Origin of the sequence: Paractinoplanes tereljensis, assembly GCF_016862435.1 — a bacterium.
GTDB classification, from domain to species: domain Bacteria; phylum Actinomycetota; class Actinomycetes; order Mycobacteriales; family Micromonosporaceae; genus Actinoplanes; species Actinoplanes tereljensis.
Map to the genome: position 1 here is coordinate 57,469 of NZ_BOMY01000038.1, position 57,671 is coordinate 115,139.

At 71.8% G+C, this 57,671-nt stretch carries 36 protein-coding genes (2 of these 36 only partly in view); 17 read left to right on the plus strand and 19 right to left on the minus strand.

Annotated elements, in window-relative coordinates:
* Together Ate02nite_RS28805 and Ate02nite_RS49745 are read right to left on the minus strand one after the other, a co-directional pair.
* Positions 1-793: the 5' portion of a sensor histidine kinase gene (locus tag Ate02nite_RS28805; RefSeq protein WP_203810968.1), read on the minus strand. Its footprint begins 359 nt before the window's first position; the window shows 793 of its 1,152 coding nt (coding positions 1-793); it begins with the start codon at positions 791-793; the stop codon falls past the left edge of the window.
* Positions 794-874: 81 nt separating this feature from the next.
* Positions 875-2,107, minus strand: coding sequence for a serine/threonine-protein kinase (locus Ate02nite_RS49745; RefSeq protein WP_307873293.1), 1,233 nt, complete (start codon positions 2,105-2,107; stop codon positions 875-877).
* A 122-nt stretch (positions 2,108-2,229) separates the two neighbouring features.
* Here Ate02nite_RS49745 and Ate02nite_RS28815 point away from each other — a divergent pair, with 122 nt between their 5' ends.
* The 3 genes from Ate02nite_RS28815 to Ate02nite_RS28825 are packed head-to-tail and all read left to right on the plus strand — an operon-like array spanning position 2,230 to position 6,445.
* Positions 2,230-4,467: a propanediol/glycerol family dehydratase large subunit gene (locus Ate02nite_RS28815; RefSeq protein WP_203810969.1), complete on the plus strand. Its 2,238-nt coding sequence runs from the start codon at positions 2,230-2,232 to the stop codon at positions 4,465-4,467.
* Entirely contained in the window at positions 4,464-4,820 is a 357-nt protein-coding gene (locus Ate02nite_RS28820) for a diol dehydratase small subunit (RefSeq protein ID WP_239147773.1), read from the plus strand. The genes Ate02nite_RS28815 and Ate02nite_RS28820 overlap by 4 nt, the downstream gene beginning before the upstream one ends.
* Complete coding sequence (locus tag Ate02nite_RS28825) at positions 4,817-6,445, plus strand: diol dehydratase reactivase ATPase-like domain-containing protein (protein ID WP_203810970.1); 1,629 nt, start codon at positions 4,817-4,819, stop codon at positions 6,443-6,445. Before Ate02nite_RS28820 ends, Ate02nite_RS28825 begins: the two co-directional genes overlap by 4 nt.
* Here Ate02nite_RS28825 and Ate02nite_RS28830 read toward each other — a convergent pair.
* The 5 genes from Ate02nite_RS28830 to Ate02nite_RS28850 are packed head-to-tail and all read right to left on the minus strand — an operon-like array spanning position 6,415 to position 10,943.
* Positions 6,415-7,167, minus strand: coding sequence for a GntR family transcriptional regulator (locus Ate02nite_RS28830; protein WP_203810971.1), 753 nt, complete (start codon positions 7,165-7,167; stop codon positions 6,415-6,417). The genes Ate02nite_RS28825 and Ate02nite_RS28830 overlap by 31 nt on opposite strands.
* On the minus strand, positions 7,164-7,928 hold the full coding sequence (gene fabG / locus Ate02nite_RS28835) for a 3-oxoacyl-ACP reductase FabG (RefSeq protein WP_203810972.1): 765 nt from the start codon (positions 7,926-7,928) through the stop codon (positions 7,164-7,166). The genes Ate02nite_RS28830 and fabG overlap by 4 nt, the downstream gene beginning before the upstream one ends.
* A gap of 2 nt (positions 7,929-7,930) precedes the next feature.
* The gene (locus Ate02nite_RS28840) at positions 7,931-8,935 is read right to left on the minus strand and encodes a phosphotransferase enzyme family protein (RefSeq protein ID WP_203810973.1); all 1,005 of its coding nucleotides are present in this window, start codon (positions 8,933-8,935) and stop codon (positions 7,931-7,933) included.
* Positions 8,932-9,663: a hypothetical protein gene (locus Ate02nite_RS28845; RefSeq protein ID WP_203810974.1), complete on the minus strand. Its 732-nt coding sequence runs from the start codon at positions 9,661-9,663 to the stop codon at positions 8,932-8,934. The genes Ate02nite_RS28840 and Ate02nite_RS28845 overlap by 4 nt, the downstream gene beginning before the upstream one ends.
* Positions 9,660-10,943 carry a class-III pyridoxal-phosphate-dependent aminotransferase gene (locus Ate02nite_RS28850; RefSeq protein ID WP_239147774.1) on the minus strand — a complete coding sequence of 428 codons (1,284 nt, stop codon included), beginning with the start codon at positions 10,941-10,943 and terminating at the stop codon, positions 9,660-9,662. Before Ate02nite_RS28850 ends, Ate02nite_RS28845 begins: the two co-directional genes overlap by 4 nt.
* Before the next feature lie 152 nt (positions 10,944-11,095).
* Between Ate02nite_RS28850 and Ate02nite_RS28855 the strand changes: the two genes are divergently transcribed.
* From Ate02nite_RS28855 to Ate02nite_RS28875, 5 genes are all read left to right on the plus strand, one after another.
* The gene (locus Ate02nite_RS28855; RefSeq protein WP_203810975.1) at positions 11,096-12,691 is read left to right on the plus strand and encodes an APC family permease; all 1,596 of its coding nucleotides are present in this window, start codon (positions 11,096-11,098) and stop codon (positions 12,689-12,691) included.
* Positions 12,688-13,689, plus strand: a complete 1,002-nt coding sequence (locus tag Ate02nite_RS28860; RefSeq protein ID WP_203810976.1) for an acetamidase/formamidase family protein — start codon at positions 12,688-12,690, stop codon at positions 13,687-13,689. Before Ate02nite_RS28855 ends, Ate02nite_RS28860 begins: the two co-directional genes overlap by 4 nt.
* 31 nt (positions 13,690-13,720) lie before the next feature.
* On the plus strand, positions 13,721-14,140 hold the full coding sequence (locus Ate02nite_RS28865) for a hypothetical protein (RefSeq protein ID WP_203810977.1): 420 nt from the start codon (positions 13,721-13,723) through the stop codon (positions 14,138-14,140).
* Between the two features lie 952 nt (positions 14,141-15,092).
* The gene (locus Ate02nite_RS28870; RefSeq protein ID WP_203810978.1) at positions 15,093-15,644 is read left to right on the plus strand and encodes a hypothetical protein; all 552 of its coding nucleotides are present in this window, start codon (positions 15,093-15,095) and stop codon (positions 15,642-15,644) included.
* A gap of 462 nt (positions 15,645-16,106) precedes the next feature.
* Complete coding sequence (locus tag Ate02nite_RS28875; protein ID WP_203810979.1) at positions 16,107-16,739, plus strand: hypothetical protein; 633 nt, start codon at positions 16,107-16,109, stop codon at positions 16,737-16,739.
* A 120-nt stretch (positions 16,740-16,859) separates the two neighbouring features.
* Here the strand turns inward: Ate02nite_RS28875 and Ate02nite_RS28880 are convergent, their stop codons facing one another.
* The 5 genes from Ate02nite_RS28880 to Ate02nite_RS28900 form a co-directional block, all read right to left on the minus strand.
* Positions 16,860-19,283, minus strand: a complete 2,424-nt coding sequence (locus Ate02nite_RS28880; RefSeq protein WP_203810980.1) for a M48 family metalloprotease — start codon at positions 19,281-19,283, stop codon at positions 16,860-16,862.
* On the minus strand, positions 19,280-20,119 hold the full coding sequence (locus Ate02nite_RS28885; RefSeq protein WP_203810981.1) for a hypothetical protein: 840 nt from the start codon (positions 20,117-20,119) through the stop codon (positions 19,280-19,282). Before Ate02nite_RS28885 ends, Ate02nite_RS28880 begins: the two co-directional genes overlap by 4 nt.
* Positions 20,116-20,631 carry an LPXTG cell wall anchor domain-containing protein gene (locus Ate02nite_RS28890; RefSeq protein ID WP_203810982.1) on the minus strand — a complete coding sequence of 172 codons (516 nt, stop codon included), beginning with the start codon at positions 20,629-20,631 and terminating at the stop codon, positions 20,116-20,118. The genes Ate02nite_RS28885 and Ate02nite_RS28890 overlap by 4 nt, the downstream gene beginning before the upstream one ends.
* A gap of 381 nt (positions 20,632-21,012) precedes the next feature.
* Entirely contained in the window at positions 21,013-22,098 is a 1,086-nt protein-coding gene (locus Ate02nite_RS28895; RefSeq protein WP_203810983.1) for a DUF8225 domain-containing protein, read from the minus strand.
* A gap of 16 nt (positions 22,099-22,114) precedes the next feature.
* Positions 22,115-23,713, minus strand: a complete 1,599-nt coding sequence (locus Ate02nite_RS28900; protein WP_203810984.1) for a hypothetical protein — start codon at positions 23,711-23,713, stop codon at positions 22,115-22,117.
* A 62-nt stretch (positions 23,714-23,775) separates the two neighbouring features.
* On the opposite strand from Ate02nite_RS28900, the gene Ate02nite_RS28905 reads away from it, so the two are divergent.
* A complete protein-coding gene (locus Ate02nite_RS28905) occupies positions 23,776-26,007 on the plus strand; it encodes a hypothetical protein (protein WP_203810985.1) in 2,232 nt (743 codons plus the stop codon).
* 217 nt (positions 26,008-26,224) lie between these two features.
* Here the strand turns inward: Ate02nite_RS28905 and Ate02nite_RS28910 are convergent, their stop codons facing one another.
* Entirely contained in the window at positions 26,225-27,172 is a 948-nt protein-coding gene (locus Ate02nite_RS28910; protein WP_203810986.1) for a methionyl-tRNA formyltransferase, read from the minus strand.
* A 175-nt stretch (positions 27,173-27,347) separates the two neighbouring features.
* On the opposite strand from Ate02nite_RS28910, the gene Ate02nite_RS28915 reads away from it, so the two are divergent.
* From Ate02nite_RS28915 to Ate02nite_RS28925, 3 genes are read left to right on the plus strand one after another with little or no spacing between them, the layout of a single operon-like run.
* Positions 27,348-28,682: a lysine N(6)-hydroxylase/L-ornithine N(5)-oxygenase family protein gene (locus Ate02nite_RS28915; protein WP_203810987.1), complete on the plus strand. Its 1,335-nt coding sequence runs from the start codon at positions 27,348-27,350 to the stop codon at positions 28,680-28,682.
* Between the two features lie 40 nt (positions 28,683-28,722).
* Positions 28,723-30,399 carry an ABC transporter ATP-binding protein gene (locus Ate02nite_RS28920; RefSeq protein WP_203810988.1) on the plus strand — a complete coding sequence of 559 codons (1,677 nt, stop codon included), beginning with the start codon at positions 28,723-28,725 and terminating at the stop codon, positions 30,397-30,399.
* A gap of 14 nt (positions 30,400-30,413) precedes the next feature.
* Positions 30,414-32,174 (plus strand): ABC transporter ATP-binding protein, encoded by a 1,761-nt coding sequence (locus Ate02nite_RS28925; RefSeq protein ID WP_203810989.1) that lies wholly within the window; start codon positions 30,414-30,416, stop codon positions 32,172-32,174.
* A gap of 907 nt (positions 32,175-33,081) precedes the next feature.
* On the opposite strand, the gene Ate02nite_RS28930 is transcribed toward Ate02nite_RS28925, so the two are convergent.
* From Ate02nite_RS28930 to Ate02nite_RS28940, 3 genes are read right to left on the minus strand one after another with little or no spacing between them, the layout of a single operon-like run.
* Positions 33,082-33,291, minus strand: a complete 210-nt coding sequence (locus Ate02nite_RS28930; protein ID WP_203810990.1) for an MbtH family protein — start codon at positions 33,289-33,291, stop codon at positions 33,082-33,084.
* On the minus strand, positions 33,288-49,778 hold the full coding sequence (locus Ate02nite_RS28935; RefSeq protein WP_203810991.1) for a non-ribosomal peptide synthetase: 16,491 nt from the start codon (positions 49,776-49,778) through the stop codon (positions 33,288-33,290). Before Ate02nite_RS28935 ends, Ate02nite_RS28930 begins: the two co-directional genes overlap by 4 nt.
* Positions 49,779-49,817: 39 nt before the next feature.
* A complete protein-coding gene (locus Ate02nite_RS28940; RefSeq protein ID WP_239147775.1) occupies positions 49,818-50,828 on the minus strand; it encodes an iron-siderophore ABC transporter substrate-binding protein in 1,011 nt (336 codons plus the stop codon).
* A gap of 115 nt (positions 50,829-50,943) precedes the next feature.
* Between Ate02nite_RS28940 and Ate02nite_RS28945 the strand changes: the two genes are divergently transcribed.
* The 5 genes from Ate02nite_RS28945 to cspE all read left to right on the plus strand — a co-directional run bounded on the left by Ate02nite_RS28945 (position 50,944) and on the right by cspE (position 55,864).
* A complete protein-coding gene (locus Ate02nite_RS28945) occupies positions 50,944-51,948 on the plus strand; it encodes a FecCD family ABC transporter permease (protein ID WP_203810992.1) in 1,005 nt (334 codons plus the stop codon).
* Complete coding sequence (locus tag Ate02nite_RS28950; RefSeq protein ID WP_203810993.1) at positions 51,945-52,994, plus strand: FecCD family ABC transporter permease; 1,050 nt, start codon at positions 51,945-51,947, stop codon at positions 52,992-52,994. The genes Ate02nite_RS28945 and Ate02nite_RS28950 overlap by 4 nt, the downstream gene beginning before the upstream one ends.
* Positions 52,995-52,996: 2 nt before the next feature.
* Positions 52,997-53,833 (plus strand): ABC transporter ATP-binding protein, encoded by an 837-nt coding sequence (locus tag Ate02nite_RS28955; protein WP_203810994.1) that lies wholly within the window; start codon positions 52,997-52,999, stop codon positions 53,831-53,833.
* 61 nt (positions 53,834-53,894) lie between these two features.
* Complete coding sequence (locus Ate02nite_RS28960; protein WP_203810995.1) at positions 53,895-55,481, plus strand: peptide chain release factor 3; 1,587 nt, start codon at positions 53,895-53,897, stop codon at positions 55,479-55,481.
* 179 nt (positions 55,482-55,660) lie between these two features.
* Positions 55,661-55,864: a transcription antiterminator/RNA stability regulator CspE gene (gene cspE, locus Ate02nite_RS28965; RefSeq protein WP_203810996.1), complete on the plus strand. Its 204-nt coding sequence runs from the start codon at positions 55,661-55,663 to the stop codon at positions 55,862-55,864.
* A 151-nt stretch (positions 55,865-56,015) separates the two neighbouring features.
* Here cspE and Ate02nite_RS28970 read toward each other — a convergent pair whose 3' ends face one another.
* The 3 genes from Ate02nite_RS28970 to Ate02nite_RS28980 form a co-directional block, all read right to left on the minus strand.
* Positions 56,016-56,939: an NADP-dependent oxidoreductase gene (locus Ate02nite_RS28970; RefSeq protein WP_203810997.1), complete on the minus strand. Its 924-nt coding sequence runs from the start codon at positions 56,937-56,939 to the stop codon at positions 56,016-56,018.
* Positions 56,940-57,028: 89 nt separating this feature from the next.
* Positions 57,029-57,202: a hypothetical protein gene (locus tag Ate02nite_RS28975; RefSeq protein WP_203810998.1), complete on the minus strand. Its 174-nt coding sequence runs from the start codon at positions 57,200-57,202 to the stop codon at positions 57,029-57,031.
* 43 nt (positions 57,203-57,245) lie between these two features.
* Positions 57,246-57,671, minus strand: partial view of a helix-turn-helix transcriptional regulator gene (locus tag Ate02nite_RS28980; protein WP_203810999.1) — the 3' portion only. Its footprint extends 408 nt past the window's final position; the window shows 426 of its 834 coding nt (coding positions 409-834); the start codon falls outside the window, past its right edge; it ends in the stop codon at positions 57,246-57,248.

Consider the following 57,671-nt stretch of genomic DNA (forward strand, 5'->3'; position numbering starts at 1 on the left):
CGAACAACGCCGGCAGCTGCTCGATCCCGGGCGCGGGCTCGCGGTCCGGCTCGCCGTCCGCGCGCAGCAGTCCGACGATCGAGGCGAGCTCCCGCACCACGACGGTGGCGGCCTGCCGGATGTGCGCGAGCGGCGGACCGGCCGCCTCCGGCTGCCGGGGCAGCGCGTACTGCGCGGCGCCGGCCTGCACGTTGATCACCGCGATGTGGTGGGCGACCACGTCGTGCAGTTCCCGGGCGATGCGCAGGCGCTCCTCGCCGACCCGCCGGTGCACCTCGTCCTCGCGGTTCTGCTCGGCCCGGCGGGCGCGTTCCTCCACCTCGGCGACGTACGCCCGGCGGTTGCGCACCGCGTCGCCGCCGGCCGCCGCCATCCCGGTCCAGGCGAACAGGCCCAGGCTGAGTGGGTTCCACCAGCCGGTGTGCGACCCGGTTCCGGAGGCGATCCAGCACAGCGCCCCGCACAGGACGGCCGCCGACCAGGTCAGCCGCCGCGGCGCGCGCACCGCGAGGTGGTAGAGCGCGACCACCATGGCGAACATCGGCGCGGGCGTGCCCCACCCGCGGATCAGGCAGAAGATCTCGGCCAGGGTCGAGAGGGCCAGCACCGGCAGTGGGAACGTCCCGCTGAGCCCGATCGCCACGGCCGCCCCACCGGCCGCGCCGAGGTCGGCCGCGAGCGGAATGCCCGGACCGCGGCCGTCGTTCTGGTGGGCCACCATCAGCGCACCCACCGCCGACAGCGCCCCGATCCCGAGCCCGGCGAGCCAGTTGCGCAGCGCTGGACTCAACATCCACCCACCGTACGGTCGTCGCGACCCGGCCACGTCTGACATCAGTGGTATCTCGACTACCACTCCAGCAGTAGCGCCGGGTCAGGCGGTGGTGACGTGCGCGTCGTGCAGGACGACCTTGACCTTGGGGCCGTTGCCGCCGACCGCCGCCCCGAAGGTGACCTGGCCGCTGCGGTGGCGCGCGCCGGCCGATTTCCCCCGAGACAGGTCGCTGGTCAGGACCTTCTTGCCGTCCACCGACACGGTGGCGGCGCTCTTGACCACGTCCACGCTGATCAGGTGCGGGCCGTTGTCCTCGATATCGAGTCGCTTCATGCTGCCCGCGCTCACGTTGAGTTCGTCGGAGGTGTCGCCCGCGAAGACCTGCCGGGGGCCGTACTCGCACTGGGCGAACGACGTGACCTGCACGACCAGGCCGTCGCCGGGCGTGCAGCCGTTGTCCGCGTCGCCGGAGGCGGACCACAGCCCGGCCGGGGTGAGCGGGTCGAAGAGCTCCTTGGCGGATTCCCGTACCGCAGCCGTGGGTGTGGGCGTCTTTGGCTTTTCCTCCGGGAGTTGAGCACCCGCCCAGGCGCCGCCGGCCCCGAGAACCACGACGACGGCCGCCACCACCGCGGCGACCCGCCAGCGGCCGCGACGACGACCGAACCCGCGCGCGGCCACGGCTGCCCGGTGCACATCAGGCGGGATCGTCGCGTCTCTATCCGGCCCCGCGGTCAACTCCAGGAGCAGTTGCTGCGCAGTCGGCCGGTCCTCCGGCTCCTTGGCCAGCGCCCGGCCGACGATCCCGGCCAGCCCGGCCGGCACGCCGTCCAGCTGCGGCGGCTGGGTCAGGATGCGGCCCGCGGTCGCCACCGGGCTGTCCCCCGCGAACGGGTTCCGGCCGGTCGCCGCGTACGCGACAAGCGCACCCCAGGCGAAGACGTCGGCGGCCGGCGACAGCTTCTGGTCGGCGTCCGGCGCGAATCTCTCCGGCGACATGTACGCCAGCGTGCCGACCATCTCCTGGGTGCCGGTGTGATGGCTGGTCGCCTCGACCGCCTTGGCGATGCCGAAGTCGATCACCTTGGGCGACCCGAGCGCGAACAGCACGTTGGCCGGCTTCAGATCCCGGTGCACGATGCCGGCACTGTGGATCGCCACCAGCGCCGACGCCACCCCGACCGCGACGCTGTGCAGGTTGCCACCGCGCAGCGGCCCCTGCTCCCGGATGACCTCGGCCAGGCTCGGACCTTGACGGCGACCAGGCCACCGGCCGGGTCGCGGCCCAGGAACACGGCCCCCATGCCGCCCTCGCCGAGACGGCCGATCAATGCGTAACGGCCCAGAAAACGCGGGTCCTCCGGACGCAGAGCAGAAGTCACGCGGGGCACTCTATGCCCTGATTCCGTTCCGCACCCGGTCGGCGAAGATCGTCGGCTGGCTAAGCTGGGGACATGCTGGAGCAGCCGGTCGGGCGCATTCGTTTCATGGACGAGCAGCAGGTCAACCTGGACGGGTTCGCCCGCGAGGCCCCGGCGCTCGGCCTCGTCGCGTTGCGCAGCCCGGCCGATCCGGCCCCGTCGCTGCGAGTGGTCGACGGGGTGGTCGTCGAGCTGGACCAGAAGAGCCGGGACGACTTCGACACCATCGACCGCTACATCGCCGCGCACGGGCTCGACCTCACGGTCGCGGCGGAGGCGATGGCCCTCGGCGACGTGGCCGCCGCCCGGCTGTTCGTGGACCCGGCCGTCCCCCGGGCCGAGATCGTCCGGCTGGTCGCCGGCATGACTCCGGCCAAGCTCGCCCGGGTCGTCGCCGAGCTCCGGCCGCCGGAACTGATGATGGCGATGACCAAGCTGCGGGCCCGCCGGACGCCGAGCAATCAGGCCCACGTGACCAACCTGCTGGACGACCCGCTGCTGCTGGCGGCGGACGCGGCGACGGCGGCGGCGTACGGGTTCCGGGAGCTCGAGACGACCGTGCCGGTGCTCGCCGACGCGCCCTCCAACGCGGTCGCCGTCACCGTCGGCGCCGCGGTCGGCGCGGCCGGGGTGCTCGTGCAGTGTGCGGTCGAGGAGGCGATGGAGCTCGAGATGGGCATGCGCGGCCTGGTGTCGTACGCGGAGACGGTCAGCCTCTACGGCACCGAGGGCGTCTTCGTCGACGGCGACGACACACCGTGGTCCAAGGCCTTGCTGACCTCCGGCTACGCGAGTCGCGGGATCAAGATGCGGGTCTCCTCCGGGGCAGGCGCCGAGGTCCTGATGGCCGGGGCCGAGGGCTGCAGCATGCTCTATCTCGAGTCCCGGTGTGTCTCGCTGGCGCGGGCCATCGGCGCCCAGGGCGTGCAGAACGGCGGCATCGACGGTGCCAGCGTCGCCGCGGCCGTTCCACGCGGGGTCCGCGAGCTGATGGCCGAGAACGTGATGGTGATGGCCCGCAACCTCGAGTCCTGCTCGGGCAACGACGCGCTGATGTCCGAGTCGCACGTCCGGCGTACGTCGCGGACGCTGCCGATCCTGCTGGCCGGAAGCGACTTCATCTGCAGCGGGTTCGGGTCGATCCAGCGCTACGACAACATGTTCGGGCCCTCCAACTGGAACGCCGAGGACATCGACGACTGGCTCGCCATGCAGCGGGACTGGGGAGTGGACGGGGGCCTGCGGACCGCGGCGCCGGAGTCGCTGGGCGAGCTGCGGACCCGGGCGGTGGAGGCGGTCCGGGACGTCTACCGGGTCCTCGGGCTGGGCGACTTCACCGACGAGCAGCTGGCCCGGGCCGTCGACGCCGCCGGGTCCAAGGAGCTGGTGCCGACCGATGCCCTCGCCGTGCTCGACGCCGCCCAGACGATCCGCAGCACCGGGTTGACCGCTCTCGACATCGCCCGGGCGCTGCACGACACCGGGCACGACGAGGCCGCGTCGCGGGTGCTGGCCATGGTCGTCGCCCGGGTGCAGGGCGACCACCTGCAGACCGCCGCGATCTTCGACGAGGACATGCGGGTTCTCAGCCTGGTCACCGACCCGAACGAGTACGCGGGACCGGGGACCGGCTATGAACCCTCGCCGGCCCGGCAGGCCGAGATCGACGGCATCCGGCAGGAACGCGGCGTCGAGGATCTGCGCGTGTCGCAGTCGTCCTTCGCCGGCGGTTTCCTGACGTCGTCCGGTCCGGCGGCCTTCGGCACCGATCCGCGGGATGTCGTCATCGGCGTCTCGCCCGGCGTCGGGCGTTCGGTGTGGAAGACGTTGAGCGGCCTGCTCGTGGTCGACGTACTTCAGGAGCTCCTCGACGGCCTCGAGGAGGAGGGCTGCCGCGCCCGGATCGTCCGGATCAACTCCACCATTGACCTGGGCATGGTCGGCCTGACCGCGGCCCGGCTGGCCGGTTCCGGCATCGGGATCGGCCTGCAGGGCAAGGGAACCGCGCTGATCCACCGCCGCGACCTGCCGCCGCTGGCCAACCTCGAGCTCTACAGCATGGCCCCGACCCTGACCCCGGACATGTACCGCCTGCTCGGCGCCAACGCCGGCCGGCATGCGAAGGGCGCGACCCCGGTCCCGGCCCGAAATCCCTACACCGACGAGGCGATCGAGGCGCGCTACCACACCAGCGTGATCGCCCTGGTCGCCCTGGAGCGCGACTGCGTCGATCCGGCGGCCGCCCCGGAAGAACTCAGGTACGCGTCGTGAGCCGCGCCTTCTCCGGCAAACCGGCCGATGACCTGACCATCGACGCGCTGGTCCGCGACGAGTTGGCCCCCGACGACGTACGCATCCATCCGGACACTCTGGAAGCGCAGGCGGTCGTCGCCGAACGGCACGGCAACCCGCAGCTGGCGGCGAATTTCCGGCGCGCGGCCGAGCTGGCCCGGTTCCCGGAGAGCGAGATCCTCGCCCTCTACGAGGCGTTGCGCCCACGACGGTCCACGATGGATGAACTGGACGCGCTGGCGGACGACCTCGCGGCCCGGGACGCACCCCGATGCGCGGCGCTGGTGCGGGAGGCGGCGGCCGCGTACGCGGCGCGCGGGCTGCTGCGGTGACCCGGGTCGCCGGTATCGACATCGGCAACTCCACCACCGAGGTCGTCCTGGTCGATGTTCCCTCGTTGACGATCGTCGCCGCGGATCGGCTGCCCACCCGTGGTCCGAAGGGCGGGCCGGCCAGTCTCGACGCGGCCGCCCGCCTCGTCCGCCGGCTCGTCACCAGCCACGGCGGTGGTCTCGACGCGGCCGTCGTCGCACCGCTGCGACCGGTCACCACCACGACCGCGACCCTGCCCGAACCAACCGTCGACACCGGGCGGCTGCGGATCGCGGCGGCCGGCGCGGCCACCACGGGCGGGGGTGGAGTCGGGATCGGTACGCCGTTCCGGGTGGGCTCCGCACTCCCCGATGGCCCGGTGGTCGCCCTCGTCCCGGCCGACCGCGGCTACCGGTCCGTCGTCGGCGAGCTGCGCGACCTGGCCACGCGCGGCGTGCTCGCCGCCGTCGTCACCGAGCGCGACGAGGCCGTCCTGCTCGCGAACCGGCTGCCGCCCGGCATCCCCGTCGTCGACGAAGTCCCCGTGGCCGGCCTCGCCGATGCCGTCCTGGTGGCGGTCGAGGTGCGGGCACCGCTCCGATCGGTGGTCGACCCGTTGTGGATGACCGCCCGCCTGGGCCTGTCCCCGGCCGAGCAGGCGGACGCGGCCGTGCTCGCCGACCGGCTTTACGACCGGGCCAACGCCGTGATCGCGCTGTCCGCCTCCGCGACGCCGGCCCCGGCCGGTCCGGCGGCCTCGATGACCCTGGCCGACGGCTCGTCGCAGGCGCTGTCGCCGGCCTATCTGGCCGCGTACCCGCCCGGCCGGGTCACCTCGTACCGGCTCCCGGACGGGCCGCCGCAGCCGGTCGACGACCTGTTCGCGGTGGACCTGGCCGCCCTGGCCGCCGGTCAGCTCACCCGCGGCGACGCCGTCGCGTCCCGGAGCGTGGCCCTCGCGGCAATGCACGCCGACGCCCCGTACACGGATCCGGGACCGGCTCTGGCCGCCCGGCTGGACGTGCCCGTGCACACCTGCGCAAGCGAGGCGGCCGCCGCTCGGCTCGGCGCGCTGTCGACCCCCGGCGCACCTCCCGGAGCGGTCGTCGTCGATCTCGGCGGCGGCACGATCGACGTGGTGTCGGCGGCGGGCGCGACGGTCCTGGCCGGGGCCGGCGACCTGCTCACCGCGGCCGCGGCGGCGGTGCTGGGGGTGGCGAGCACGCCGGCCGAATGGGCGAAACGCGGCCCGGCCGCCCGCGTCGAGGCTCCCCAACTGCTGCTGGCCGAGGACGGTACGCGTACGTTCCTGGATGTCCCGATCCGGCCGGACGCGATCGGCGCGCTGGTGGCGCCCGGCCCGACCGGTTGGTTGCCGTTCGGCCGGGCCCTCGCGCCCAGCGAGTGGCGGGCACTGCGGCTGCGGCTCAAGACCGAGATCCTGGGCGCCAACCTGGCCCGGGCTCTTCCCGAGGCGCCGGGTGCGGTTCTGGTCGTCGGTGGCCCGGCCGGCGACGACGAGATCCTGGGCTGCGTCGCCCGCACCATGCCGCCGGGCACCGCGGTCGGCCGGGCCGACACGGCCGGCGTGCTGGGCCACCGGCACGCCGTCGCCTACGGACTGGTCCTCGGCTTCCGGTCGTGACGGGTGTGCACGGTGATAGTCGTGCGGTCCGCGCGGAAGAGGTCGTGCGAGTGCTCGAAGGGTTCGCCGTCGGCCGCGCAGGTGGTGCGGGTGATGGACAGCAGCGGGGCGGAGACCGCCACGGCCAGCAGGGCCGCCTCGTCGGGACCGGCGAGGACCACCTCGATGTGTTCGACCGCCGTATCGGGCTGGACGCCGTAGTGGGCGTCGAGCAGCTCGTAGAGGGAGCCGCCCAGCGGAAGTTCCAGCAGTCCGGGAAAGCGGCCGGCCGGCAGGCGGGCGCGTTCCAGCGAGATCGGGGTGCCGTCGGCCAGCCGGATCCGGACCACCTCCAGGACGTACGCGTCCTCGTCCAGGTGCAGCTGGGCCCGGGTCGTCTCGTCCGCCCGGACCAGGGCGGTGCTGACCACCCGGGTGCCGGCCATGATGCCCTGCTGCCGCAGCAGGGCGGGAACGCCGACGATCCGGGACAGGTCGCGGTCGACCTTGGGATGGGCGACGAACGTACCGCCGGTGCGGCCCGGGATCCGGCGGACCAGCCCTGCGCGTTCCATCGACGACAGCGCCTGGCGGACCGTGGAGCGGCTCACGCCGAGCGCCCGGGCCAGGTCGCGCTCGCCGCCGAGTTTCGCGCCGGGTTCCAGCGCGCCGGTGCGGATCTGTTCCAGCAGGCGGCGCTCGGCGTCCTCGGCGGCCCGGCCGACGGGCTCCGGGTGGGTCATGGATTCGGCAGGGCCGACATCGACTCGGGCAGCACCTGCCCGCCGTCCACGACCAGTGTCTGACCGGTGATGTAGCCGGCCTCGACGGTGGCCAGGAACAGGCACGCGTTGCCGATGTCGGCCACGTCGCCCATCCGGCCGAGCGGGATCGACGCCTCCATCGCGGCCCGGTATTCGGGGCCGAGCGCGTCGATGCCCTCGGTCGAGATGTTGCCGGGCAGCACGGCGTTGACGGTGATCTGCTGCGGCGACAGCTCGATCGCGGCCGTCCGCAGAAAGCCCAGCTGGGCCGCCTTGCTCGCGCCGTAGTGGGTCCAGCCGGGGAAACCGGTGATCGGGCCGGTGATCGACGACGTCAGGATCACCCGGCCGCGGCCGCTGGCGGTCAGGGCCGGGATGCACGCCTGCACGCTGAAGATGGTGCCCTTGACGTTGGTGGCGAACACGGTGTCCACGTCGGACTCGGTCAGGTCGGCCAGCCGGGCCTCGGGGAAGATACCCGCGTTGGCGCAGAGCACGTCGATGCCGCCGAACCGGTCGATCGCGGCCTGCGCGGCGCGCCGGCAGTCCTCGGGCCGCGCCACGTCGGCCACCACGGTGGCGACGCCCAGCTCGGCCGCGCACCGGGCCAGAGCTTCCTCGTCGCGGCCGGTGATGGTGACGTTGGCGCCGGCCCGCGCGAAGACCCGCGCGATCCCCCGGCCGATGCCCTTGCTGCCGCCGGTGACCAGCACCGACAGTCCCTCGACCGAGGTGAACATGGTCAGCCCCTTCCGTACGTGCTGAGGTAGGTTTCCGCCAGCTCGCAGCTGCCGGCGGTGTAGGCCGCGCCCATCGAGCGCGCCAGGTCGGTGCCGGCGTGCGAGCCGATCCAGGCGACCAGCAGCAGCCGCCGCATCAGCACGAAGGTCGGAATCTCGGCCTCGTCCGCCGCCGCCAGCGGCCGGACCGTGCGGTAGCCGGCCACCCAGGCATCGACGAGGGCGGGCACTCGCGGGTCGTCCTCGATGAAGCTGAGCGCGGCGCCGAGGTCGTAGAGCAGCCAGCCCCACCCGCAGTCGTCGAAGTCGATGACGAACGTCTCCGAGCCGTGCACGAGCAGGTTGGCCAGCCGCAGATCGGCGTGTACCAGCCCGTACCGATCGGTGGCCCGGCCGAAGGCCGCCAGCCTCGACCGGAGCACCTCGTCGAGCCGGCCCAGCACCGCCCGCTCGGCCGGTCCCACCGCGATGCCGTCCTGCCAGCGACCCCACCGCGCGACCCGGCCGAAGGCGCCGTCGTAGTCCCATGCGAAGCGGTCGAAACCGGCCGGCCGCCGCCAGGTTCGGCTGTGCTCGTGCATCCGGGCGGTGAGGGCGCCGAGGGTGCCGAAGCCGGTGACCAGGTCGTGGTCGGGCGGTTCGGCGCCGGGTAACCACTCGAACATCACCGCGTGCCGCGGTTCCGCGCCCGGCTCGAGGTCGACGATCCGCCGGCCGCCGGCGGCCGGGACGACCCGGGGCGTACGCAGGCCGGCCTCGTCCCGGAGTGCATCGAGCCAGGCCAGCTCGGAGGCGATCTGGGGCTCGCCGTGATATCCGCGGCGGTGCACCCGCAGCACGGTCCGCGCGCCGGTCGCCGCGTCCTGGACCAGGAAGGTCGCGTTCTCGCTGACGTTGAGCAGGGTCAGTTCGACGTCGTCGCCGTACCCGTACTCGCGGACCGCCCGGGCGGCGAGCCGGTCGAGAAACCCGCGGTCGCCGGCCGACAGGTCGTGGGCGGTGCTCATGGCTCGTTGGCGGCGCGCGGATAGGCCGGAACCGGTGCTCCCGGGGCGGCCCACGGCTGCCGCGCGACCGGCCCGTCGAGGCCGATCCGGGTCCAGACGATCAGGCCGTCCGCCGGTGGCGGTGGCATCTCGCCGTCGCCGACCGCGACCCGGACCGCGGGCAGGGCGGCCGCGATCCTCAGCGGATCGCCGGCGTAGACGCGGATCCGGTCGCCACCGGTCTCCCGCAGGATGCCGCGGGCCGCCCGGATCGCGTGCCCGAGGTCGGCGTAGCCGTCCCCGACCGCGAGCACGACCGCTTCCGGCTCCGCCACCGTGACCGGCGAACCATGGTCGGCGATCACCACGACCGGGGCGTCGGCCGGCGGCTCGAGCACCGCGTCGACCTCGGCCGGCCCGTCCAGCAGCTGTACCACCCCGGCCGGCGCGCCGGCCTTCTCGGCCAGCGCCGCGAGGTGCCGGACCCGCTCGGGATCCCCGGTCTCGACGAGCAGGGCGTTGCGGGTCAGCAGGGCCAGCCGGACCAACTCGTCGAGCGGCTCCCGGGCGAGCACCACGCCCACCGGTCGTGGTAGCCCGACCGTGCCGGTGAGGGGATCCACCCGGGCCGAGACGTAATCGGGCAGCGGGCCGGGACCGGTCACGGCGATGACGATCCGGTGGGTGGTGGCCAGGTCGTACGTCGCGAACGCGTCGGCCGCCCAGCCGGCCAGGTCCCGCGCACTCATGCCGGCACCGCCACATCGTTGCGCGAGAGAGCGACCGCTGTCTCGGTGCGATCGAGGATCTCGTCGGCCAGACGCGGATCGACCAGGATGCCCGGCTTGAACTGCAGGACGCTCGGGTCGAGGGTGGAGAAGATGGCCCAGACGCCGTTCTCGTAGAGCCGGCGCATCACCGCCTTGGCGCCCTCCGGGTGGTTGAACTCGAGGCCGATGACCACCCCGTTCTGCCGGATCCCGACCAGCCAGTCGGGGTAGGCGGACCGGATCGCGGCCAGGCCGCGGCCGATCCGGTCGGCGAGGTAGTGCACCTGGGTGCGCGTTTCCGGCTGGTCGGTGAGCCGCAGCGCGGCCAGGGCGGCGACACAGCCGAGCTCGGCGCCGCCGAAGCTGGAGATGTGCCCGAACCCGTCCTCGGTGAGCCAACCGGCGGCTCGCTCGGACAGCAGCACGGCCGCGATCGGGTACACGCCGCCGGACAGGCCCTTGCCGGTGACCAGGATGTCGGGGGCGATGCCGTGCTTGGTGATCGCCCAGAGCTCACCCGTGCGCATCAATCCGGTCTGGACCTCATCGGCGATGTACAGGGCGTCGTAGCGCCGGCAGAGCGCGAACACCGCCTCGAGATAGCCGGGGTCGGGCAACGGGAAGCCATACGTCGCCGGGATCGTCTCCATGATGACCGCCGCGACGTCGCCGCCGCGGAGGGCCAGCTCCATCGCTTCGAGGTCGTTGAACGGTACGTGCGGGAAGTCGGCGGGCTGGCCGGACAGGAACAGCTCGGCGAACCGGTCGTCGCCGGTCGCCAGCGCGAGCCCGGTGTGCCCGTGGTACGCCTTCACGATCGACACGATCTTGCGTTTGCCGGTCGCGTGCCGGGCTGACTTCAGCGCGATGTCGACCGCCTCGCCACCGCCGCTGGCGTAGACGACCTTGCTCATCCCGGGCGGTCCGGAGGTGACGAGTGCTTCGGCGAGCGCGGTCCGGGCCAGCGCCGGGAAGTGATGATTGCCGATGTCGAACCGGTCCATCGCGTCGCGCACGGCGGCGACCACGCTCGGATTGCGGTGGCCCAGGTTGTAGGTGCCGCCGTTGAGGTGCACGTCGATCAGCCGGGACCCGGACATGTCGTACAGGAAGTAGCCCTCGCGGCGGTCGATGACCAGCGGCACCCCGGAATCGGTCCAGAACTGGGTCTTGCCCGGGTTCCAGTAGCGACGGGCCTTGTCGAGAACCTCGTCCTTGGAGCCGAAGCCGAACTCGCCGTAGTCGATGATCGCCGCCACCCCTTCTCATTCGGTCTGAATCGGTCTACCAGCGGTCCGGTTCGGCGGTCAATCGAGACATCCAGGTTTTACGTTCCCGTAGCAACCGATGCTCTTGGCGAGTGGTCTGATCAGGAACCTAATTGGTCCAGACCCGACGAGAGGGTCGTCGCATGACTACCGAAAACCTCGCCCCTGACGCCTTCGAAGAGGCGGCGGTTCCCCGCGCCGCCGCCACCAACACCCTCAAGGTAGGAGCCGTCGGGCTGGCCGGCGTGCTGTTCATGGCCGTGGCCAACGCCGCGCCGATCACCGCGATGACCGGCAACGTGCCGATCGCCGTGGGGTACGGCAACGGCCTCGGCGCCCCGGCCGGCTTCCTCGTCGCCACCGTGGTGCTCACCCTGTTCACGGTGGGGTTCGTGGCGATGGCCCGGCACATCACCACGGCCGGCGCCTTCTACGGCTTCGTCACCCACGGTCTCGGCCAGTTGTGGGGAATGGCGACCGGGCTGCTGGCCACGATGGCGTACGTCGTCTTCGAGGGCTCGCTGATCGGCATCTTCTCGTATTTCGGCAACTACGCCCTCAAGGACTGGTTCGGCTGGGACGTCAACTGGCTGATCATCGCCGTTGTGGGCATCGCGCTCATCGGCCTGCTCGGCTACTTCGACATCAGCATCGCGGCGGCGGTCCTCGGCTTCTTCCTCATTCTCGAGGTCGTGCTGCTGGCCGCGCTCGCGTTCTCGGTCCTGTTCAAGGGCGGCGGGCCGGACGGCATGATGGCCTCCTCGATCAACCCGATCAACGCCTTCAAGAATCTGTCCGAGGGCGGCGGTCTCGGCGTACAAACCTCGGCCGGGACCCTGGTCGCCGCCGGAAGCGGCGCCCTCGGCCTGTTCTTCGCCTTCTGGTCCTGGGTCGGCTTCGAGACCACCGCCGTGTACGGCGAGGAGTCCCGCAACCCACGGCGCATCGTGCCCCGGGCCACCCTCATCGCGGTGATCGGCCTCGGACTCTTCTACACGTTCGTCTCCTGGATGGTCATCGCCGGCAACGGTGCCAAGGCCTCGATCGACCAGGCCAACAACAACTCGATCGGGATGTTCACCGACCTGGCCGAAGCCAACTTGGGCGGCCACTGGATCACCTACATCTACATCTTCCTGATGGTGTCCGGGTCGTTCGCCTGCGCGCTCGCCTTCCACAACGCGGCGTCGCGCTACCTGTTCGCGATCGGCCGGGAACTGCCGGCCACCATCAAGACGCTCGGCGCCACCCACGCCAAGCACCAGTCGCCGCACATCGCGTCGGCCGTCCAGTCGATCATCACGCTGGTGCTGACCGCCGGGTTCTACTTCCTGACCGTCGGCGGCGACGACCCCAACCGCGGCGGCTACATCTACCTGTACGGCCTGCTCGCCCTGCTCGGCACGATGGCCATCCTGATCGTCCAGGCGATCACGTCGCTGGCGGTCATCTGGTACTTCCACGTGAAGAAGGCCCATCCCGGCAACTGGCTCACCACCGGCGTCATCCCGGGGCTCGGCGGGATCGGCATGATCTACGTGGTCTACCTGCTCTTCTCGAACATCGACTTCGCCGGGGGCGGGGCGGCCGGGTCGCCGTTCTTCAAGGCCATTCCCTGGATCGTGGCCGCGACCTTCGTGGTCGGCCTCGGCCTGGTCATGTTCCTGCGAGCACGCAGTCCCGAGGTTTACCGGGCGATCGGGCGCACGGTCCTGGAAGAGGCGCACGATAGGGCATGATTTCTTGGGACCCGGATCCGGACGCCGACCCGGCGACCGGCGTCTACACCTTCGGCGGCGCCGCCCCGGTCGCAACCCTGCGGCCGGGGCAGGTGCTGTCCACCTGGACCCGTGACTGCTTCGGCGGGCGGGTGCGCTCGACCTCCGACATGGCGTCACAGGTCACCGACCCGCGCTACCTCAACCCGCAGACCGGCCCGTTCTGGATCGAGGGCGCCGAGCCGGGCGACACGGTGGCCATTCACTTCCTGAGCATCGAGCCGCGGTTCGACTGGGGCGTCAGCACCACCGTGCCGTTCTTCGGTTCGCTGACCGCTACCCCGGCCACCGCGATGCTGCACGACCCGCTGCCCGAGCGAACCTGGTTCTACACGATCGACCCGGCCGCCCGGGTGGTGCGGTACGCGGCGCTGGACAGCCCGTACGAGGTCGACCTGCCGCTCGACCCGATGCACGGCACCGTCGGCGTGGCCCCGCCGCTGGGCGAGGTGCGTTCCTCGCTGACCCCGGGCAGTTGGGGCGGCAACATGGACACCCCCGAGATGCGCACCGGCACGACGTGTTACCTCGGGGTCAACGTCGCCGGCGCGCTGCTCAGCCTCGGCGACGGGCACGCGCGCCAGGGCGAGGGCGAGACCTGCGGCGTCGCGGTGGAGTGCGCGATGAACACGGTCGCCGTCGTGGACCTGGTCAAAGGGGCCCCCACGCCGTGGCCGCGGCTCGAGGACGACCACTACCTGATGACCACCGGCTCGGCCCGGCCCCTCGAGGACGCGTTCCGGATCGCCCACACCGAGCTGGTGCGCTGGGTAGCGGAGCTGACCGGCCTGTCCACGATCGACGCCTACCAGCTGGTGTCGCAGACCGCGCTGACCCCGGTGGCCAACGTGGTGGACACCAATTACACGGTGGTGGCCAAAATACCCAAGGCCGTCCTGCGCGGCGCGACCGGATACGGCGGTCTGCACCAGAGGTTACGGGTGGTTCGGGGGTCGTAGAATTCGTCCGGTGCAGAATGATGATCGGGAATTGGTTGTCGCGGTCGCCCGGGGAATTTTCGTAGCGCTGGATTCCGGGCAGGAAAAGTATCTTGAGGCCGACGCCGAATCGTATTTCGCCGACCCTGCGCGGGCGCTTTCCGCCGCCGGTTCCGACACGCCGCTGGGCAGCGGTCTGGAACTCCTCGGCCCGGGTCTGACCGTGGTCGCGTTGTTCCTGGCGGAGAAGGCGGTCGATGTGGTGGCCGACAAGACCGTGGACAGCATTCTCGACAAGCTCAAATCACGGCGGCGTAAGGCGTTGCCCGCGCCGCCGGAATTGACCGCGGCCCAGACCGAGGAGATCCGGCGGTCGGTCATCGCGGCCGCCGGAAAGCAGGGCCTCGATCCGACCACCGCGGACGACCTCGCCCTGGCGGTGGTCGAGCAGCTGTCCGGGCGGGCAGACTAGAAACCCACGGTGCCCGGCGTCTGGCGGTCCACATTCGCCCCACCGATAGGTACGCGTCGGTCCACTCCCGTGGCACTCGGTCCTGGTAGGTGCAACTCGCTCTCCGCGCGCCCGCCCCGGGCGGTCCCGGCCCAAGACCCCAACCCCCAGCCACCCTGCCGGCGGGAAAGCATGAACGCCTTACTCATTGCCGAGAAGAGTACGTTCACGCATCCATCAATGACAATCGCGCCTCTGTCATATCGGCCGCCCATATCGATCCATCAGGAAGTGGGCGTTCGCGTCCGGCTTGAAAGCCAGTAGATAGCGCCGGATTCGGTAATCATCCTCGCGGCTTCTCTCGCGCGCTTACCTTTCGAGTTGTCACTGACTCGGGCGGCGGCAACTTGGTGATCGCGGCATAGATTGCAAATTCAGAAGAGCGTGGCGCCTCGGGAGCGCCATGTCCTACCAGGGTTCGAATCGCCTTCGGCCCGCAACTCAATACAGCCGCCCATAACGTGGTTCGAGCCGACCAGACTGGTTGAGAGCGCCGACATGTTGATCAAGTGACCGATCGCCGTTACGGTTGCCCCCCCGGTGACCCTGCTGCCGTAGCGGGGTTCTGCCGGGCCTGCCGACGGAGGTCCGGGCCCGAATAGTCCTCGCCGGCGCCGGCCCGTAAGGCGGGTGACATCCGCGAGGGCTATTCGTTGCGTATGAGTTCCAGTGGTGCCGTTGGCCGTCTTTATCGACCCACAGCGCGTGGTGTGCCCCGAAATCCCTCGATTGGGTGAGATTGCGGAACGGTGCCACCCGTTTTCCGCGTGTTCCCGGAAAAATCTGTGGTGGCGGGGAAGCATGAAACCGCTGGCCGCCACTCTTCTGGACCCCAGGCACTGGACAGGAAATGCGGCCGAAATGCTTTCGCGAATAGGCCACCTTGCATTCAACTTCAAGGAGATGATCTTCTGTGTTTCGGAAATCGACCGTCATTAGCGCCTGCGGAATCGTGACCGGCCTACTATCCGGTGCCCTGCTCTATCCTGCTGCTGCATCAGCCGCAGTTATCGTCAGCCTGACCGGCCAGCGCTCCACTGGCTACTATGAAGCCGGGAGTCACCGTGTGCGAACATACGCCGGAACCTACATTGGCGAATTTACACCAGAAGACTGCGCCGACGCCGGCAGTCAGATCAGAAAGCAATTCCAGGATAAAAATTTGAAGGTCGATCGCGAAGTTGGGGCGTCGGTTCCATTGGAATATTCGCGGCGCATGCTCGTTCTCGGGGTGTGGGACGAGACTGACGACAAGTATTTCAGCGCATGCGTCAATATCTCACCAAACGGATTGGGGATTTATCGGTACGAAAACGGCAATGGCCCTTTCCTTTCCGGGGAGTGGGTTGTGAATGATCCGTCCTTCAATGGGCAGAGGTTTTACATGCAGTATTCAGACAATGACGGCGGTGCTGCTAATATCGGATTCCGGATCAACCGACCGGTCGTCGACACCCTAGTTTGACTCGTCAACTGACGCGGCAGGCAGTGAGCCATTCCAAGTAAGATTCTGACTACTGAAATTGAAAGATCAGGGTGAGTCTGTCCCGTTTCGGGTGCCGAAAACGACTGCTGAAGCAGGGCCGACGCGGTTACACACGCCAACATCATCACGAGCCCTCCAGCCAGGAGGGTTCGGTTTCCCCATGCTTCCCCCACCGCGGCACCCGATCACTATCGGCATCGGCAGACCATGTTGAGGGGTTAGCCGGCACCGGCGCAGGAGCGGGCCGAGCGTCGAATTCGTGGCAATCTGCAAATATTGAGAGTCCGGGATCTTGTAACCGTCGTCCGCTCCTCATGCCGTCACACTGATCTGCCGCCGACCGGGCGCGGCGGCTGCGGCTGGGCGCGTCCGACAACTCGGGCTTTCCGTCGAGCACGAATGGGGTTGCGCCGAGCTCTGGAACTACGACCTAATCGTCTGATGATCGCCGACGATGTGATGCGCGCGTGCTCGCTCGCCCGTGAAACTCTTGCGACCGCGGCGCACCTGGACTGGGACACGCCGGCAGGTGGGCTGGAGTGGAGCTGCTGGGAGACGGTCGAACACATGAGTGATGACCTCTTCGTGTACGCCGCTCAGCTAGCTCCGGCGCGTCCGTCCACGAGCACTCACGTCCCGCTCGGCTGGCATCGTCGACGCGAAGGTGGTCCGCTCTTGACCATATTTGTGGACCCTGCCGAGGGGACGTCCGGCCTGCTGCAGGTGTTCGAGGCATGCGGATCGATGCTCGGCGCCATGATCAATGCCGTGCCGCCGGAACGGCAGTCTTTTCACCCCTATGGCGCTTCCGATGCCAGTGGATTCGCCGCGATGGGAGTAGTCGAGATTCTCGTCCACATGCACGATGTAGCGACCGGACTGGAGCTGCCCTGGGCACCCCCGGCCGACTTGTGTCAGGCCGCGCTGTCCCGGCTGTTTCCCGGCGCACCGTCGACTGGTCAGCCGTGGCCGACGCTGCTGTGGGCCACCGGCCGCGGGGATCTGCCAGGACTTCCGGCGCAGCTTTCCTGGACATGGGACGGCACCCCGGCCACTGACTCCGCTTCGGGCTGATCAGATCGGACGCGCGGACCTGCCGCCGATAAGGCGTGGGTTGTGCTTGTCTGCGACCCCAGGAAGAGCAGGTCAGGTGTCTGCCTGATCAATAAGAAGAACGGCTGCACCTCGACCGGATCAGGGCGACAGGCTGGCCAGGGCGGCTGCGGCCAACACCGTTCCGCTGAGGGCGATGCCGATGCCCGCAAGGGTCACCGGCGGACGCGGCGTGATGGTCGCAGTGTCGCGCGAGCGTCGATCCGCGGCCACCGCGAGGCCGGCGACGACCATTCCGGCGGCGACCGCCTTCACCGGCAGCGCGGTGCCCGAGAGCGACAGGAACACCAGGTATGCCCGCACCGGTTGGTGGAGCCCGCAGTCGCTCAGCCCGGGACCGCAGCGGGCCAGGATCATCAGCAGCGGGGTGACGGCCGCGCCGAAGCAGGCCACCACGAGCGCCGCGATCGAGCCGAACACCACGTCGCCGGAACCCCGGCGCAGCACGGTGCCGGCCGCCGTGCCGGCGCTGACCACGATCGCCAGCACGGTGGCGGTGGCCAGCAGGTAGCCGAGGAAGGCGGTGTCGGCCGGGGTGTTCAGCGCGGCGCGGGGCAGCACCGCGCGGCCGGCCAGCGCCAGGGCGACGCCGGCCAGCAGGAAGATTACGCAGCCGGCCGCGCCCGCCCGGATCGCCCGCCGGATCGGCGGCCGGTTGTCGGGCAGGCGGAACTCGACCGGCGCGAGGTCGGTGAGCCAACGGGGAGTGCCGTCGACCGGGCGGCGGATCAGCCCGGCGGTCGTGACGAGCAGCGGCAGGACGACGAGCAGGGCGATGCCGGGAGTCAGGGCGACGGAGTCCAGCGGCACATACACGATCTGCAACCACTGCCCGGCCGGGAACGGCACGTACGGGAACTTCAGCGCCTCGGCCAGGCCCGGCGTCCACAGGTAGACCCGGCCGGCCAGGGGTTCGTCGTGCATCGACCACCAGGTGGCGTACAGCGGAAGGACCGCCGCCACCCCGGCCACCGCGCTCAGGTGGGACACCCGGCGCAGCGATCGGCGTACGGTCGGCAGCCAGGCTCCGGCGTTGTCCCACGACCACCGGCACAGCGCCAGCACCACCGCGACCAGCGCGGACGCCGAGGCGATCGCGGTGCCCGGGTTGCCGTCGCCCACGCCGTCGAAGACGCCCCAATGGCTGGCGTTCGCGGCCGACACCGAGCCGGCCTCGCCGAGCAGCATGCCGCCGCCCAGCGCGAGAGCCAGCCGCAGGGCCGGCGACCGGGTCGGTTCCACCAGCTGCCGCAACCGGGCGCGCCAGGTCGTCGCCTCGATCAGCCAGGCGAGCGCGGCGAGCGGGCCGGCCACGGCCACCGCGACCGCGGTGACCAGGATCAACGAGGTACGCGGGGACGGTTGCGGGTCGAAGCCGGCGGCGATCAGCGCGTGCCAGGCGGTGCTGCCGGCGTCCTGGCTCAGCGCGGAAAGACCGGCACCGGCCATCACCAGCTGCGCGAACGACACCGGCGGCACCGCCCACGGATCGGCGGCGGCCCGGCGGCGCAGCGACAGCGGCGGGTGCCGGCGCAGGAAGACCGGCATCCGGGTCGGTGGTTCGCTCGCGGCCGTCAGGTGCCGCAGCAACGCCCCGCCGTCGTCGTGGGCGCCGGCCGTGGCATCGGCGGTGAGCTCCCGGTCGCGCAGCACCGCGAAGCGGGTCAGCACCACCAGCGTGACCAGGGTCAGGATCGCCAGCGTGGTGTGCAGGTCATCGCGGCCGGCGGCCATCGCCGCCGGCCGCCAGCCGCCCGGGTCGGGAGTGGCCAGATCAACAACCAGCAGGACGAGGTACGGCGTGACGGCCACGGCGAGAAACGAGAACCAGGCAGTGGAGGCCAGCAGCGACGGCCGGGTGTCGCGGTTCTTCAGGTGGGCGAGTTCGTGCAGTACGACGGCGGTGAACCGGTCGGGGTCCCGCTGGCGTTCGCGCACCGTCTTGCCGGCCAGGAAGAAGATGGGCCGGCGCGGCGATCCGAAGACGAACGAGGAGCCGCCGAGCGGGTCGGTCAGCAGGTCGGGCGGTGCGGGCAGGCCGAAGCCGTGGGCGAGCCGCTCCACCTCGGCGGCGGCCTCGGGGTCGTACTCGGCGAGCGGACGCAGCCGTACCCGCCAGGTCTTCGGGGTCAGCGCGCGCGGCGCCCGGCCGCGGCGCCATCGCGGCGCGAGCCGGTAGGCGGCGAACGCCGCCGTGCCGAGCAGCAGCAGCCCGGCCACCCCGGACCAGATGACCACGTCCATGTCGGCGCCGACACACGCGACGACCGGGGTGGTGCTGCCGATCATGCCGGGGATGCCGGCTGGCTCGATCCGGGTCAGGCGGTCGAGGCCGGTGTCGGCCAGGCAGTCGGTGGCGTAGGAGTCGGCGCTGGTTCCCAGCCGCAGCCCGAGGTAGCCGTAGATCGAGACGGTGGCGGCCAGGATGAGCACGAAGAAGACCAGGAACCGGGTGGACAGGGTGGTCGGCGCCGCGTCGCCGAGCGCGCGGCGTAGCTGCCTCACCAAACCTGCTTGGTCTTCTCGTAGGCCTTGGCCACGGCGGTGCTGGTGATGCTGTCGTCGATGGCCGACAGTCCGGTGTGGGTGATGATGATCAGGGTGCCGCCCCGGCGGATGAGAACCAGGTTCTCGATGGCCACGACCGAGGCCACGGTGGGACGCATGGTGATGCGTACGGCGGTGGTGTCGTCGGCGGTCCGCGGCGCGCTCAGCGGATCGACCGTCACGGTCACCTCGCCGAGCACGGCGACCTTGGTGGTGAACTCGGCGCAGGCCCGCGGGGCGCCGCGGACCCGGTCCAGCGCCGCCCGGGCGCCCGAGACGCTCAGCTGCCGGATCCGTTCCCGGACGAACGTGCTCTTGGCCGACTGGTAGAGCAGGACGTCGGCCTTGGCGCGCGCACCGGCGGAGAAGTCGGTGTCGATCGGGGCGCAGCCGCCCTCGCCGCCGACGTCGCTGTCGGAGCCGGCGTCGACCCGGAAGCCGGCGAGGTCACCGGAACCGAGCAGGGCCCGCTTCAGTTCCGTCGTGGTCGGCACGTGGGGTGTCGCGGCCCGGGGCGCGGCGGGCGGTCGTGTCGTCGTCGACGGCCCTCGATCGGCTTCCGGGCCGGTCGGCGATGCTGCGCGGGTCGGCGCGGTGGTGGGACCGGACGGGGGCGGCGTTGCTGCCGTGGTGGTACCGGTGGTCGGGGGCGGCGGCAGGCTGGGCGCGAGGGACGGGAGCGCGGCGAGGCTGGGCTGTGCGGTGGGCGTACTGGTCACGCAGCCGGTCAGCGCGGCCAGCGTCAGCCCGGTCACCGCCAGGGCCGCCGCCCGGCCGGTCACGCGGTCCGTCACGCCTGGAACCGGATCTTCTCGCGGCGGCGCCGGAAGGCGAGCAGCAGCAACGCTCCGGCCGCGACCACGGCGCCGCCCAGCAGCAGCGGCCCGGAGCCGCTTCCGGTGATCGGCAGACCGCCGCCGCCGGCACCCGGCGCGGACGACGTGGCGGCAGCTTGGGAGGACGGCGACGTGCTCTCCGACGAGGAGACCGTGGCCGTCGGGGAGGACGACACGGTCGGGGCGGGCGACACCGCCTTGGCCGGGAGGCAGATCTCGGTCAGCGCGAACGTGCCGCCCGAGCCGCCGTCGACAAGCAGGGCACCGAACGCCAGTCGCCACCCGGCCGGCGTGTTCAGCCAGGCGCCGTCGTCGAGCAGCGCGCCGCTCACCCCCGCGGGTGCGGGCTGCACGTCGTCGTCGGTGAACTGGCCCTGCAGGGTGGCCGGGGTGACCTTGAACTGGACGATGCCATCCGGTGTGATCCCGAGCAGCACCGGCTCAGGACTGCCACCGACCGTTTTGATCAACGCGATCGTGTAAGCCTGAACGTCTCCGGCCGGCTGATCGAATTTCCACCCGTCCGTGTTCGCTTTCGCTCCATCGGGGAAAGCGTCGCAATCGCGAAGTGAAACAGGTTCGTCTTCGATCGTTTTTCCGGTGGCCCCGGTGAATATCGTGTCGAGTGTCAACGGAGCCGGATCATCGGCGGCTGCCATTGCGGCAACCGGTATTGACAGGCCCAGGAAAGTCGACAGCGATAACGCGCCGACCAAGCCTCCGATATTGACCATGCCGATTCCTCCGTGAATTCCGCCGCGACGACGCGGGAAATACTGGCAGGAACAAGCGCGGAATACCGTCGACTTTTCGGAGGACCGGATAAACCGATCATCCGACTCCGTCGTCAATTACACCGTGGCGGCCGCGGTCGTTCGGGTCGATCGGGTCGCCCGGGACGGCCGGCCGGGCAGAAAGGTGTGGACCGGGCCCGACCCGATGCAGGAGGTCTCCGGCTCGGCCGTGCTCTGGCCGAACCGGCACGCGACGGCGACCAGCTTGATCGTGATGAAGTCGGCGATCTGGGCACCGAACTCGATCGGCTCGCCGCCGATGGTCAGGTCGCCGACCGCGAACCCCCGGTCGGCCGGCACCTCGTAGACCGCTCGCACCGGGTGGTTCGCGTCGCCGCGTACGTACGTCCAGTAGCTCTTCGGGTCCGAGCCGTCCGGCGCGGCCCAGCCGTCGGTGGCCAGGTCGTCGAAGTAGAGCCCGACCGGATCGGCGAGGGTGACGTCGGCCCTGGACCGGGCGACCGAGTTCACCACCGCACCGATGTGCGGGTCGCTGTTGCGTTCCGGGTCGCCGTACCCGGCACAGTTGATGAGCTCCTGCTCGCCGGTGAGCTCGACGCCCCCGATGACCCGCCGGTTGCTGGCGGCCGCGGCGAGTTCGATCTCCGCGCCGAGGGTGTTGGCCGCCTGGATCAGGTGCATCGCGCCGTGGGTGGTCGAGTTGTTCCAGCGGTTCTCCCGGACGTATTCGCCGGCCGGATCGAACAGGTCGCTCCGGCGCACCTCGGGGCTGATGTGCTCCTGGTAGAGGCGCAGGGCGGTATCCGGGCTGGTCTTGGCCAGCACGTCCCAGTACTCGGGGCCCTCACACGTGAAGGTGACCCGGGTGATCTTCCCCGACTCGTCGCGGGTGATGCTCCACTCGCAGTACTCGTCCTGGACGTCGCGGCCGGCGTCGGCCCGATCCCACCGTTGTACGTCGGAGATCGAGTTCAGCTTGATCTTGCGGGGGAACGCGGTCCAGCTGACCGGCGCCTCGGTGGCGTCGGCGGCGGTCTCGGTTCGGAGGAGGTTGTAGAACTGCGGACGGCCGCTGGTCGCGTCGTCGACCCGGGCGGCGATGTAGTCGCTCCACAGCCGGCGGCCTTCGGGACTCAGGTCGGTCAAACCGCCGGGAGGAGCGTACGCGTCAAGGTTGGTCATGGGTTTTTTGTCCTTCTCAGACTCGGGTGCTGACGGTGCCGTCCGCGTTCATCTGGAGCCGGGCGGCATCCCGGGCGATCTCGGTGACGGGCAGGGTCAGGGCGAACTCGTGCAGCCGCGTGTCGCGGAAGTCGAGGCGCCGCGACTCGGCCAGCCGGACGTAGTCGTCGAAACCTGCCTCGGTGCGGGCCCGGTCGGCGACGGCGTCCAGATAGGTGGTCAGGCGGCGGCCGAACTCCGGTTTCCACTCGTCCTCGGCCAGCGCCCAGTTGGCCGCGAACTGCGCCTCGGGACTGCCGGCCGGCCGGGCGGCCGCGGCGGTCACGATCGCGGTGGCGATGCTCTCGCCCAGCGTCGCGGCCGGGCTCGTGCCGGTCGGCACGTACCTCATCAGGGCGGCGCGGGCCGGGCTGAACACCGGGTTGGCGAAGTCGACCATGAGCGCGCAGGCCGCGAACCGGGCCGTGATCAGGCCGCGCCGGACCATCTGGCGCACCACCTCGTTGTCCTCGTCGGCCACCTCCGGCACGAGGAACGCGAAGAACGTGTCGCCGGATTTGAAGAATCCGCTCTCCGGGTCCTCCAGCCGGAACCCGAAGTTGGTCAGGCTCCGGAGGTAGTGCGCCGCGGGCACGGCCGGCCAGGCGCGGTGCGCCGCCGGCAGGTGCAGGCTGTTGATCAGCAGGTCGGTGTTGAGCCAGAAGCCACTCGGCAGGACGAGATCCCTGGTGACGGCGGCGCTCGCGGTCTCCGTACTCGTGAGGTTGACCGTCGTGGTGGTGAGCAGTTGCCGCAGCAGGCGGTCCGGGTGCTCCACCGCCTCTCCCCCGGCCACCCGGGACAGCCGCGCGGCCGTCCACCGGCCGACCAGCCCGCGCATCTTGATCTCCAGCTCCTCGGCACCCTCCACCCGCTGGTAGAGCGGGTCGGTCCGCAGCGGAGCATCGGCGGCGAGCCGGATGGAGGCCGACATGGACTGCCAGTTGATCCACGGCTGCTTGAGTTCCTTCATCACCACGCCGCCGTTGACGTGGCTGTCGAAGCATCCGCGCCCGCGCGTCTCGGGTTCCAGGGCCGCCCAGGAGTCGCCGGCCCAGATCCAGGTCGTACCGGAGCGCATGTAGAAGTTGAAGGCCCCGGCGCGCTCGTCCCAGGCGGCCACCTGCAGGAATGTCCTGGCCGGGTCGACGTTCGCGCCCGCGCTGATCAGCAGATCGGTCTCCCGTCCGCGCACCGTACAGACGATGGCGAAGCGGATGTCCCGACGCAGGCCGGGGGCCACCTCCGGCGGGATCTGCCCCGACTCGCTGATCAGGAAGACGCCGTCGACGACGTCCCGGCCGGCCACCTCGGCGAGACCCTCGAGCAGGGCCGGGAGGGTCGTCGGGAAGGTGCCGCGACGCAGCAGGAGCTCGGCCATCGGGTCGCCCAGCGTGGCCAGTTCCGCCTCGGTCATCGGCCGGGGCAGCTCATCGACGCCGTCGACCTGCCGGTACACGGTGTTGGCGGCGCGGGCCGCGGCGGCGAATCCACGCGGTTCCGGCGGCTGGGGCCGGGCGGTCGCGGGTCGGCTCTCGGTGTCGAGGGGCGGAGCGATCACCGGCGGGTTGCTCATGAAACGAACATATTGGCATTAAACACATTTTAAACCCCTAAGACGCATAATCATGCCAAAGAATGACAGTACGGGCAGTGGAGGCGAGCGAAATGCCGGCGTCGTCCAGCGTTACCGAGTTACGAGTGCACGGGGTGGGTGGGGCAGCGCCGGACCGGCTGCTCGGGACGACCGCCCATCGGCAGATCTGGGGAGACCGGATCGCCGGGTTCTACGCCGCCGACGCCGAGCAGCGGGGACGCAAGGTCGAGGCGTACTGCTGGGGTGGAATGACCTCGCGCAGCAGCGCCCGGGTCCTGTGGGTGTTGTTGTTCCCGTTCATGCTGGCCAACCTGGCCGGCTGGACCTGCTCGGCCCGCATCCGGGCCGACCGGTGGGCGTTCGCGGCCCACCGGGCCTGCGGGCGGCTGGCGGCCCTGGGCATCACCCTCAACCTGCTGCTGCTCGCCGCGCTGGCCGCCATCGACGTCTGGGCCATCCAGTTCGGAGGCCACAAGGTGGGAAGGGCGGCACCGAGGTGGGAGAAAGTTGTCCACGCCCCGCTCGGCTACTTCGGTCCGGGCCCCAGGGTCGTGTTCGGTGCGACCGTCGTCGTGGCGGTCCTTCTCGTGCTGTGGTTGTTGTCGCGGCAGGCCCGGCAACGCTACGAGGAGGTCACCCCGGTCGATCCCGATCAGCCGCGATACCGCGGCAGCGCCGCCGCCCTGCCGGACGGCGTCGCCGACCCGCAGTTCTTCAACGGCGCCGACACCGTACGCCGGTTGGGGCTTCTGCACGTCGGTGCCGGGCTGGCCTGGCTGGCCGTCGTGGTGGCCTGGGTGGCCGAGGGGAAGCTCGGGCTCGGACTGGAGATCGCGGCCGCCGCGGTGCTCTTGTGCTCGATCATCCTGCTCGCCGTCGAGGCCGGCGGCGACCGGGCCGTCCGGCCACTGGTCGTGGCGGCCTCGCTGGTGTTGTGCATCGCCTTGGTGCACGCCTGGCAGGCGAACCCGGACACGGACACGGGAGGTATGCATCTCGAACACATGCGGGCGGCCGCGATCGAGACGTTCTGGCTCGTCGTCGCCCTGGTCACGGCGCGGGTGCCGGTCCTGGCCACGATCGCCCTGCTGCGGCGGATGGGAGTCCGGCGCGGCGCGGCGGGCACGACGGTCCCCCGAACCCGTCCTAGCTGGCCGGCGGCGCCCCTGATCGTGGCCATCCTCGGCATGCTCAGCGTGAACACCGCCGGTCTGGGCTGCCTGGTCACCGCGGCGGACTCGCTCGGCCTGCCGCAAGAGGCGGTCTTCCCCGGATTACACGACAAGCTCCCCTGGCTCACCGTGGCACCGATGGCGGTCGGCATCGCCTTCCTGCTGATCGAACTGATCCGGTACGGCACGGCGGGAAACCGGCGGGATACGGTGCCCGTCCTGGGCGAATACGCCGGCCGGGCGGCCGCGACCCCGGCCCCGCCGCCACCCATGGATGCCTGGCGTTGCAACGCGCTGCCGATCGACGACCTCTGCGACGGCGAACGCGACCGCCGGATGCGGTGGGTCCGTTCCATCGCACGCGGCCGGAAGCTGGCCGGCTTCGGCCCCGACATCCGTTACCCGCTGGCCGTCTTCGCGGCGATCGCCGTCCTGGTTGTCGCCGGGATCCAGGCCGACATCATCGGCGGCCTCGGCCTACGACCGTTCGCCAGCAAGGCGTCCCTCACGCTGGCCGGGCTGATTCCGGTGGCGGGGGTGGCGCTGATGCGATGGGGCTGGGGCCGCCCGGACGCCCGCCGCTGGCTGGGCGTGCTCTGGGACGTGGGCACGTTCTGGCCGCGCTCGTTCCACCCCTTCGCGCCGCCCTGCTACACCGAACGCGCGGTACCCGACCTGCAGCGCCGCATCCGCTGGCTCAACGACAGCGGCAGCCGGGTGGTGGTCGTCGCGCACAGCCAGGGCAGCGTTCTGGCCGCGTTGGCGCTGGTCCAGCAACCGGCGGGCCAGCCCACCCTGGTCACGTTCGGATCGCCGCTGATGAAGCTGTACGGCTGGGCGTTTCCCGCCTACGTGCACGGCGACGTGCTGAACCACGTACAGGAATGGCGCAATTTCTTTTATCCGACCGACTACATCGGCGGCCCGGTCGACCGCAAGGGCGTCGACGTCCCGCTGCCGGACCCGGACTCGGCCTGGTACGTCGCCGGCGAGCCGATGCCCCCGATGCGCCGGCACACCGGCTACTGGTCGGACGAGGCCATGTGGCGGCAGATCGACCAGTTGGCGGCGGAGCCACGCCGGGCCCGGGTCCCGGCGTGACCTCTAGAAGATCGAGTCGACCCACTCCGGGTGATCGATGAACGGATTCCGGTTGTGCTGGTACTTCTCGAAGATGAGGTCGTTGCGCCGGCGCTCGAACGATCCGGCAGAACCACAACCTGATCCCCCGAACGAGCGGCGCACCACGGGCCGGCGTGCTCCGGCCCTGGTAGATGTACTCTTCGCCGATGCAGTCGAGGTGCGCCTTCGCAGAAGGTCACCGCGCGCTGGTTAGGTAACCTCCCATGGTGCGGAAGTAGTCTGTTGCCGCGAGTTCGGTGCCGTCCTCGATCCGGACGCGCTCGATGGCCAGACCGTGGCTCTTGCCGCGGCGGGCATCCGCACCGGCGACGATGACGATCGCGTTGCCCTCGCGGATGAAGATGCGCCCAGGAGTGCCGCCGTACCGGCCTTCGGAGACCGTCGCGGCGACAACGCGAATCCTTTCACCCCGGTGGTAGGTAAAGGCATTCGGGTACGGGTCGGATTGCGCGCGCACGAGGCGATCGAGTTCCTCGGCCGACCAGGTCCAGTCGATGCGGTTGTCCTCGTCGGCGCGCTTGTGGAAGAAACTGGCCTTCGACCGGTCCTGCGGCGTCCAGTCGGTGCGACCGGAAGCGATCAGATCGAGGCCGTCCACCGTGATCGGGCCGAACAGCTCCAGGGTCTTGTGGAACAGGTCGGCGGTGGTGTCCCGCGGGCCGACCGCAACCGCGCGCTGCAGCACGATGTCGCCGGCGTCGAGCCCGGCGTCCATCATGTGCGCGGTGACTCCGACCTCTTTCTCGTCGTTGATCAGGGCCCAGATCAGCGGGGAGAACCCGCCGTAGGCCGGCAGCAGCGAGTCGTGCACGTTCAGGGTGCCGAACCGCGGGAGGTCGAAGATCTGCGGCGGGATCCAGGTGCGCCAGTTGGTCGCCACGATGACGTCCGGGTCGGCCTGCTTGAGCCGGTCGAAAAGTTCGGCGTCGTCCGGGCGGTCCCGGATCACGACCTCGATCCCGTGCTTGGCGGCCAGTTCGGCCACCGAGTCGCTCCAGATCCGCTCGTACGGATGGTCGCTGGCCGGGTGCGTCACGACCAGGGCGACCTCGTGTTCGGACTCGATGAGCGCCTGCAGCGTGCGGTGCCCCCAGGTCTGATATCCGAACATGACGACACGCATGGAGCCTCCAAGGCAACGGCCAACGTAAATGCAAACTCAGGTAAGCCTCAGCTAACCCACTCCCTTGGTATAGCGGGCGACAGGCTCCCGTGACAAGCCGCAGAAGAAAGGTTAGGCTCGCCTAAGTCGAGCTCCCGGATGGACGGACCCGGCTCGGCATGACGAGAGGACAGCAATGGCACAGTCGCGCCATGACGCCGGCGCCCCGGCCTATGACCTGGTCGGTGTGGGTTTCGGCCCATCGAATCTGGCGCTCGCCATCGCGGCCCGCGAACACAACACCACCGGCGACGGACCGCCGGTGAACGCTGTGTTCCTGGAGAGACAGGCCACCTTCGGCTGGCACAAGGGCATGCTGATCGAGGACGCGACCATGCAGGTCTCGTTCCTCAAGGACCTCGTCACCATGCGGAAGCCCACCAGCCCGTTCAGCTTTCTGAACTATCTGCACGAGCGCGGCCGGCTGATCGACTTCGTCAACCACAAGAGCCTCTTTCCACTGCGGATCGAGTTCCATGACTACCTGGAGTGGGCCGCCGCGCAGGTCGACGACATGGCCCGCTACGGCCAGAACGTCACCGCCATCCACCCGGTGTACTCGGACGGCACCGTGGTGGCCTTCGACGTCGAGACCAACGACACCACTCTGCGGACCCGCAACGTCGTGCTGGCCAGCGGCCTGCGCCCGGTGCTGCCGGAGGGCGTCAGCCCGTCCTCGCAGGTCTGGCACAGTCGCGATCTGCTGTTCAATGTGGAGCGACTGAACGGCACCGCCCCGTCCCGGTTCGTGGTCATCGGGGCCGGGCAGAGCGCGGCCGAGGTCACCGCCTTCCTGCACGAGCGGTTCCCGACGACCGAGGTCTGCGGCGTGCTGTCCCGGTACGGCTACAGCCCGGCCGACGACAGCCCGTTCGCCAACCGCATCTTCGATCCGCTCGCCGTCGACGACTACTTCAATGCCTCCACCCAGGTGAAGGACATGCTGCTGGACTACCACAGCAACACGAACTACTCGGTCGTCGACGCCGACCTCATCGAGACGCTGTACCGCCGGGTCTACCAGGAGAAGGTGCTCGGCACCCAGCGGCTGCGCCTGCTCAACGCGTCGCGCCTGGTCGCCGCCGAGGAATCGGACGGCCCGGGGCCGGTCGCGGTGACCATCCAGTCGCTGCTCACCGGCGAGCACCAGACCATCGACGCCGACGTGCTTATCTGCGCCACCGGTTACACCCCGGTCGACCCGTTCGCCCTGCTCGGCCCGATCGCCGCGCACTGCCACCGGGACGAGTTGGGCCGGGCCGTCGTCGAGCGCGACTACCGCCTCCGGACCGACGCCGCGATGCGGGCGAGCGTCTACCTGCAGGGCGGCACCGAACACACCCACGGCCTCAGCTCGTCGCTGCTGTCGAACACCGCAACGCGGGCGGCGCAGATCCTCGACTCCGTCCGCCAACGCCAACCCGACCAGGCCGCATTGCCGCAGGCGATCCCGGCGATCTCGTACGCATAGGCAGAGGGCCACCGTTAGACAACTATTTCAAGGAGATCGCGTGCCCAGGGAACGACGACCGGGGCGCACGCTCTTGCGCCGCGCCATCGCCGGTCAGGCCCGCCGCGTCGGGATCAGCTCGGTCCTCAGCGCCGCCCATCAGGGTGGTGAGGCCCTGGTGCCGATCCTCATCGGAGTGATCATCGACCAGGCGGTCGGCACCGGCACGATCGGCGACCTGGTCGTCTGGATCGCCGTACTGGGCGCGGCTTTCGTGGTTCTCTCGGCCAGCTTCCAGTTCGGCACCCGAACCGGCGAGTACGCGGTCGAGCGGGCCGCGCACACGCTGCGCCTGGAGTTGACGGCCCGCATCCTGCACCCGCGCGGATCGGCCGAGACTGGCCGGCTGCCGGGGGCCCTGGTCAACGTGGCGACCGGCGACGCGCAGCGGGTCGGCATGGTCAACCTGGCGCTGCCGCTGGCGGTCGCCGCGTTCAGTGGCGTGGTGGTCGGTGCGATCGCACTGCTGCGCATGTCCGTACCCCTCGGCCTGTTGGTGTTGATCGGCGCCCCGGTCCTGCTGCTCGCCGCGCACTGGCTCGGCAAGCCGTTGCAACGCCGCAGCGAGAGCGAGCAGGAGTACGCGGCGCAGGCGGCCGGCGTGGCCGCCGACCTGGTCGCCGGGCTGCGCGTGCTGAAGGGCATCGGCGCGGAGAGCTCGGCGGCCCGCCGCTACCGCCGGATCAGCCGCGAGTCGCTGACCGCCACCCAGCGGGCCGCCACCGCCAAGAGCTGGCACGACAGCACCCTGCTGGGCCTGACCGGCGTCTTCCTGGCGATCGTGGCCCTGGTCGGCGGCCGGCTCGCCGCGTCCGGCCAGATCACCATCGGCGAGCTCGTCGCGGCGGTCGGCCTGGCCCAGTTCCTGCTCGGGCCGCTCGCCCTGGTCGCCTGGGCCAACGGCGAGTTCGCCCAGGCCCGGGCGTCGGCCGACCGGATCGCCGCGGTGCTGTCGACCGCGCCGCGAACCCCCGGCGGCGACGAGAACCAGGGCCCGGTCCGGGGGCACCTCCGCCTCACCGGCGTCGAATCGGCCGGGCTGCGCGGCCTCACCCTGGACGTCGAACCGGGCGAGCTGCTCGGTGTCGTGCTGGCCGACCAGGTGGGCGCGACCACGCTCGCCGAACTGCTGGGCCGGACCCGCGACCCGGACCGCGGAACGGTCGAACTGGACGGCCGCCCGCTGCACACCCTCGACCCGGTGGCCGTGCGCACCGCCGTGCTGGTCGCGGAGCACGACGCCGACCTGTTCGAGGGCACCCTGCACGACAACGTCTCGCTGGGCCGCGCTTCCGCCGACGCGGTCAAGACCGCGCTGGACGAGGTCGCCCGCACCCTGCCCGACGACGTCGACGGGGTGATCGCGGCCCGCGGTCACTCGCTCTCCGGCGGCCAGCGCCAGCGTGTCGCCCTGGCCCGCTCGCTCGCCGCCGACCCACCCGTACTGGTCCTGCACGATCCGACCACCGCGGTCGACTCGGTCACCGAGCAGCGCATCGCCGCCGGGATCCGCGAGCTGCGCCGCGGTCGTACCACCGTGCTGCTGACGACCAGCCCCAGCCTGCTGTCCGTGGCCGACCGCGTGGTCTTCCTCGCCGACGGCACGGTCCGGGCGAGCGGCACCCACGCCGACCTGACCCGCGACGACGACCGCTACCGGTCCGTCGTCCTGAGCTGACCTGAAACGAGACGATGACCGAACGCGCCCTGCTACCGATCGCCACCGCCGCCCAGACCTGGACGGCGGTGCGCGGACTGCTGCGCCCGCGCTGGCCGCTGGCGCTGCTCGCCGTCGCGGTGCTGACCGCCGGCACCGCGGTCGGGCTGGTCACCATCCGGCTGCTCGGCCACATCGTCGACCTGGTCGCCGCGGGCCGGCCGGCCGACGCGGTGAACGGGCCGGTGGTCGCGCTGGTTCTGGTCGCCGTCGGCCAGGCGGTCGCGGCCGGCTGCGGCCTGACCCTGGTCGCCCGGCTCGGCGAGGGCATGCTCGCCGACCTGCGCGAGCGTTTCATCGACCGCGCGCTGGGCCTGCCGCTGGACCAGATCGAGGACGCCGGCGCCGGCGACCTGACCTCCCGGGTCACCAACGACGTGACGGTGATCGCCACCGCAGTGCGCAGCGCCCTGCCCGAGCTGGCCCGCTCGATGCTCACCATCGCGCTCACCGCGGTCGGCCTGGCCGTTCTCGACTGGCGTTTCCTGATCGCCGCGCTGCTGGCCGCGCCGATCCAGATCCACACCGTGCGCTGGTACTCCGGCCGGGCCCTGCCGCTCTACGCCCGCCAGCGGGTGTCGGTCGGCGCCCTGCAGCAGCAGTTGCAGGAGACGGTCGGCGGCGAGCGCACCATCCGGTCGCTTCGCCTCCAGGACCAGCACCAGGAGCTGGTGCGCGTGCGGTCGCTCGACGCCGTGGACTGGACGATGCGCGGCATCCGGGTGCTGACCCAGTTCTACGCCCGCTTGAACGTGGCCGAGTTCGTCGGGCTCAGCGCCGTACTCGTGGCCGGTTTCCTGCTGGTCCGGAGCGGTTCGGCGACCATCGGCACGGCCACCGTGGCGGCGCTCTACTTCCACAGCCTGTTCGCCCCGATCAACACCGCGCTCGGCCTGGTCGACGACGCCCAGGCCGCGGCCGCCAGCCTGGTGCGGCTGGTCGGGGTGGCCGGCCTCCCGCCGGCGTCCACTTCGGACGCTATTGGACCCGCAGCCGCGACGGTCGCGGTCGAGCAGGTGGACCACGCGTACCGGTCCGGCCGTCCGGTCCTGAGCGGGGTGAGCCTCGACGTCGCCGCGGGCGAGCGGGTGGCCCTGGTGGGCGCGAGCGGCGCCGGCAAAACCACCCTAGCCGGCCTGGTAGCCGGCATCCGCCGACCCACCGCCGGCGTAGTCCGCCTGGGCGGCCACAAGATCGAAGATCTGACCCCCGCCGCCGTACGCCGATCGGTAGTCATCCTCACCCAGGAGGTGTACGTCTTCGCCGGCCCACTGGCCGACGACCTGCGACTGGCCCGCCCCGACGCCACCGACGACGAGCTGCGCACCGCGCTGTCCCGGGTAGGCGCGGGCGACTGGCTGACCGCGCTGCCGGCGGGCTTGGACACCGTGGTCGGCGACGGCGGCCACCGGCTGACCGTAACCCAGGCCCAGCAGGTGGCCCTGGCCCGGCTGGTACTGGTAGACCCGCCGATCGCGGTCCTGGACGAGGCCACCGCAGAGGCCGGCAGCGCCGGCGCCCGCCAGCTGGAGGCAGCGGTGGAGGAGGCCCTGACCGGCCGAACCGGCATCGTCGTAGCCCACCGCCTGACCCAGGCCGTAACCGCCGACCGGGTGGTGGTCCTGGACGCCGGCCGCGTACTGGAATCCGGCACCCACGCCGACCTGGCAGCCCGCCCAAACGGCCACTACGCCACCCTCTGGCAAGCCTGGTCCCACCACCGCCCACCCGCCTAGACAATCTTTCGCGCTCGATGCCGCGCCGGTTTCCAAGAAAACCGCCCACTCTCACCAAGGGTGGGCTTCCGGAACTGACCGCATTCGCCCAGAAAGAACAGGTCCCTTTCCGTACGCGCCGGTCCGCTCCCGTGGCACTCCGTCCCGCTGAGCGGAACTCACCCTCCGCGCGCCCGCCACGGGCGGTCCCGACCCAAGACCCCAACCCCCACCCGCCCCGCCAGCGGGTGCCGGCACACCTCGCCGACCAGGACAAACACTAACCTGTTCGACAGTTTGCACTGCTTACCCTTACGCGCTGCTCTGCGCACCTCGGGTAAACGCCAGACGGGCCGCTCCGGGCACTGGGGCGTTCTGCGGGCGTTTGCCCCTGCCGTGCTGACCCGGTTCCGCATCGGGGTCCTCCCGACCCCACTCCGGCTCGCAGACGTTGAAGACTTACCGCTCGGAGCTAACAGGAGCTCCGCAAGATCGCGCCGACCCTCGCCCGCCGCCATGGAGATATCCGGCATATCCGGCATATCCGGTCTTTCTGGTGGCTACGTCTGGTGCGCTGGCGGCACTGTCCGCAAAGCAGGACCGGGCTCGGGATGCGGGACACCGGCCTAGGACTCGGGCGCGGCGGCCATCATGCGGGAGCCGCCGGCTTCGGCAGCGGCGCCGCCGAGGGCCAGTTCCGTGGTGTGCGGCGGGCCTGGCCGACCTGGAACTGGCCCGAACTCGAGCGCTTACCGGAGGTACGCAGAGCAGCGCGTATTGGTGAGCAAAGCAAAGCCCCCGAGGGATGGGTGGTCGGTTGCGCGAGAGGCGCGGCACGCGCCGGTGTTGTGCGGTGGTCGCGGGGTGGCGGCGGTCGGGTGTGGTTGCGGTTGTGGAGGTCGGCGGGCGTACCGGAAAAGGGCTTGGTTCAGGTGGTCATGGCGTTGCGCAGGGAGCGGGGGCGTAGGTCGGTCCAGGTGTTTTCGACGTAGTCGAGGCACGCCGGGCGGGAGTCCTCGCCGAAAACTATGCGCCAGCCTGCGGGGACGTCTACGAAGGACGGCCAGAGGGAGTGTTGGTCCTCGTCGTTGGCCAGTACCAGGTAGCGGGCGTCCGGGTCCTCGAACGGGTTGGTCATCGGGTTGTCCTCTCGGCTTCGGTGTGCAGGTTGGTCAGGCTTCGGGTGGGGTTGGCCGCGGCGGCGGTCAGCAAGTGGCCGAACTGCTCGCCCAGGGTGACCACCGTCTCGTGGTCGAACAGGTCGGCGGCGTATTCCAGGTCGCAGTGGATCGGGCGGCCGTCGGCCGGCTCGTAGAAGCTCAGGGTCAGGTCGGCGCGCCGGGCGCCGGTGGGCAGCGAGTCGATGGCTATGCCGCCTACCTGGGCCAGCCGGGCCTCCTCGTGGTGCACGATCATCACCGCGGGCGGGGCCGCCCCCAGCGTTTCGAACGGCAGATCCGGGCGGTCCAGGGCGCCCAGGTCGGTTTCCCGGACTCGGGCCAGCAGGTCGGCGAAGGCCGGGTCGCCGGATGTGTCGGTGCGCAGCACTACCGTGTTGAGGAAGCAGCCCACCAGGTCGGCCAGGACCGGTTCGGTCCGGCCGGCCACCAGGGCGCCGATCGGCAGGTCGGTGCCGGCGCCCCCGCCGGTCAGCAGCGCCGCCAGGGCGGCGTGGAAGACCATGAACATGCTGGTTCCGGTACGCCGGGCCAGCTCATCCACCGCACGGTGGACCGCGGCGTCGAGCACCACCGGCACCAGACCGCTGCGGTTGGCCGGCTCGCCGGGTCGCGGCTGGGCGCCGGGGAGGTCGATTCGGCTCGGCATGCCGGCCAGAGCGGTCCGCAAGCGGTCGTCCGGATCGCCCAGCTTCTCGTGCGCCCACCTCGTGTAGTCGGCGTAGTCGACCGGCAGCGGAGTCCACGCCGGGGCCTGGCCGGTGCGTCGCGCCTCGTAGGCCGTGGCCAGGTCGCGGATCAGCGGCACCACCGACCATTCGTCCACGCCCAGGTGGTGCAGCGTGAGCAGCACCGCGTCGCCCAGCTGCCGGGCCCGCAGCGGCGCCCGGCCGCCGGTCAGATCGACCGGCTCCCGGCTGAGCGCGGCCAGCTGGGCGTCGAGCGTCTCGCCGGTCACGTCGTGGCGTTCCAGCACGGGGCGGTCGGCGTCGACCCGCCGCAGCTCCCGGCCGGCCCAGCGATAACCCGTGCGCAGCGGCGCATGCCGTTCGACCACCTCGTCGAGGGCCGCCGCGAAGATGTCATGGTCGACACCGCGGAAGACAAAGGCCAGATCCCAGCCACCGTACGGCGAGACGGCCTCATGCGACTGCCACAGGTATCGCTGCACCGGGGCGGCCCGACCGTCGGGCTCCTCCCCCGCCGCCCGGCTGACCAGGGTGGGCTGGGTGGACGCCGGCCCGGTCGACGGCCGGTCGACGAGCCGGGCCAGGCCGGCCACGGTCGGGCTGTCGAACACGTCGCGGACGGCCAGCTCGGCGCCGAACGCCGAGCGCACCTGGCCGACCAGCCGCATGCAGGACATCGAGTGGCCGCCGAGGGCGAAGAAGTTGTCGTCCACGCCCACCCGGGGAAGCCCGAGGATGTCGGCGAACAGCTCGGCCAGCCGGGTCTGCACCTCGGTCATCGGGGCCGCGTCGCCGACCAGCGCGGTCCAGTCCGGAGCCGGCAGCGCCCGGCGGTCCACCTTGCCGTTCGGGGTGCGCGGCAACGCACCCTCGACCGCCACGATCAGCGCCGGGACCAGGTAGCTGGGCAGCCGGGCGGCCAGGTCGTCGCGCACGGCGACCGGATCGACCGGGCCGGCCGCGGCGACGACGTAACCGACCAGCCGGGTGGTGTCGCCGGAGCCGTCCACCACGACGACCGCCTGGGCCACGTCGGGGTGGGCGGTCAACGCGGTCTCCACCTCGGCCGGTTCGATCCGGTGACCGCGGATCTTCACCTGGTCGTCGACCCGGCCGAGGAAGTCGATCAGGCCGTCGGCCCGCCATCGGGCCCGGTCGCCGGTGCGGTACATCCGGGCGCCGGGCGGACCGTACGGGTCGGCGACGAACCGCTGCGCGGTCAGCTCCGGGCGGCCGAGGTAGCCGCGGGCCAGGCCCCGGCCGGCGATGTAGAGCTCGCCGACCGCGCCGGGCGGGACCGGCTGCAGGCGGCGGTCCAGGACGTACGCGACGGTGTTCGGGTCGGGGCGGCCGATCGGCACCGCACCGGTCCAGTCCGGCTCGGCCCGCCAGAGGGTCGAGTTCACCGTCGCCTCGGTGAGGCCGTACGCGACGAACAGCCGCAGCGTCGCCGCCCAGCGGGCGATCACCTCCGGCGGCACCTGCTCGGTGCCGACCAGCACCGTCAGCCCGGCCGGCAGTTCACACCCCGGTGGGAGCGCGGCCACCAGCGACGGCGGCAGGATCGCGTGACTGACCGCCTGCGCGGTGAGCAGCCGGGTCAACTCCGGGCCGGGCGTGCGGGCCTCGTCGGGGGCGATCACCAGCCGCGCCCCGGTGCAGAACGCCATCGCCACCTCGAACGCGAACACGTCGAAGCCGATCGAGGCGAACTGCAGGATCCCGCTGTCCGCGGTCACGCCCATCGGGTCGACCGCGGTGGCGACCAGGCTGCCGATCCCCTCGTGGGTGACAGTGACGCCCTTGGGCCGGCCGGTCGAGCCGGAGGTGTAGATGACGTACGCGGCGTGATCGAGTCCGGCCGGTGCCTCCGGAAGCTGGCCGGTCCAGGCGTCGTCGGCGTCTACCGGCACCTCGTCGACGCCGTCGACCACCGGCAGTGTCCCGGCGACCGCGGCCGTGGTGAGCACGTGCCGGGTCCCCGAGTCGGCCAGCATGAAGGCCAGCCGGTCGGCCGGGTGCTGCAGGTCGAGCGGCAGGAACGCGGCGCCGAGTTCGAGCACGCCGAGGACCGCGACGATGGTTTCCAGCGACCTCGGGGTGGCCACCGCGACCACGCTCTCCGGCCGTACGCCCCGGGCCGCCAGCGTGCGGGCCAGCCGCCGGGCCCGCCCGGCGAGCTCGCCGTAGCTGAGGGTGCGATCGCCGTCCACGACGGCGATCCGGTCCGGGTTCTCGGTCACCCGGGCGGCGAACGCGGCGGGCAAGGTCAGTTCGGCGACGGTACGCGCGGTCGCGTTGAAGCCGCGCAGCACCCGGTCCCGCTCGTCGTCGACAAGCACGTCGAGCCCGCTGACCGGGGCGGACGGGTCGGCGACCGCGGCGGTGGCCAGCGCGACCAGGCGCCGGGCCAACAGTCGCACGGTCGGCCGGTCGAACAGCTCGGTGCGGTAGGTGAGCCGGACGGTCACCGCGTCGCCGCCCTGCTCGGCCAGCTCGACCACCAGGTCGAAGCGGGCCGTCGTGGTCGGCAGGGGTTCGTCGGCGACCTCGAGGCCGGCCAGGGTGAACGCGTCGGCCAGGTGGTTGCGGTGCACGACCATCACCTGGAACAGCGGGTGCCTCGACAGCGAGCGCGGCGGGTTGACCGCCTCGACCACCGCCTCGAACGGCACGTCCTGGTGGGAGAACGCGGCGAGGTCGGCATCCCGGACCCGGGTGAGCAGGTCGGTGAAGCTCGGCGTGCCGGTCAGGTCGGTGCGCAGCACCAGCGTGTTGACGAAGAAGCCGACCAGGTCGTGCAGGGCCTCCTCGGTGCGGCCGGCGATCGGGGCGCCGAGCGGGATGTCGTCGCCGGCTCCGATCCGGTGCAGCAGGGCGGCGGTCAGCGCATGCGCCACCATGAACGGGCTGGCACCGGCGTCGGCGGCCAGCCGGCGCAGCCCGCGGACCACGTCGGCGGGCAGGTCGACGGTCACCTCGTCGCCGTCCGCACTGGGCTCGGCCGGCCGGGCCCGGTCGAGCGGCAGCGACAACTCCTCGGGCGCCCCGTCCAGGGTGGTCCGCCAGAAGTCGAGCTGCCCGGCCGCGACGTCCCCTAGCAGTTCCCGCTGCCAGAGGGTGTAGTCGGCGTACTGGACGGGCAGCGGTGCCCACTCCTGGTGGCGGCCGGCGTACGCAGTGGCGAGGTCGGCGAGGAACGGGCCGTCCGACCATTCGTCGGTGACGATGTGGTGCAGCAACAGGACGAGGATGTGCTCGTCCGGTCCGACCGGGATCACCGAGGCCCGCAGCGGCAGGTCGGTGGCCAGGTCGAACGGGCGGGCCACGGCGGCGGCGACGTCGTCCACCACGTCCAGCGGCGGCCGGCCCTGCTCGACAGGCAGGATCAGCTGGTAGGGCTCGCCCTCGGCGGAACCGATGACGGTACGCAGAATCTCGTGCCGCCCGGCCACCGCGTGCAGGGCGTCGTGCAGGACACCGAGGTCCAGCGGACCGCGCAACCGCAGGGTCAGCGGGAAGTTGTAGGCCGCCGACGGCCCCTGCATCCGGTCGAGGAACCACAGCCGCCGCTGGGCGAACGACAGTGGCAACCGGTCGGGCCGCTCCCGGGGTCGCAGCGGCGGCCGGAGTGCGGCGCCGGCCGGGCTCCGGTCGACCCGGGCGGCCAGTTCGGCCACGGTCGGGGCCTCGAACAGGTCGCGGATGGACAGTTCCGCACCGAGCGCGGTCCGGGCCCGGCTGACCAGGCGGATCGCCAGCAGCGAGTGCCCGCCGAGGTCGAAGAAGCTGTCGTCGATGCCGACGCCGGGCAGGCCCAGCAGCTCGGCGTAGATCTCGCACAGCGCCGACTGGGCCGGCGTCTCCGGTGGCCGGGCCGCCGCCGAGGTCTGCACGGTCGCAGCCGGCAGCGCCCGGACGTCGAGCTTGCCGTTGACGGTGAGCGGCAGCCGGTCCAGGGCGACCAGGGCGGCCGGCACCATGTAGTCCGGCAGGCGCTCCTTCAGCTGGGCACGCACCTGGCGCAGCACGTCGTCGTCGCCGCCGGCGGGCCACTGCGGGCCGCGGACCAGGAAGCCGGCCAGCCGCTTCGCGCCGTCCGGGCCGGCGTTCTCGGCGATCACGGCGGCGTGCGCGACGAGCGGGTGCCCGCTGATCGCGGCCTCCACCTCGCCCAGCTCCACCCGGTAGCCGCGGATCTTCACCTGGTCGTCGGTGCGGCCGAGGAAGTCGAGGTTGCCGTCGGGGCGCCGGCGGACCAGGTCGCCGGTGCGGTACATCCGCTCCCCCGGCTCGCCGTACGGGTCGGCGACGAACCGCTCGGCGGTCAGCCCGGCCCGCCGGTGATAGCCGCGGGCCAGCCCGATGCCGGCGATGTACAGCTCGCCGGGCGCGCCCGGGGCGGCCGGGCGCAGGAACGGATCCAGGACGTACGCCCGGGTGTTCCAGATGGCGGTGCCCACCGTCGGGGTGGCACTGTCCTCGGTGCCGCCGCCGAGCGTGTTGATCGTGTACTCGGTCGGGCCGTACAGGTTGTAGCCGGTGACCCCGTCGGTGTCCCGCAGCCGGCTCCAGACCTGCTCGGGCACCGCTTCGCCGCCGAGCAGCACCAGCGGTGGCCGGTGCCGGCCCGGTCCCTGGTCGAGCAGGCCCTGCTCGATGAGGTGGTGGGCGTACGTCGGGGTCACGTTGACCACGTCGATCCGGTGCGCGTCGCAGTAGGCGACAAGCGCCGACGCGTCCCGGCGCAGCTGCTCGTCGCAGACGTGCACCTCGTGGCCCTCGACGAGCCAGAGCAGCTCCTCCCAGGACATGTCGAAGGCGAACGAGACGGTGTGCGCGATCCGCAGCCGCCGCCCGGCCGCCGCCACCACCGGCCCGAAGATGGCCTCCCGGTGGTTGAGCTGCATGTTGGTCAGGCCGCGGTACGGGGTGACGACGCCCTTGGGACGGCCGGTCGACCCGGAGGTGTAGATGAGGTACGCCGGGTGGTCCAGTCGCCGCGGGTCGCCGCGGCGGAACGACGGGGTCTCGTGGTCGGCGAGCGGGCCGCCGGGCAGGGCGGCGAGTTCCGCGCGCACCTCCGGCGCGTCCACCACCACGATCGGCGCGTCCGACGGCGGCAGCAGCGGAGTGACCGCCGCGACGGTCAGCACGCAGGCCGGCTCGGTGTCGGCGAGCAGGAAGGCGAGCCGGTCGGCCGGCAGGTCCAGCTCCAGCGGCAGGTAGGCCGCGCCGGTGCGCAGCACCGCGAACAGTGCGGCGACCATGTCCAGCGTCCGGGGCAGGGCCAGCGCGACGATGGTCTCCGGCCCGGCACCCCGGGCGAGCAGGAGCCGGGCGAGCCGGTTGACCCGCTCGTCGAGCTGCGCGTAGGTCAGCTGATCGGGGCCGGCCACCAGCGCCACCGCGTCGGGGGTGCGGGCGGCCTGGTCGGCGAGCAGGTCGGCGACGGTGTCGGCGCCGACCGGGTGCCGGGTGCGGTCCCAGTCCTCGTGCAGCACCTGCCGGTCGCCGGTGGTGAGCAGGTCGAGGGTGCCGGCCGGCCGGTCCGGGCCGGTCGCCATCCGGTCGAGCACCTCGGTGAGACGGTCCAGCAGCGCGGTCGCGGTGCGGCCGTCGACGACCTCCGGCCGGTGGTCGAGCGCGATCCGGAACCGGCGGCCCGGGGTGATGACCAGGGTCAGCGGGTAGTGGGTGGCGTCCACGCCGTCCACCGCCTCGATGCCGTGCCGGCGTTGCAGGTCGGCCGACTCGGTCTCGTCGACGAAGTTCTGCATCACGTACAGGGTGTCGAACAGCTGGGTGTGCCCGGCCGCCTGCTGGATGTCGGCCAGGCCGAGGTGGTCGTACTCCATCAGGGTGATCCGCTGGTCCTGGACCCGGCCCAGCAGTTCCAGGACGGTCTCCCGGGGATCGGGGGCGATCCGGACCGGCACGGTGTTGAGGAACAGGCCGATGATGCTGTCGACCAGCCGGACGTCGCCGTGCCGGCCGGCCACGGTCATCCCGAAGACGACGTCGCGGCGCCCGAGCAGGCCGCCGAGCACCAGGCCCCAGGCCGTACTGAACACGGTGTTGAGGGTCAGGCCGTGCCGCCGGGCGGCTGCCGTGAGCCGCTCGCTGAGCTCGGCCGACAACTCGACCGCCTGCCGGTCGGGCAGGGCGGGCGCGAGGCTGCGGTCGGCCGGCCCGACCATTGTCGGTTCGGTGAGCCCGGCCAGCGCTTCCCGCCAGTGCTCGACCGCGGCCCCGGTGTCCTGGCCGCCGAGCCAGGCCAGGTGGTCGCGGTAGGAACCGGCCGGCGGCAGGCCGGTGCTGTCGCCGTCGCGTTCGTAGAGCGTGAACAGCTGCTCGACGAACAGTTCCTCGGACCAGCCGTCCCAGAGGATCAGGTGGTGGCTGACCACCAGCCGGTCCCGGTCGCCGGGCAGCCGGACCAGGGTGAGCCGGCACAGCGGCGGGTCGGCCAGGTCGAACTGGCGGGCACGGTCGGCCGCCATCACCTCGGCCAGCGCGGTGGCGCACTCGGCCGCGCCGAGGCCGCTCAGGTCGACCTCGTCCACCGGCAGCGCGAGACCGTCGGGGACGAACTGCACCGGCCGGCTCAGCCCGTCGCTGGTGAACCCGGCGCGCATCCCGTCGTTGCGGGCCAGCAACGCGGCACCGGCCCGGCGCAGCCGCTCGACGTCGACCCGGTAGCCCAGGTCGAAGGCGTCCTGCCCGGTGTAGACGTCGAGCGCGGCGGCGTCGTAGCTGGCGTGAAAGTACAGGCCCTCCTGCAGCGGGGACAGCGGCCAGATGTCACCGACCGGATTGCGGCTGACCTCCCGGACCCGGGCGACCTCGTCTTTGTTCAGCGACAGAAGTGTTCCGGCGCCGGCGCCGGTCAGCTCGCGCAGCGCCGCGGCCCAGCCGTCGGCGAAGGCCGCGATGTCGTCCTCGGTGAGGTGCCCGTCGGCCCAGGTCCAGGTGGCGACGAACTCCGGGCCGCGGTCGGTCTCGGCGCACACGACGTCGACCTGCAGCAGGTGGGCCAGCGCCAGCCCGCCGTTGACCTCGGTGACCAGCTCGTCGCCGGCCGGGGTCCACGGCTCGCCGGTCCCGGCCGGGAACCGGCCGTAGTAGTTGAACAGCACCTGCGGCGCGGCGAACCGGGCCAGGATCGGCGCGGTCTGCGCGTTCAGGTGGCGCAGCAGGCCGAACCCGAGGCCGCCGTCCGGTGCGGCCCGCAGCCGCTCGCCGGTGCGGGCGACCGTTTCGGCCAGGTTCTCAGCGGCGCCGGGGAGCCGGACCGGTTGGACGGCGGTGAGCCAGCCGACCGTCCGGGCCAGGTCGAGGCCGGGCTCGATCTCCTCCCGGCCGTGCCGTTCGATCTCGACCAGCAGGTCGCCGCCGGCGTCCCGGCCGGTGTCCCGCCGCCAGCCGGCCACGCTGCGGTGCAGCGCGGCGAGCAGCACGTCGGTGATCTCCGCTTGCAGGGCGGCGGGCACGGTGGTCAGCAGCGTGCGGGTCTCGGCGGCGGTCAGCCGGCTGGTGTGCCGGCGGGCCTCGGCGTTCGGACCGGGAACGGCGCCGGGCAGCAGTTCCGCGCCCGGGGCGAGGACCTGGATCCAGTGCTCCAGTTCGGCCAGCCGCTGCGGATTCTGGGCCTGCGCCTGCACGGCCTGGGCGTAACGGCGCAGCGAGGTGCCGGCCGGCGGCAGCGGGGTCCCGGCGGCGGCTGCGGCGAGGTCCTCGAGCAGGATCCGCCACGACACCCCGTCCACGACAAGGTGATGCGCGACAAGCAGCAGCCGGCCAGGCCGGTCGCCTTCATCGAACCAGACCGCCTGCAGCATCACGCCCTGGTCGGGGTCGAGCCGGTCGGTGGCGGCGGCCGCCTCCGCGGCGAGGTCCGCCGACATGTCGACCCGGCGAATCAGATCGTCGGCGCGGACGGTCCCGACCGGCGTGGTCTCCAGGCTCCACAGCACCGACGCGATCCGGCGCAGCCGCAGCCGGAGCCCGTCGTGCCGGTCGATAACCGCCTGCAACACGGGGGCCAGGTCGACCGAGGCGGGCACTTCCAGAAGAACCGGCAGGGTGAATCGGTCGATCGGCGCACCGGTGTCGCGCAGCCAGTGCACGATCGGCAGCAGCGGCACGTCGCCCACGCCGTCGCCGACCTCCGGCACGACCACGACGGCGACGTCCGGCAGCGGTGCGGCGTGCGCCGCCAGAGCGCGGGGTGTGCGCAGGGTGAGCACCTCGCGCGGACCGATCGGCACGCCGAGGCGGCGGGCCCGGCTGGCGACCGCGATCGAGAGGATGCTGTCCCCGCCGAGGGCGAAGAAGTCGCCGTCCGGTTCCACCTCGGCGAGCCCGAGCACAGCGGCGAAGACGTCGGCGACGGCCTTCTCCCGATCGTCACGCGGCGGGAGCGGCGAGGCGGGGACCGGGGCGGTCGCAACGGCGGCGGCACCCACCGGCAGCGCGCCGTCGGCGGCGGAGATCGAGCGGGCGGCCGCAGCAATCGCGGCCTGGTCGATCTTGCTGTTCGGCGCGAGAGGCAGTGCGGCGATCGCGGCTCGGTCGATCTTGCCGTTTGGCGTGAGGGGCAGCGCGTCGAGGACGAGCACGGCTGACGGCACCAGGGCCGGCGGCAGGGCGGTGCCGGCCGCGGCGAGCAGCGCCGCACCGTCCGGGCGCGGGGCGCCGGGCGCCGGCACGACACCGGCGACCAGCCGGACGGCGCCGGAGCCGGTGACCAGCGCGGCGACCGCCGCCTGCGCCACGCCGGGCTGGCCCGACAGCCAGGACTCGATCTCGGCCGGGTCGATTCGGGCTCCGCGCACCTTGATCTCGTCGTCGGCCCGGCCGACGTAGGTCAGGTTGCCGCCGGAATCGCGGCGCACCAGGTCGCCGGTGCGGTACATCCGCTCCCCCGGCGCGCCGAACGGGTCGGCGACGAACCGCTGCGCGGTCTGGCCAGGCGCCTTGAGGTAGCCGCGGGCCAGCTGCGCGCCGGCTACGTACAGCTCGCCGACCGCGTCGACCGGCACCGGCTGCAGGCAGTCGTCCAGGACGTAGAGGCTGGTGTTGGCGACCGGGCCGCCGATCGGCACGGCCGGGCCGTGCGAGCCGTCGTTGGGCCACCAGGTGACCTGTACGGCGGTCTCGGTCGGACCATAGAAGTTGTCCAGCCGGGTGCCGGTAAGCGCGTGCCACTGCCGCGCGAGGTCCCCGGAGAGCGCCTCGCCGCCACTGGACACCCAGCGCAGCGTGGCCGCCCAACTCGGGTCGGCGCGCACCTCGTCGGAGAGCAGGAACGCCGACACCAGCGACGGCACCAGGGTGATCCCGGTGACCCGGTGCCGCCGGATCAGCGCGGCCAGGTCGGCCGGGTCCTGGGCGGCATCGGCCGGTGGCAGAACCACGGCCGCCCCGGCGTAGAGCGGCCAGAAGATCTCCCACACCGAGGTGTCGAAGCCGGTCGGGGCGAGCTGCAGCATCCGATCGTCGACCCCGAGCCGGAACTGCTGCTGCGACCACTCCAGCTGGTTGACGATCGCCCGATGGCTGACCAGCACGCCCTTCGGCCGGCCGGTCGAGCCCGAGGTGTAGATCAGATAGGCGGCGTGCGCCGGGGTCACCGGGACCGGGGCAAACGAGCCGGTCACCGGCCGGTCCCCGACCAGCACGTAGGACAGTCCGTCGAGGCGCGGCAGCCGGTCGATCAGCTCGGCGGTGGTCACCACGACGCGCGCGCCCGAGTCGGCGAGCGCGGCGGCGTGCCGCTCGGCCGGATGCGCCGGATCGAGCGGCAGGTAGGCGGCGCCGGACTTCAGCACGCCGACCAGGGCGACGACGAGTTCCGCGCGGCGCGGCACCGCGACCGCCACGATCGACTCCGGTCCGGCGCCGTGCGCCACCAGCCGGGCGGCCAGCTCACCGGCCCGGTCGTCGAGCTCGCGGTAGGTCAGACTGCGTTCGCCGGCCAGCACCGCGACCGCGTCGGGCACCCGCGCGGCCTGGGCGGCGATCGCCGCGGGCAGGGTGGTGTCCGGCACGTCCAGCCGTGGCCCGGCCAGCCCGGCCTCGTCCGCGTCGTGCAGGGCGATCCGGCCCACCGCCCCGGCAGGCGCGTCGGCGAACGCGGCGAGCAGCCGGGCGAGGCCAACACGCAGCCGCTCGACGGTGGCCGGTGCGACCCGGGCCGGGTCGTACTCGATGGTCAGCCCCAGCCGCGGCCCCGGCGCGACAAGCAGGCTGACCGCGTAGTGGGTGGCCTCCCGGAAGGAGACGTCGGTGACCCGCACCGAGCCATCGGCATCCTGCAGGCCGGCGTGGTCGGGATAGTTCTCCAGCACCACCAGCGAGTCGAACAGCTCCCCGGTCCCGGCCAGCCGCTGGATCGCGGCCAGCCCGAGGTGCTGATGGTCGAGCAGCGCCGCCTGCTCGGCGGCGAGCCGGGTCAGCAGGCCGGCGAACGGCTCGGCCGGGTGCCAGCGCACCCGCACCGGCACGGTGTTGATGAACAGGCCGATCATCGACTCGATCCCGGCGACCTCGGCCTGCCGGCCGGAGACGGTGCTGCCGAAGGCCACGTCGGTCCGGCCGCTCAGCCGGCCGAGCAGCACACCCCAGGCGCCGTGCAGGGCCGCCCCGAGGGTCAGCCCGTGCTCTCGGACTCGCGAGGGGAAGCCGGAGGCGACCGCGTCCGGCAGCTCGACGGCAACCTGCCGGACCGGACCGGCCTCGGCGGAAGAAGCGAGCAGGGTCGGTTCCAGGCCGGCCAGGGCCGTCCGCCAGGCGTCGGTCGCGGCCGGTTGGTCACGCCCGGCCAGCCATTCCAGATACCGGCGGTACGGGGTGACGGCCGCCAGTCGCGGCGGTTCGCCGTGCGGCGCATATCCCGCGAGCAGGTCGCGCAGGAACACCGCCACCGACCAGCCGTCGGTGACGATGTGGTGGTGGGTCAGGACCAGCGTGTGCCGGTCGTCCGCGTGCCGCACCAGCAGCGCGCGCAGCAGCGGCGGCACGCCGAGGTCGAACTCGACGGCCCGTTCCTCCTCGAGGTCCACGGGCCGGTCGAGCACCCGCCAGGGCACCTCGACACCGTCCACGATGACCTGGACCACCCGGCCGTCGGTCAGCTCCCGGAAACCGGCCCGCAGCGGCGCGTGCCGATCCACCACCGCCTGCGCGGCCCGGCGCATCGCGTCCGCGTCCACCGGCCCGTCCAGGGTGACGAGCTGCTGCACCTGGTAGCGGTCCTCGTCGCCGTCCTGGGCGTGGAAGTAGAAGCCCTGCTGCAGCGGGGTCGGCGGGAGCACGTCGGCGAGGCCCGGCACGTCGGCGGCCAGCGCGTCGACGTCGTCCTGGTCGAGCGGCACGAGCGGGAAGTCCGACGGGGTGAACCCGCCGGCCCCCGGACCGGCCGCGTGCTCGACCAGCGCGCCGAGCGCCGCGAACCAGCCCTCGGCCAGCTCGGCGACGCTCGCGTCATCCAGCAGCGCCTCGGGGAAGGCCCAGGTCACGCCGAGCCGCGGACCGTCCGGATAGTCCTCGGTGAAGGCGTTGACCTCCAGGGTGTACGGCGCCACCGGCATCTCGGCGTCGTAGCCGCCGGCCAGCACGCCCGCGCCGGGCACCGGGGTCCACGGGGTGTCCTGGTGGGTGGCCACCGCGAACCGGCCCAGGTAGTTGAAGCTGATCTGCGGGCCGGGCAGCGCGGCCAGCGCGGCGCCGGTCTCCGGGTTGAGGTAGCGCAACAGGCCGAACCCCAGGCCGTGGTCGGGCACCGCGTTCAGCTGTTCCTTGATGCGCTTGAGGGCGACACCGGCGTCCGGTCCGCCGGCCAGCGCGGCCCGCACGTCGACCGCCCCGAGGTCGAGGCGCACCGGGAAGACGCTGGTGAACCAGCCGAGCGTGCGGGACAGGTGAGCGTCCGGGTGGATCTGCTCCTCCCGGCCGTGTCCCTCCAGGGCGAGCAGCACCGGCGGCGTGTCGATCCGGCGGCGCTGCCGCCAGTCGGTGACCGCCAGCGCGAGCGCGGTGAGCAGCACGTCGTTGACCCCGGCGTGGAACGCGGCCGGCACGCTGGTCAGCAGGGCCGCGGTGCGGTCGGCCGGCAGCCGCAGGGTGAGCCGGCGCACCGACGAGAGGTCGCCGACCGGGTCGAGGGCACGGCCGCCGAACAGCGGGTCGGGGCCGGTGAGCTGGGCGGTCCAGCGGGGCAGTTCGGCGATCCGGTCCGGGCGGTGCGCGTCGGCGGTGGTGATTTCCGCCCAGCGGCGCAGCGGCGTGCCGATCGGGGCGAGCGCGGCGGGCCGGTCGTCCGCGACGGCGGCGCCGGCCTCGGCCAGGTCGGGCAGCAGGATCCGCCAGGAGACGCCGTCGACGACGATGTGGTGCACCGCCACCAGCAGGTATCCGGGTCGGCCGGGGCCGGTGTCCAGCCAGGTCGCCTGGATCATCACGCCGTCCTCGGGGGCCAACCGCCCGCCCGCGTCCCGGGCGGCGTCGTCGGCCAGGGCGCGGACCCGGGACTCCGGCAGGCCGGTCGCGTCGATCCGGTGCAGCCAGCCGTCCACCGCGACCGAGCCGGGTGGCGCGATCACCAGCCGGCCGGGCGTGGCGGCGGTGGCCCGGACCAGGCGGGAGCGCAGGACGTCGTGCCGGTCGGCGACCGCACGCAGCGTGCGCAGCAGGCCGTCGTGGGTGGCGCCGGCCGGCAGACGGATCAGCATCCACTGGTTGAACGCGTCGAACTCACCGCCGCACTCGTCGAGCCAGGCCATGATCGGCAGCAGCGGCATCTCGCCGACGCCGGCGTTCGGGTCGTCCACCACGTCGGTGCTGGTGGTGCTGACGACCGGGGCCAGGGCCGCGACCGTGCGGTGCTGGAAGACCTGTCGCGGGGTGACGACCAGGCCGGCCTGCCGGGCCCGGATCACCAGCTGGATCGAGACGATGCTGTCGCCGCCGAGGGCGAAGAAGTCATCGTCCACGCCCACCTCGGGCAGGCCGAGCACCTCGGCGTACAGGGCGCAGAGCACCTCCTCGCGGGCGTCGCGGGCGGCGCCGCCGGTGGTCAGCGCGGCGAAGTCGGGTGCGGGCAGGGCGTTGCGGTCGAGCTTGCCGGCGGTGGTCATCGGCAGCCGGTCCAGCGGTACGAACGCCGACGGCACCATGTAGTCGGGCAGCCAGCTGCGGGTGTGCGCGCGTACGGCGGTCATCAGCGCGTTGGCGTCGCGGAAGGGGGCCGGGCGGTTCGCGTACGCGCCGGGGTCTGAATTGGTCTTTGCGGGCCGATAGATTTCCGGCGAGCTTGCGCCGGGCGGGGTGAAAACGGCTTCGAGGCGGCCGTCCCGGACGCCCGCGGTCCAGGTGACCGCGACCTGCCAGCCGTGCTCGTCGGCGATCCGGTGCAGGTCCTCGGGATCGACGGCCGGACCGACCGGCGCCGGCGATGCGGTGGGGTCGAGGGTGTCCAGGATCGCGAGGTCGGCGGTGAGCCGCGCGTTGGGCATGCCGGTGACGCGTACGGGAGCGGGGTTGGTGGCCAGACGCTCAGCGAGAGCGGCCGGACCCGGCCAGGCCAATTCCTCCGCCGGCGCCGCCGTTTCCAAGGCGGAAGTGCGCAGCACGACGTCGTAGCGGTAGCGGGTCAGCTCGTTGTGGAAGCGACCGCGCTTGACCCGGATGTCGGCGGCGGTGACGCCGGGCAGCCCGGTGAACAGGTCGGGGTCGACAAGCAGCTCGCCCTCCCACTGGATGGCGCGCCGGACCGCCGGCCAGGCCGGATCGGGGTGGCGGACCGCTTCGATGCCGGCCCGCAGCGCGGGCAGCAGCCGCAGATGCCGCACGTCGCCCAGGAAGACCTGTCCACCCGGCGCGAGCAGGCCGACCGCCTTGCTGAGCACGTCGAGCAGGTAGTCGGCGCTGGGGAAGTACTGCGCCACCGAGTTGATCACCACGGTGTCGAAGAAGCCGGTCGGCAGCCCGTCGACGTCGTCGGCCGGGCGCGCCGACAGCTCGACCCGGCCGTCAACCTGGCCGCGCAGCGTGTGGATGGCCTCCTCGGACAGGTCGGTGCCCCAGTAGGAGTCGACCCGCGGGGCAATCTTGGACAGCAGCAGGCCGCTGCCGACGCCGATCTCCAGCACCCGGCGCGGGCGCAGCGCGAGGATGGCGTCGACGGTGGCCGCGCGCCACTCGCGCATCTGCTCGACCGGAATCGGCAGGCCGTCGTAGCTGCTGTTCCAGCCGGTGAAGTTCTCGGCGAACGACTCGGTGCGGCCTGCGGTGTAGAGCAGCTCGTGCAGCTGCTTCCACTGCCCGACCTGGTCGGCCGCGGCCTCGTCGGCGACGTCGGCGGCCGGGCCGTCCAGGCGCGGCACCACGTAGGCGGCGAGTCGCACGTCGCCGGGCCGGTCCTCGCGGGCCACCACGGCCACCTGGGCGACCGCCGGGTGCTGGCCGATCACGGTCTCGATCTCGCCCGGCTCGATCCGGTAACCGCGGACCTTGACCTGGTTGTCGGCCCGCCCGACGAACTCGAGCTGGCCGTCCTCGCGCAGGCGCACGAGGTCACCGGTGCGGTACAGCCGGCCGCCGGCCGGGCCGAACGGGTCGGCGACGAAGCGTTCCGCGGTGAGCGCGGGCCGGCCCAGGTAGCCGCGGGCCAGGCCCGGTCCGCCGAGGTACAGCTCGCCGACCGCGCCGGCCGGGATCGGGCGCAGGGTGGCGTCCAGCACGTGGCACCAGGTGTCCGGGTCGGCCACGCCGATCGGCACGGTGACGCCGGGCGGCGTCGCCGGGTCGCACCGGCCCAGGGTGGAGTTGACGGTCACCTCGGTCGGCCCGTACGCGTTGAACATCGGCCGGCCCACCGCCCAGCGGGCGACCAGTTCGGCGGACACCCGCTCGGTGCCGGCCAGCAGCGTCGCGCCGGCCGGCAGGTCGCAGTCGGCCGGCATCGCGCCGAGCAGCGCGGGCGGCAGGATCATGAAGGTCACGCCGTGCCGGTGGGCGTACTCGGTGAGCGCCGGGCCGGGCACCCGCCGGTCGGCCGGCACCACGACCAGCCGGCCGCCGGTGAGCAGGCCCAGGCAGAGGTCGAAGAACGCCACGTCGAAGCTGGGCGAGGCGAACTGCAGGACCCGGCTGTGCGGGCCGACCGCGAGCCGGTCGGTGGCGGTGGCCAGCAGCTTCGCGACGCCGGCGTGCGACACCATGACACCCTTCGGGCGCCCGGTGGACCCGGAGGTGTAGATGACGTACGCCGCGCCGGCCGGGGTGAGCGGAACGTCCGGCTCGGTCGCCGGCCGGTCGGCCAGCTCGGCCCGGAACTGTGGATCGTCGAGCAGCAGCCGTGCCGGGGTGGCGTCCGAATCCAGCACGGACTGCAGCTCGGTGGTGGTGATGACACAGGTCGGCGCGGCGTCGGCGAGCAGGTAGGCGATCCGCTCGGCCGGGTACTCGGCGTCGATCGGCAGGTAGGCGCCGCCGGCCTTGAGCACGGCCACCTCGGCCACGATCAGGTCGATCGAGCGGGGCAGGCAGAGGCCCACCACCCGTTCTAGGCCGACGCCGCGGGCGATCAGCGCGTGAGCGAGCCGGTTGGCCCGGTCGTCCAGCTCCGCGTACGTCAGGGCGGTGTCCTCGTAGACCACGGCCACCTCGTCCGGCCGCCGGCGCACCTGGACCGAGAACAGTTCGGGCCAGGTCGCCAGCGTCGTGTCGGCGCTGGTCAGGTTGATCTCGGGCACAGCGAGGTACCGCCCCTCAGATGGCGTGGTGGGAAAGAGTTACTTCGCCAGTAGCGGGACGAGCAGGTCCAACGCGTACGGGATGCTCAGCACCGTGCTGAACGACAGCGCGGCGCCGACCGGCGGCTCCTCGTAGGGCAGGAACACCGCGCGGTTCTCCTTGGCCACCGCGAGGGTGCCGTAGACCTTGTCGGCCTTGACGGTGGGCTCGGTCTGCGCGTCGGCGGTGAGGAAGACCAGCTTGTCCACGTCGACCAGGGACAGCTGCTCGGAACCGATCTCGGCCGCGTACTCCTTGCCGGCCGCGTCCACCACGGCCTGCGGCACGGTGAAGCCGAGCTTGGTCAGCAGCACGACCTTGGGGTCGCTGGGCGCGAACACCGCGTACTTGCCGGGCTCGTACGGCTCGACCACGGCGACCGACTTCCCGGCGAACGACGGGTTGTCGGCGGCGAGCTTGGCCAGCCGGGCGTCGATGCCCGCGATCAGCTCGTCGGCCTTGGCCTCCTTACCGAGGGCCTTGCCGGCCAGCCGGGTCATGTCCTGCCAGGGCGCGGCGTAGTCGTCGAACCCGACCGGCTGGGCGACGGTCGGCGCGATCTTGGACAGCTTTTCGTACTGGTCCTTCTTCATGCCCGAGTACAACCCGATGATCAGGTCGGGCTTCAGGGCCGCGACCTTCTCCAGGTTGTAGTCATCCCGCTCACCGACGATCTCCGGGGCCTTGCCGGCCCAAAGAGGCTGCGCCCAAGGCCATTTGCCGTACGGGCGTTCCAGGAACCAGTCGATCGCGCCGACCGGGACGACGCCGAGCGCCAGCACCGGGTCCTGGTCGCTGAGCCCGAGGGTGACCACCCGGGTCGGGGCCGCGGTGATCTCGGTGGTGCCGTACTTGTGCTGCACGCTCACCGGAAAGCCGGTGGCCGCGGAGGCACTCGACTGTGGTGCGGCGGCGGGCTCGGAGCTGCCGCAGCCGGTCAACGCCAGGACGGCTACGGCCAGGGTCGCGGTCATCCGCACCACGGCGGCGTGTTTCGGCGATGTCGGCAACGGGTTCCTTTCGAAGTGACGGCACGTCGACCCGATCCTAAGGTGAGCCTTGCCTAACTAACAAGCTCCCCGATTTTGGTTAGGTTAGCCTTACTATGTCGACCATGGAGACCACATGAGACGTACGGTCCTGGTGGCCGCCGCCGGCGCGATCCTGTTGGTCCTTTGCGTTCTGTCGCTGGCCGCCGGCAGCAAGGCGATCCCGCTCGACGAGGTGTTCCGGGCGGTCACCGACCGGGCCGCGAGCCGGGTGGCCAACCCGCAGGTCGACGCGATCGTCTGGGGCGTACGGCTACCGCGTACCGTCTGCGCGGTCCTGGTCGGACTGGCCCTCGGCCTGGCCGGCGCGCTGATGCAGGGCCTCACCCGCAACCCGTTGGCCGACCCGGGACTGCTCGGGGTGAGCGCCGGCGCGTCGTTCGCCATCGTCGTCGCGGTGACCGCCTTCGGCATGAGCTCGGCCAGTCAGTACGTCTGGTTCGGCTTCGCCGGGGCGTTCGGCGGCGCGGTGGCCGTCCATTTCCTGGGCGGCCTCGGCCACGGCGGCGCGACGCCGGTGAAGATCGCCCTGGCCGGCGTCGCCCTCACCTTCCTGCTCGGCTCATGCACCAGCGCGATCGTGCTCCGGAACCCGGAGGCGCTGGACCGGTTCCGGTTCTGGTCGGCCGGCTCGCTCACCGGCGCCGACCCCGGACTGCTGTGGCGGATGTCGCCGTTCCTGGCCGGCGGCGCGCTCCTGGCGATCACCGCCGGGCCGGCGCTGAACAGCCTGGCCCTCGGCGACGACACCGCGATCGCCCTGGGCCGCCGGCTCGGCATGATCCGGGCCCAGGTCGTGCTGGCGATCACCCTGCTGGCCGGCGCGGCCGTGGCCATTGCCGGCCCGATCGTCTTCATCGGACTGGTCGTGCCGCACGTGGCCCGGCTGATCACCGGCCCGGACCACCGGTGGCTGCTGCCGGTGACCGCCCTGCTCGCGCCCGGCCTGCTGCTGGTCGCCGACATCGTCGGCCGGGTGGCCGCCCGGCCCGAGGAGGTGCAGGCCGGCATCGTGGTCGCGTTCCTCGGCGGGCCGTTCTTCATCGCGCTGGTCCGGCGGCAGCGATTGGCGGAGCTGTGACGGCCCTTCGGGAGGGTGCCTTCCGGCTGGCCGTGCCCCCGGTCTCCGGCGTGGTGCGACCGCGCACCCTGATCGCCTGCCTGGCGCTGGCGGCGGCGACGTTCGCGGTGTTCTGCGTCAGCCTCGCCCTCGGCGACTATCCGGTCAGCCTGCCGGACGTGCTCCGCGCGCTGTTCGGCTCGGACGCGGCCGGATCGGCGTTCATCGTCCGCGAGCTCCGGCTGCCCCGCGCGCTGACCGGCGTGCTGGTCGGGGCGGCGTTCGCGGTCTCCGGCGCGATCTTCCAGACCATCACCCGCAACCCGCTGGCCAGCCCCGACATGATCGGGATCAACGCCGGGGCGACCACCGCGGTGGTGGCCGGCATCGTGCTCGGCGCCGGGGCCGGGCTGAGCACCTCGACCCTCGGCCTGCTCGGCGCGCTCGCCACCGCCCTGCTGATCTACCTGCTGGCCTGGCGGCGCGGGGCCAGCGGCTACCGCATCGTGCTGGTCGGCATCGGCATCTCCTGGATGTGCACCAGCGCCACCGACTACCTGCTGACCCGGGCCAAGCTGCACGAGGCCCAGGAGGCGTTCGGCTGGCTGGTCGGCAGCATCAACGGCCGCGGCTGGGAAACCGTGCTGCCGCTGGCCATCGCGGTCGGCGTGCTGCTGCCCATCACGATGCTGCTCACCCCGTGGGGCCGCACCCTGTCACTCGGCGACGACGTGGCCCGCGGCCTCGGCACCCCGGTCCAGCGGGCCCGGCTCGGTCTGCTGCTCGCCGGGGTCGGCCTGGTGGCGTTCGCCATCGCGGCGGCCGGTCCGGTTCTGTTCGTGGCCCTGGCCGCGCCGCAGGTCGCCCAGCGGCTGGCCGGCCAGGCCATTCCGCCGCCGGTCACCTCCGCCCTGACCGGGGCGTTCATGGTGCTCGCCAGCGACCTGCTGGCCCGCTATCTGATCCCGGACGCCGACCTGCCGGTCGGCGTCGTCACCGGCGCGTTGGGCGCGGCGTTCCTGCTGTGGCTGCTGGCTCGCGCCAACCGAGCCGGCACCGGAGGCTGACGATGACCCGGCACCAACCCCATCTGCGCGCCGAGCAGCTCCGGCTGGCATACCCCGGCCGGATCGTCGTGGACGAACTCGACCTCGACCTGCCGACCGGCCGGATCACCGTGATCGTCGGCGCCAACGCCTGCGGCAAGTCGACGCTGCTGCACGCGCTGGCCCGGCTGATGCCACCGGCCGCCGGCTGCGTGCGGCTGGACGGCCAGGCCATCCACTCCCTGCCGACCCGCCAGGTCGCCCGGCAGGTGGGCATCCTGCCGCAGTCCCCGGTCACTCCGGCCGGCCTGACCGTGGTCGACCTGGTCAGCCGGGGCCGCTCACCGCACCAGACCTGGTGGCGGCAGTGGTCGACGGCGGACGAGGCGGCGGTGACGGCCGCGCTGGCCGCCACCGACATGACCGCCCTGGCGAACCGCCCGGTCGATGAGCTCTCCGGCGGGCAGCGGCAACGCGCCTGGATCGCGATGGCGGTGGCCCAGGAGACCCCGGTCCTGCTGCTGGACGAGCCGACCACGTTCCTGGATCTGTCGCACCAGATCGACGTCCTGGACCTGGTGGTCGACCTCAACCGGCGGGACGGCCGCACCATCGTGATGGTCCTGCACGACCTCAACCAGGCCTGCCGGTACGCCGATCACCTGGTCGCGATGAAGGCCGGCCGGATCGTCACCCAGGGCGACCCGGCCACCGTGATCACCCCCGAGGTGGTGTCCGACGTGTTCGACGTCGACTGCCAGATCACCGTCGACCCGGTGAGCGGCACCCCCCTGATCATCCCGATCGGGCGACACCACCTGGCGCCACTCGACGGGGTGAGGGCGATCACGATGGAATGACGCTTGACACCACCCCCGAGGGGATACCGTGCTCCAGGTCATCCAGGGTGGGGAGCGGAGCGTGAGTCAGAACGTGCTGGCGTCGTCGGCGGCGGTTGCCGTGCAAGCGGGCCGCAGGCGGACCTTCGCGGTGATCTCGCACCCGGACGCCGGTAAGTCGACGATGACCGAGGCCCTGGCGCTGCACGCGCGGGTGATCGGGCAGGCCGGCGCGGTGCACGGCAAGGGCGACCGGCGCGGCACGGTGTCCGACTGGATGGCGATGGAGCAGCAGCGCGGCATCTCGGTCACCTCGGCGGCGCTGCAGTTCTCCTACCGGGACGCGGTCATCAACCTGCTCGACACGCCCGGGCACGCAGACTTCTCCGAGGACACCTATCGGGTGCTCACCGCGGTGGACAGCGCGGTCATGCTGCTGGACGCGGCCAAGGGCCTGGAACCGCAGACGCTGAAGCTGTTCGAGGTGTGCCGGCAGCGCAGCATCCCGGTGCTGACCTTCATCAACAAGTGGGACCGGCCCGGCCACGACGCCCTCGCCCTGCTGGACGAGATCGAGCAGCGGATCGGGCTGAAGCCGACCCCACTGACCTGGCCGGTGGGCATCGCCGGGAACTTCCACGGCGTGATCGACCGCCGCACCGGTGTGTTCACCCGGATGCAGCGCTCCCCCGGCGGCGCCGACCTGGCCTACGAGGAGGAGATCGACGCGGAAGAGGCGGCCGAGATGTACGGCGCCGAGTGGGACACCGCGATCGAGGAGCTGGACCTGCTCGCGATGACCGGGGCAGATCACGATCAGGACACATTTCTGGCCGCCACGAGCACCCCGGTTCTGTTCGGCGCGGCGGTCGCCAATCTCGGCGTACGCCAGCTTCTTGATCTTCTGGTTGAGCTGGCGCCGCCGCCGTCGGCCCGGCCCACCGTGGCCGGCCCAGATCAGCCGGTCGACGGCGCCTTCTCCGGATTCGTCTTCAAGGTCCAGGCGAACATGAACCGTGCGCACCGCGACCAGGTCGCCTTCATGCGGATCTGCTCCGGGCGGTTCGAGCGCGGCATGGTCGTGACGCACGCCGGCACCGGGCGGCCGTTCACCACCAAGTACGCCCAGCAGATCTTCGGGCAGGGCCGCGACACCATCGACGAGGCCTTCCCCGGCGACGTGGTCGGCCTGGTCAACGCCACCGCGCTCGGCATCGGCGACACCCTGTACACCACCGTCCCGGTGCAGTACCCGGCGTTGCCGTCGTTCCCGCCGGAGCACTTCGCGGTCGTACGCACCTCCGACACCTCGGCCTTCAAGCGCTTCCGGCGCGGCATCGAGCAGCTCGACGCCGAGGGCGTGGTCCAGGTGCTGCGCTCCGACCAGCGCGGCGAGCAGGCACCGGTGCTGGCGGCGGTGGGGCCGATGCAGTTCGAGGTCGCCACCTACCGCCTCGACGCCGAGTTCGGGGTCCGCGTACAGCTGGATCATCTGCCCTACGAGGTCGCGGCCCGCACCGACGCGGACGGCCGGGAGATCCTCCGGACCGAGTCGAACATCGAGGTCATGACCCGGGTACGCGACGACGCCCTGCTCGCTCTGTTCCCCAATCGGTGGCGGATGAAGTCGGTGGCCGGCCGGCATGCGGACCTCCGACTCGACGTGTGACCCGGAAGGTGCTAGGTTTCTTCTCGTTGCAGTTTTGATTTCCGTAGACGTTTTCAGCGCCTGATGGTTTATCTAAACCTTTCGGGCGCTTTTTTCGTGTCGTTTCGACGCGGGCGATCAACGCGGCGGCGTGCGGGACCGTAAAGTGCGGTCTCGAAGAGCCTGCATAAGGAGCAGACATGACTACAGGCACCGTGAAGTGGTTCAACGCCGACAAGGGCTTCGGCTTCATCACCCCGGACGGCGGCGGCGCTGACGTCTTCGCCCACTTCTCCGCCATCGCGTCGAGCGGCTTCCGTAGCCTCGACGAGAACCAGAAGGTGGAGTTCGACATCACCCAGGGCCAGAAGGGCCCGCAGGCGGAGAACATCCGTCCGCTCTGATTTAAACGCCTGACGAACGGCGGCCCTGCTGACTCAGCAGGGCCGCCGTTCTGCGTCTCGCCCACTCACTCACCGAGGCCAGCAACGGCCTGCGCCCGCCCGGCGAGTACCAGACCGGCGGGTCCCGCTGGCCGAACTGCCGGCCTCACTCTCAGGCCGCCGCGACGATCACCGTCTTGCCGGGCAGTGCGCCCGCGGCGGCCTGGGTGTGCACGGCCGGCAGTTCGGCCAGCGGGACCCGCTGCGCGATGTCGACCCGCAGTTCGCCGGAGTCGACCAGGGTGACCAGGTGGCCGAGCTGGGCGGCGTCGCTGCGGACGAACAGGTTGATGCCGCGGACGCCGCGCTTGTCGTCGCTGGGTGCGGGCATCCACACCGTGGTGTTGACCAGCACGCCGCCGTCGCCGATCAGGTCGAGCAGGACGGCCAGCTGCGCCGGCTCGACCGGGGCCAGGTTGAGCACGGCGTCGACCGGGCTGGTCACCGCCGGGTGGTCGAGGACCTCGTCGGCGCCGGCCGCCTTGGCCTGGTCGCCGCTGCGCGGGCCGGTCACGCCGATCACGTACGCCCCGGCGCTCTTGGCCAGCTGAACGGCGTACCCGCCGACCGCGCCGCCCGCGCCGTTGATCAGCACGCGCTGGCCGGCCGTCAGCTGGGCGTGCTCGAACAGCGCCTGCCAGGCGGTGAGAGCGACGATCGGCAGCGCGGCCGCGTCGGCCAGCGGGATGCTGGTGGGCGCCGGCGCGAGGATGTCGGCCGGGGCAACCACGTACTCCGCGGCCGCTCCGTCGGCCGTCATCGGCAGGAAGCCGACGACCCGGTCACCGATCGCTAGCCCGCTCACTCCCTCGCCCAGCGCGGCGATCGTGCCGGACACGTCGATGCCGAGCGTGTGCGGCAGCGTCACCGGGATCGGGCCCTGCATGAAACCGGCCCGGATGTTGCCCTCGACGCCGTTGAAGGACGTCGCGGCGACCCGGATCAGCGCCTGCCCGGCCCCGGGAACGGGCTGCTCGACGTCTTCGTAGCGCAGGACGCTCGGGTCGCCGTACTGGTGGAATCGCACTGCCTTCATGGTCTGCCTCCTGAGTTAGTGCTTCGAACTCGAAGCACTTTTCGAACATAGCACGCTTCGAATTCGAAGCAAGTTGAGCGCGGTGTGAGCTAGTTCATGAAGATCAGCAGCACCTGACGCGCCACCGGATCCACCAGGACCTGCCGGTAGCGGCCCGGCCCGGCCTCCCGACGCAGGAGCACCTCTCCGAACTCGGAGAAGACGATCGCCGGGCAGTCCGGCAGGCACTCGACGATCCGTACCAGGAACGGGCTGACGCTCACCGATCAAGCGTGGCGTGCACCGGACGACGGGAGAATGGCGCCGTTATCCAGGGACAACCGGACCATGGATAAGCCGGTGGAGCTTCTCCTCGCTCGGCGAGCCGGGATCGGCCAGGAAGACCAGCAGCTCCTGACCCTCGTCCGGGTCCACCAGCCGCCGGGCGTACAGCTCCAACTCGCCCAGCTCCGGATGCAGGTAGCGCTTGAGATCGTGGTGGTGGGTGATGTCCACCTCGTGCATCCGCCAGACCTCGGCGAACTCCGGGCTGACCGCCAGCAGCGCCTCGACGATCTCGCCGGCCCGACCGGCCGGGTCGGCCGTGTACGCCGCCCGGATCTCCGCGGTGAAGACCCGGCCCCGCAGGTCATGGTCGTCCGGCGGATAGAGGGCGCGTTGCGAGGGGTCGGTGAACCAGCGGTAGACCAGGTATCGCGACATGCCGCCGAACCGGGTGTAGTCGCCCAGCAG

Excerpts from the sequence above, each read along its gene's own strand:
- Ate02nite_RS28815 (WP_203810969.1), top strand. The coding sequence starts at position 2,230 with ATGCTGGAGCAGCCGGTCGGGCGCATTCGTTTCATGGACGAGCAGCAG.
- Ate02nite_RS28830 (WP_203810971.1), bottom strand. The coding sequence starts at position 7,167 with ATGACCCACCCGGAGCCCGTCGGCCGGGCCGCCGAGGACGCCGAGCGC.
- fabG (WP_203810972.1), bottom strand. The coding sequence starts at position 7,928 with ATGTTCACCTCGGTCGAGGGACTGTCGGTGCTGGTCACCGGCGGCAGC.
- Ate02nite_RS28840 (WP_203810973.1), bottom strand. The coding sequence starts at position 8,935 with ATGAGCACCGCCCACGACCTGTCGGCCGGCGACCGCGGGTTTCTCGAC.
- Ate02nite_RS28845 (WP_203810974.1), bottom strand. The coding sequence starts at position 9,663 with ATGAGTGCGCGGGACCTGGCCGGCTGGGCGGCCGACGCGTTCGCGACG.
- Ate02nite_RS28855 (WP_203810975.1), top strand. The coding sequence starts at position 11,096 with ATGACTACCGAAAACCTCGCCCCTGACGCCTTCGAAGAGGCGGCGGTT.
- Ate02nite_RS28860 (WP_203810976.1), top strand. The coding sequence starts at position 12,688 with ATGATTTCTTGGGACCCGGATCCGGACGCCGACCCGGCGACCGGCGTC.
- Ate02nite_RS28875 (WP_203810979.1), top strand. The coding sequence starts at position 16,107 with ATGATCGCCGACGATGTGATGCGCGCGTGCTCGCTCGCCCGTGAAACT.
- Ate02nite_RS28895 (WP_203810983.1), bottom strand. The coding sequence starts at position 22,098 with ATGACCAACCTTGACGCGTACGCTCCTCCCGGCGGTTTGACCGACCTG.
- Ate02nite_RS28900 (WP_203810984.1), bottom strand. The coding sequence starts at position 23,713 with ATGAGCAACCCGCCGGTGATCGCTCCGCCCCTCGACACCGAGAGCCGA.
- Ate02nite_RS28905 (WP_203810985.1), top strand. The coding sequence starts at position 23,776 with ATGACAGTACGGGCAGTGGAGGCGAGCGAAATGCCGGCGTCGTCCAGC.
- Ate02nite_RS28910 (WP_203810986.1), bottom strand. The coding sequence starts at position 27,172 with ATGCGTGTCGTCATGTTCGGATATCAGACCTGGGGGCACCGCACGCTG.
- Ate02nite_RS28915 (WP_203810987.1), top strand. The coding sequence starts at position 27,348 with ATGGCACAGTCGCGCCATGACGCCGGCGCCCCGGCCTATGACCTGGTC.
- Ate02nite_RS28925 (WP_203810989.1), top strand. The coding sequence starts at position 30,414 with ATGACCGAACGCGCCCTGCTACCGATCGCCACCGCCGCCCAGACCTGG.
- Ate02nite_RS28930 (WP_203810990.1), bottom strand. The coding sequence starts at position 33,291 with ATGACCAACCCGTTCGAGGACCCGGACGCCCGCTACCTGGTACTGGCC.
- Ate02nite_RS28945 (WP_203810992.1), top strand. The coding sequence starts at position 50,944 with ATGAGACGTACGGTCCTGGTGGCCGCCGCCGGCGCGATCCTGTTGGTC.
- Ate02nite_RS28955 (WP_203810994.1), top strand. The coding sequence starts at position 52,997 with ATGACCCGGCACCAACCCCATCTGCGCGCCGAGCAGCTCCGGCTGGCA.
- cspE (WP_203810996.1), top strand. The coding sequence starts at position 55,661 with ATGACTACAGGCACCGTGAAGTGGTTCAACGCCGACAAGGGCTTCGGC.
- Ate02nite_RS28970 (WP_203810997.1), bottom strand. The coding sequence starts at position 56,939 with ATGAAGGCAGTGCGATTCCACCAGTACGGCGACCCGAGCGTCCTGCGC.